General features: G+C 59.5%; 59 protein-coding genes (2 of these 59 only partly in view). 36 read left to right on the forward strand and 23 right to left on the reverse strand.

Annotated elements, in window-relative coordinates:
* Positions 1 to 737, forward strand: the 3' portion of a protein-coding gene (gene add / locus N6G83_RS06610; protein WP_260514938.1) for an adenosine deaminase. The gene continues 262 nt to the left of window position 1, outside the view; the window shows 737 of its 999 coding nt (coding positions 263-999); its start codon lies off the left edge, out of view; it ends in the stop codon at positions 735 to 737.
* A 110-nt stretch (positions 738 to 847) separates the two neighbouring features.
* Entirely contained in the window at positions 848 to 1,393 is a 546-nt protein-coding gene (locus tag N6G83_RS06615) for an AAA family ATPase (protein WP_260514940.1), read from the forward strand.
* A gap of 11 nt (positions 1,394 to 1,404) precedes the next feature.
* Here N6G83_RS06615 and N6G83_RS06620 read toward each other — a convergent pair whose 3' ends face one another.
* Positions 1,405 to 2,409: a bile acid:sodium symporter family protein gene (locus tag N6G83_RS06620; protein WP_049295494.1), complete on the reverse strand. Its 1,005-nt coding sequence runs from the start codon at positions 2,407 to 2,409 to the stop codon at positions 1,405 to 1,407.
* A 72-nt stretch (positions 2,410 to 2,481) separates the two neighbouring features.
* Positions 2,482 to 3,522, reverse strand: a complete 1,041-nt coding sequence (locus N6G83_RS06625; protein ID WP_025302687.1) for an oxidoreductase — start codon at positions 3,520 to 3,522, stop codon at positions 2,482 to 2,484.
* 222 nt (positions 3,523 to 3,744) lie between these two features.
* Here N6G83_RS06625 and N6G83_RS06630 point away from each other — a divergent pair, with 222 nt between their 5' ends.
* The 4 genes from N6G83_RS06630 to rsxC all read left to right on the forward strand — a co-directional run bounded on the left by N6G83_RS06630 (position 3,745) and on the right by rsxC (position 7,647).
* Positions 3,745 to 4,185: a DUF2569 domain-containing protein gene (locus N6G83_RS06630; RefSeq protein WP_016927891.1), complete on the forward strand. Its 441-nt coding sequence runs from the start codon at positions 3,745 to 3,747 to the stop codon at positions 4,183 to 4,185.
* A 135-nt stretch (positions 4,186 to 4,320) separates the two neighbouring features.
* On the forward strand, positions 4,321 to 4,902 hold the full coding sequence (rsxA, locus tag N6G83_RS06635) for an electron transport complex subunit RsxA (RefSeq protein ID WP_004938443.1): 582 nt from the start codon (positions 4,321 to 4,323) through the stop codon (positions 4,900 to 4,902).
* Positions 4,902 to 5,474, forward strand: coding sequence for an electron transport complex subunit RsxB (rsxB, locus tag N6G83_RS06640; protein WP_004938428.1), 573 nt, complete (start codon positions 4,902 to 4,904; stop codon positions 5,472 to 5,474). Before rsxA ends, rsxB begins: the two co-directional genes overlap by 1 nt.
* Positions 5,467 to 7,647: an electron transport complex subunit RsxC gene (rsxC, locus tag N6G83_RS06645; protein WP_260514942.1), complete on the forward strand. Its 2,181-nt coding sequence runs from the start codon at positions 5,467 to 5,469 to the stop codon at positions 7,645 to 7,647. The genes rsxB and rsxC overlap by 8 nt, the downstream gene beginning before the upstream one ends.
* 33 nt (positions 7,648 to 7,680) lie before the next feature.
* Here rsxC and N6G83_RS06650 read toward each other — a convergent pair whose 3' ends face one another.
* Positions 7,681 to 8,574 carry a helix-turn-helix domain-containing protein gene (locus tag N6G83_RS06650; RefSeq protein WP_260514944.1) on the reverse strand — a complete coding sequence of 298 codons (894 nt, stop codon included), beginning with the start codon at positions 8,572 to 8,574 and terminating at the stop codon, positions 7,681 to 7,683.
* Positions 8,575 to 8,940: 366 nt separating this feature from the next.
* On the opposite strand from N6G83_RS06650, the gene rsxD reads away from it, so the two are divergent.
* The 5 genes from rsxD (at position 8,941) to dtpA (ending at position 14,120) form a co-directional block, all read left to right on the forward strand.
* Positions 8,941 to 10,026, forward strand: a complete 1,086-nt coding sequence (rsxD, locus tag N6G83_RS06655; protein WP_089196521.1) for an electron transport complex subunit RsxD — start codon at positions 8,941 to 8,943, stop codon at positions 10,024 to 10,026.
* Positions 10,027 to 10,035: 9 nt separating this feature from the next.
* Positions 10,036 to 10,665, forward strand: coding sequence for an electron transport complex subunit RsxG (gene rsxG / locus N6G83_RS06660; RefSeq protein ID WP_049204302.1), 630 nt, complete (start codon positions 10,036 to 10,038; stop codon positions 10,663 to 10,665).
* Positions 10,662 to 11,360 (forward strand): electron transport complex subunit E, encoded by a 699-nt coding sequence (locus tag N6G83_RS06665; protein WP_164099495.1) that lies wholly within the window; start codon positions 10,662 to 10,664, stop codon positions 11,358 to 11,360. Before rsxG ends, N6G83_RS06665 begins: the two co-directional genes overlap by 4 nt.
* Entirely contained in the window at positions 11,360 to 12,001 is a 642-nt protein-coding gene (nth, locus tag N6G83_RS06670; protein WP_019455952.1) for an endonuclease III, read from the forward strand. The genes N6G83_RS06665 and nth overlap by 1 nt, the downstream gene beginning before the upstream one ends.
* A 604-nt stretch (positions 12,002 to 12,605) precedes the next feature.
* A complete protein-coding gene (dtpA, locus tag N6G83_RS06675; protein WP_025302681.1) occupies positions 12,606 to 14,120 on the forward strand; it encodes a dipeptide/tripeptide permease DtpA in 1,515 nt (504 codons plus the stop codon).
* Positions 14,121 to 14,196: 76 nt separating this feature from the next.
* On the opposite strand, the gene N6G83_RS06680 is transcribed toward dtpA, so the two are convergent.
* Complete coding sequence (locus tag N6G83_RS06680) at positions 14,197 to 16,290, reverse strand: prolyl oligopeptidase family serine peptidase (RefSeq protein ID WP_260514945.1); 2,094 nt, start codon at positions 16,288 to 16,290, stop codon at positions 14,197 to 14,199.
* Between the two features lie 194 nt (positions 16,291 to 16,484).
* The gene (locus tag N6G83_RS06685) at positions 16,485 to 17,048 is read right to left on the reverse strand and encodes a helix-turn-helix domain-containing protein (protein WP_060419147.1); all 564 of its coding nucleotides are present in this window, start codon (positions 17,046 to 17,048) and stop codon (positions 16,485 to 16,487) included.
* Between the two features lie 115 nt (positions 17,049 to 17,163).
* Between N6G83_RS06685 and N6G83_RS06690 the strand changes: the two genes are divergently transcribed.
* Both N6G83_RS06690 and N6G83_RS06695 read left to right on the forward strand, forming a co-directional pair.
* Positions 17,164 to 18,351, forward strand: coding sequence for a benzoate/H(+) symporter BenE family transporter (locus tag N6G83_RS06690; protein ID WP_260514946.1), 1,188 nt, complete (start codon positions 17,164 to 17,166; stop codon positions 18,349 to 18,351).
* A gap of 100 nt (positions 18,352 to 18,451) precedes the next feature.
* Positions 18,452 to 18,955 (forward strand): cupin domain-containing protein, encoded by a 504-nt coding sequence (locus tag N6G83_RS06695; RefSeq protein ID WP_260514947.1) that lies wholly within the window; start codon positions 18,452 to 18,454, stop codon positions 18,953 to 18,955.
* On the opposite strand, the gene N6G83_RS06700 is transcribed toward N6G83_RS06695, so the two are convergent.
* Positions 18,920 to 19,774, reverse strand: a complete 855-nt coding sequence (locus N6G83_RS06700) for an aminoglycoside phosphotransferase family protein (protein WP_025302676.1) — start codon at positions 19,772 to 19,774, stop codon at positions 18,920 to 18,922. The two genes, N6G83_RS06695 and N6G83_RS06700, sit on opposite strands and share 36 nt — an antisense overlap.
* 182 nt (positions 19,775 to 19,956) lie before the next feature.
* Here N6G83_RS06700 and N6G83_RS06705 point away from each other — a divergent pair, with 182 nt between their 5' ends.
* Positions 19,957 to 20,337 (forward strand): RidA family protein, encoded by a 381-nt coding sequence (locus N6G83_RS06705; RefSeq protein ID WP_025302675.1) that lies wholly within the window; start codon positions 19,957 to 19,959, stop codon positions 20,335 to 20,337.
* Between the two features lie 712 nt (positions 20,338 to 21,049).
* Here N6G83_RS06705 and N6G83_RS06710 read toward each other — a convergent pair.
* Positions 21,050 to 21,430, reverse strand: coding sequence for a nuclear transport factor 2 family protein (locus N6G83_RS06710; RefSeq protein ID WP_025302674.1), 381 nt, complete (start codon positions 21,428 to 21,430; stop codon positions 21,050 to 21,052).
* A gap of 276 nt (positions 21,431 to 21,706) precedes the next feature.
* Between N6G83_RS06710 and N6G83_RS06715 the strand changes: the two genes are divergently transcribed.
* Positions 21,707 to 21,976 carry a hypothetical protein gene (locus tag N6G83_RS06715; protein WP_004938382.1) on the forward strand — a complete coding sequence of 90 codons (270 nt, stop codon included), beginning with the start codon at positions 21,707 to 21,709 and terminating at the stop codon, positions 21,974 to 21,976.
* On the opposite strand, the gene N6G83_RS06720 is transcribed toward N6G83_RS06715, so the two are convergent.
* Positions 21,973 to 22,365, reverse strand: coding sequence for a nuclear transport factor 2 family protein (locus tag N6G83_RS06720; protein ID WP_004938379.1), 393 nt, complete (start codon positions 22,363 to 22,365; stop codon positions 21,973 to 21,975). The genes N6G83_RS06715 and N6G83_RS06720 overlap by 4 nt on opposite strands.
* Positions 22,366 to 22,567: 202 nt before the next feature.
* On the opposite strand from N6G83_RS06720, the gene N6G83_RS06725 reads away from it, so the two are divergent.
* From N6G83_RS06725 to gstA, 4 genes are all read left to right on the forward strand, one after another.
* Complete coding sequence (locus N6G83_RS06725; RefSeq protein ID WP_049204298.1) at positions 22,568 to 23,263, forward strand: HD domain-containing protein; 696 nt, start codon at positions 22,568 to 22,570, stop codon at positions 23,261 to 23,263.
* 95 nt (positions 23,264 to 23,358) lie between these two features.
* Positions 23,359 to 23,622: a DUF3811 domain-containing protein gene (locus N6G83_RS06730; RefSeq protein ID WP_004938373.1), complete on the forward strand. Its 264-nt coding sequence runs from the start codon at positions 23,359 to 23,361 to the stop codon at positions 23,620 to 23,622.
* 360 nt (positions 23,623 to 23,982) lie between these two features.
* Entirely contained in the window at positions 23,983 to 24,867 is an 885-nt protein-coding gene (dapA, locus tag N6G83_RS06735; protein WP_169541216.1) for a 4-hydroxy-tetrahydrodipicolinate synthase, read from the forward strand.
* 92 nt (positions 24,868 to 24,959) lie between these two features.
* Positions 24,960 to 25,565 (forward strand): glutathione transferase GstA, encoded by a 606-nt coding sequence (gene gstA, locus N6G83_RS06740; RefSeq protein ID WP_025302671.1) that lies wholly within the window; start codon positions 24,960 to 24,962, stop codon positions 25,563 to 25,565.
* A gap of 39 nt (positions 25,566 to 25,604) precedes the next feature.
* Here the strand turns inward: gstA and pdxY are convergent, their stop codons facing one another.
* The 5 genes from pdxY to anmK all read right to left on the reverse strand — a co-directional run bounded on the left by pdxY (position 25,605) and on the right by anmK (position 30,174).
* Positions 25,605 to 26,465 carry a pyridoxal kinase PdxY gene (gene pdxY / locus N6G83_RS06745; RefSeq protein ID WP_043141216.1) on the reverse strand — a complete coding sequence of 287 codons (861 nt, stop codon included), beginning with the start codon at positions 26,463 to 26,465 and terminating at the stop codon, positions 25,605 to 25,607.
* 84 nt (positions 26,466 to 26,549) lie between these two features.
* Positions 26,550 to 27,824 carry a tyrosine--tRNA ligase gene (gene tyrS / locus N6G83_RS06750; protein WP_043141190.1) on the reverse strand — a complete coding sequence of 425 codons (1,275 nt, stop codon included), beginning with the start codon at positions 27,822 to 27,824 and terminating at the stop codon, positions 26,550 to 26,552.
* A gap of 138 nt (positions 27,825 to 27,962) precedes the next feature.
* Positions 27,963 to 28,616: a pyridoxamine 5'-phosphate oxidase gene (gene pdxH, locus N6G83_RS06755; protein ID WP_025302668.1), complete on the reverse strand. Its 654-nt coding sequence runs from the start codon at positions 28,614 to 28,616 to the stop codon at positions 27,963 to 27,965.
* 88 nt (positions 28,617 to 28,704) lie between these two features.
* Positions 28,705 to 29,007, reverse strand: coding sequence for an MliC family protein (locus N6G83_RS06760; RefSeq protein WP_043141183.1), 303 nt, complete (start codon positions 29,005 to 29,007; stop codon positions 28,705 to 28,707).
* A 45-nt stretch (positions 29,008 to 29,052) separates the two neighbouring features.
* Positions 29,053 to 30,174, reverse strand: a complete 1,122-nt coding sequence (gene anmK, locus N6G83_RS06765) for an anhydro-N-acetylmuramic acid kinase (RefSeq protein ID WP_260514953.1) — start codon at positions 30,172 to 30,174, stop codon at positions 29,053 to 29,055.
* Between the two features lie 351 nt (positions 30,175 to 30,525).
* On the opposite strand from anmK, the gene N6G83_RS06770 reads away from it, so the two are divergent.
* The gene (locus tag N6G83_RS06770; protein WP_025159710.1) at positions 30,526 to 30,990 is read left to right on the forward strand and encodes a glycine zipper 2TM domain-containing protein; all 465 of its coding nucleotides are present in this window, start codon (positions 30,526 to 30,528) and stop codon (positions 30,988 to 30,990) included.
* A 92-nt stretch (positions 30,991 to 31,082) separates the two neighbouring features.
* On the opposite strand, the gene slyA is transcribed toward N6G83_RS06770, so the two are convergent.
* On the reverse strand, positions 31,083 to 31,514 hold the full coding sequence (slyA, locus tag N6G83_RS06775; RefSeq protein WP_004931301.1) for a transcriptional regulator SlyA: 432 nt from the start codon (positions 31,512 to 31,514) through the stop codon (positions 31,083 to 31,085).
* A gap of 180 nt (positions 31,515 to 31,694) precedes the next feature.
* On the opposite strand from slyA, the gene N6G83_RS06780 reads away from it, so the two are divergent.
* Genes N6G83_RS06780 through N6G83_RS06790 form a run of 3 tightly spaced genes read left to right on the forward strand, consistent with a single transcriptional unit; the run spans position 31,695 to position 34,832 of the window.
* On the forward strand, positions 31,695 to 31,931 hold the full coding sequence (locus N6G83_RS06780) for a DUF1656 domain-containing protein (protein WP_004931303.1): 237 nt from the start codon (positions 31,695 to 31,697) through the stop codon (positions 31,929 to 31,931).
* 3 nt (positions 31,932 to 31,934) lie between these two features.
* Positions 31,935 to 32,798, forward strand: coding sequence for an HlyD family secretion protein (locus tag N6G83_RS06785; protein ID WP_004931305.1), 864 nt, complete (start codon positions 31,935 to 31,937; stop codon positions 32,796 to 32,798).
* A 3-nt stretch (positions 32,799 to 32,801) separates the two neighbouring features.
* Positions 32,802 to 34,832, forward strand: a complete 2,031-nt coding sequence (locus N6G83_RS06790; RefSeq protein ID WP_025302666.1) for an FUSC family protein — start codon at positions 32,802 to 32,804, stop codon at positions 34,830 to 34,832.
* Here the strand turns inward: N6G83_RS06790 and sodC are convergent, their stop codons facing one another.
* Positions 34,833 to 35,354, reverse strand: a complete 522-nt coding sequence (gene sodC, locus N6G83_RS06795; protein WP_025302665.1) for a superoxide dismutase family protein — start codon at positions 35,352 to 35,354, stop codon at positions 34,833 to 34,835. It abuts the gene before it with no gap.
* Between the two features lie 241 nt (positions 35,355 to 35,595).
* Here sodC and N6G83_RS06800 point away from each other — a divergent pair, with 241 nt between their 5' ends.
* Entirely contained in the window at positions 35,596 to 37,440 is a 1,845-nt protein-coding gene (locus N6G83_RS06800; RefSeq protein WP_089180841.1) for a polyurethanase, read from the forward strand.
* 61 nt (positions 37,441 to 37,501) lie between these two features.
* Here the strand turns inward: N6G83_RS06800 and N6G83_RS06805 are convergent, their stop codons facing one another.
* From N6G83_RS06805 to N6G83_RS06815, 3 genes are all read right to left on the reverse strand, one after another.
* Positions 37,502 to 38,398: an aldo/keto reductase family oxidoreductase gene (locus tag N6G83_RS06805; RefSeq protein WP_025302663.1), complete on the reverse strand. Its 897-nt coding sequence runs from the start codon at positions 38,396 to 38,398 to the stop codon at positions 37,502 to 37,504.
* A gap of 99 nt (positions 38,399 to 38,497) precedes the next feature.
* A complete protein-coding gene (locus tag N6G83_RS06810) occupies positions 38,498 to 38,737 on the reverse strand; it encodes a DUF1289 domain-containing protein (protein WP_015377731.1) in 240 nt (79 codons plus the stop codon).
* Positions 38,738 to 38,760: 23 nt separating this feature from the next.
* A complete protein-coding gene (locus tag N6G83_RS06815) occupies positions 38,761 to 39,690 on the reverse strand; it encodes a LysR substrate-binding domain-containing protein (RefSeq protein ID WP_260514956.1) in 930 nt (309 codons plus the stop codon).
* A gap of 139 nt (positions 39,691 to 39,829) precedes the next feature.
* Here N6G83_RS06815 and N6G83_RS06820 point away from each other — a divergent pair, with 139 nt between their 5' ends.
* The 6 genes from N6G83_RS06820 to rnt all read left to right on the forward strand — a co-directional run bounded on the left by N6G83_RS06820 (position 39,830) and on the right by rnt (position 45,670).
* Positions 39,830 to 40,471, forward strand: coding sequence for an NAD(P)-dependent oxidoreductase (locus N6G83_RS06820; protein ID WP_260514957.1), 642 nt, complete (start codon positions 39,830 to 39,832; stop codon positions 40,469 to 40,471).
* A gap of 139 nt (positions 40,472 to 40,610) precedes the next feature.
* Positions 40,611 to 42,248, forward strand: a complete 1,638-nt coding sequence (gene eptA, locus N6G83_RS06825; protein ID WP_197835663.1) for a phosphoethanolamine transferase EptA — start codon at positions 40,611 to 40,613, stop codon at positions 42,246 to 42,248.
* A 102-nt stretch (positions 42,249 to 42,350) separates the two neighbouring features.
* Positions 42,351 to 42,971: a TetR/AcrR family transcriptional regulator gene (locus tag N6G83_RS06830; RefSeq protein WP_025302659.1), complete on the forward strand. Its 621-nt coding sequence runs from the start codon at positions 42,351 to 42,353 to the stop codon at positions 42,969 to 42,971.
* 87 nt (positions 42,972 to 43,058) lie between these two features.
* Entirely contained in the window at positions 43,059 to 44,162 is a 1,104-nt protein-coding gene (locus N6G83_RS06835) for an alkene reductase (RefSeq protein WP_025302658.1), read from the forward strand.
* A gap of 337 nt (positions 44,163 to 44,499) precedes the next feature.
* Positions 44,500 to 44,907 carry a lactoylglutathione lyase gene (gene gloA / locus N6G83_RS06840; RefSeq protein WP_004931325.1) on the forward strand — a complete coding sequence of 136 codons (408 nt, stop codon included), beginning with the start codon at positions 44,500 to 44,502 and terminating at the stop codon, positions 44,905 to 44,907.
* Between the two features lie 79 nt (positions 44,908 to 44,986).
* Positions 44,987 to 45,670, forward strand: coding sequence for a ribonuclease T (gene rnt / locus N6G83_RS06845; RefSeq protein ID WP_038874795.1), 684 nt, complete (start codon positions 44,987 to 44,989; stop codon positions 45,668 to 45,670).
* A gap of 68 nt (positions 45,671 to 45,738) precedes the next feature.
* On the opposite strand, the gene N6G83_RS06850 is transcribed toward rnt, so the two are convergent.
* Positions 45,739 to 46,086 (reverse strand): Grx4 family monothiol glutaredoxin, encoded by a 348-nt coding sequence (locus N6G83_RS06850; protein WP_004931329.1) that lies wholly within the window; start codon positions 46,084 to 46,086, stop codon positions 45,739 to 45,741.
* A gap of 416 nt (positions 46,087 to 46,502) precedes the next feature.
* On the opposite strand from N6G83_RS06850, the gene N6G83_RS06855 reads away from it, so the two are divergent.
* Positions 46,503 to 47,321 carry a C40 family peptidase gene (locus tag N6G83_RS06855; protein WP_043141154.1) on the forward strand — a complete coding sequence of 273 codons (819 nt, stop codon included), beginning with the start codon at positions 46,503 to 46,505 and terminating at the stop codon, positions 47,319 to 47,321.
* A gap of 198 nt (positions 47,322 to 47,519) precedes the next feature.
* On the forward strand, positions 47,520 to 48,098 hold the full coding sequence (gene sodB, locus N6G83_RS06860; RefSeq protein WP_004931333.1) for a superoxide dismutase [Fe]: 579 nt from the start codon (positions 47,520 to 47,522) through the stop codon (positions 48,096 to 48,098).
* Positions 48,099 to 48,159: 61 nt separating this feature from the next.
* Here the strand turns inward: sodB and N6G83_RS06865 are convergent, their stop codons facing one another.
* On the reverse strand, positions 48,160 to 48,249 hold the full coding sequence (locus N6G83_RS06865) for a YnhF family membrane protein (RefSeq protein WP_019455989.1): 90 nt from the start codon (positions 48,247 to 48,249) through the stop codon (positions 48,160 to 48,162).
* A 324-nt stretch (positions 48,250 to 48,573) separates the two neighbouring features.
* Between N6G83_RS06865 and purR the strand changes: the two genes are divergently transcribed.
* Complete coding sequence (purR, locus tag N6G83_RS06870) at positions 48,574 to 49,599, forward strand: HTH-type transcriptional repressor PurR (protein ID WP_025302656.1); 1,026 nt, start codon at positions 48,574 to 48,576, stop codon at positions 49,597 to 49,599.
* On the opposite strand, the gene punR is transcribed toward purR, so the two are convergent.
* A complete protein-coding gene (gene punR / locus N6G83_RS06875) occupies positions 49,596 to 50,540 on the reverse strand; it encodes a DNA-binding transcriptional activator PunR (RefSeq protein WP_025302655.1) in 945 nt (314 codons plus the stop codon). The two genes, purR and punR, sit on opposite strands and share 4 nt — an antisense overlap.
* A 123-nt stretch (positions 50,541 to 50,663) precedes the next feature.
* Between punR and punC the strand changes: the two genes are divergently transcribed.
* Together punC and cfa are read left to right on the forward strand one after the other, a co-directional pair.
* Positions 50,664 to 51,875, forward strand: coding sequence for a purine nucleoside transporter PunC (gene punC / locus N6G83_RS06880; protein ID WP_260514959.1), 1,212 nt, complete (start codon positions 50,664 to 50,666; stop codon positions 51,873 to 51,875).
* A 343-nt stretch (positions 51,876 to 52,218) separates the two neighbouring features.
* Positions 52,219 to 53,370, forward strand: coding sequence for a cyclopropane fatty acyl phospholipid synthase (cfa, locus tag N6G83_RS06885; protein ID WP_043141148.1), 1,152 nt, complete (start codon positions 52,219 to 52,221; stop codon positions 53,368 to 53,370).
* Between the two features lie 73 nt (positions 53,371 to 53,443).
* On the opposite strand, the gene N6G83_RS06890 is transcribed toward cfa, so the two are convergent.
* Both N6G83_RS06890 and N6G83_RS06895 read right to left on the reverse strand, forming a co-directional pair.
* The gene (locus N6G83_RS06890; protein WP_016927929.1) at positions 53,444 to 53,737 is read right to left on the reverse strand and encodes an I78 family peptidase inhibitor; all 294 of its coding nucleotides are present in this window, start codon (positions 53,735 to 53,737) and stop codon (positions 53,444 to 53,446) included.
* A gap of 54 nt (positions 53,738 to 53,791) precedes the next feature.
* On the reverse strand, positions 53,792 to 54,442 hold the full coding sequence (locus N6G83_RS06895; protein WP_025302652.1) for a riboflavin synthase: 651 nt from the start codon (positions 54,440 to 54,442) through the stop codon (positions 53,792 to 53,794).
* A 239-nt stretch (positions 54,443 to 54,681) separates the two neighbouring features.
* On the opposite strand from N6G83_RS06895, the gene N6G83_RS06900 reads away from it, so the two are divergent.
* On the forward strand, positions 54,682 to 55,354 hold the 5' end (the start) of the coding sequence (locus tag N6G83_RS06900; RefSeq protein ID WP_043141143.1) for an MATE family efflux transporter. Its footprint extends 704 nt past the window's final position; only the first 673 of its 1,377 coding nucleotides appear in the window; the start codon lies at positions 54,682 to 54,684; its stop codon lies beyond the right edge, outside the window.

Here is a 55,354-nt window from a genome sequence, read left to right on the forward strand (position 1 = left end):
CCAACGCCGGCCTGCACTACGCCGAGCTGCGTTTTTCCCCTTACTACATGGCGATGAAGCATCAGCTGCCGGTCGCCGGCGTGGTGGAAGCGGTGATCGACGGGATCCGCTCGGGCTGCCGCGATCGCGACATCGACATTCGCCTGATCGGCATCATGAGCCGCACCTTCGGCGAGGCTGCCTGTCTGCAGGAACTTGAAGGATTGCTGGCGCACCGCGACGGCATTACCGCGCTGGACTTGGCGGGCGATGAGCTGGGCTTCCCCGGTAGACTGTTCCTCAGCCACTTCAACCGCGCGCGCGACGCCGGCCTGCGCATCACCGTGCACGCGGGCGAAGCCGCCGGCCCGGAAAGCATCTGGCAGGCGATCCGCGAGCTGGGCGCCGAACGTATCGGCCACGGGGTGAAAGCGGTCGAAGATCCAGCGCTGATGGACTTCCTGGCGGAACACGGCATCGGCATCGAGTCCTGCCTGACCTCCAACATCCAGACCAGCACCGTGCCGTCGCTGGCGCAGCATCCGCTGGCCACTTTCCTGCGCCACGGCGTGCTGGCGTCGATCAACACCGACGATCCGGCGGTTCAGGGCATCGAGATCGAGCATGAATACCGCGTCGCCGCGCCGCAGGCCGGGCTGACGCCGGAAGAAATCCGCACCGCTCAGGAAAATGGCCTGAAGCTGGCTTTCCTCAGCGAACAGGAAAAACAGGCACTGCACGCCAAAGTGCAGGGCTAAATCTCCCAAGGCGCCAAACGGCGCCTTCTTCTCATCCCCCGTTTTCTTCCGCCTGCTCGTCTTTATCGCTGTTTTCACCCCATCACTCTGTGGCAAGAGAGGAATTCCGTATGTCTGACAAACTACGCCGCATCGTGCTGACCGGCGGCCCGGGTTCGGGCAAAAGCACGCTCATCGACGTTCTTCATCGCCGTGGTTACCCGCACTCCTTGGAGGCGGGCCGGGCGATTATTCAGCATCAGGTGAATATTGGGGGTAATGCGCTACCGTGGGGCGATCGTCAGGCTTTCGCCGAGCGGATGCTCGATTGGGAACTGCATTCATGGCGCGAAGCGGCGGGTGCAACATGTTGGTTCTTCGATCGCGGCCTGCCGGATATCGCCGGTTACCTGACGCTGTGCGGATTATCGATCCCCGCCCCCTTAACGGCGGCGATCGACGCCTTTCGCTATGCCGATACGGTGTTCATCACCCCACCGTGGCGAGCGATTTATGCGCAGGACAGCGAGAGGAAACAGTCTTTCGCCGAAGCCGAGCAGACCTATCGGGCGATGGTGGCCATCTATCGCCGTTATGGCTATCGGCTGCAAGCGCTGCCGCGCGTTTCACCCGATGAGCGCGCCGACTTTCTGCTCGACGCGCTGAGCCACCGTTAGCGGCCTGCGGCCTATTTGGCCACCAGCGCCTCCGCCTCGGCCCGCTGTTTAGCGGTTTTACGCGCATAGCGCTGCGCCAGCACCGCGCACACCATCAGTTGAACCTGGTGGAAAATCATCAGCGGCAGCACCATGGCGCCCACCGCCGCGGCCGGGAACAGCACGTTGGCCATCGGGATGCCGTTCGCCAGGCTCTTTTTCGAGCCGCAGAAGACGATGGTGATCTCATCGGCGGTGTTGAAGCCCAGCCAGCGCGCCGCATAGGTGTTGATCACCAGCACCACCGTCAGCAGCACCAGCGACATCACCAGGATGGTCAGCAGCGACCAACCGTCGATACGGTGCCAAATCCCTTCCACCACCGCCGCGCTGAATGCGGTATACACCACCAGCAGGATCGATGAACGGTCGGTCAGGTTGATCAACTTGCGATGGCGATCGACCCACTTGCCGATCAATGGCCGCGCCAGGTGACCGACCACAAATGGCACCATCAATTGCAGAATGATCGAACCGATGGCGTGCAATACGTCGGTATTGCCGCCCTGGGTATGCATCAACGCCCCCACCAGCAGCGGCGACAGGAACACGCCGAGAATGCTCGATGCCGAGGCGCTGCAGATCGCCGCCGCCACGTTGCCGCCCGCCGCCGACGTAAAGGCGATGGCCGATTGCACCGTGGCCGGCAGCGCGCACAGGTAGAGGAAGCCGAGATAGACCGTCGGCGTCATGATGCCCGGCACCAGCAGGTTCATCGCCAGCCCGAGCAGCGGGAACAGCGCAAAGGTGCTGAGGAACACCAGCAGGTGCAGCTTCCAGTGACTCATGCCGGCGATGATCGCCTCGCGCGACAGCTTGGCGCCGTGCATAAAGAACAGCAGCGCGATGGCGGCGGTGGTCAGGTGTTCAAAGAAGGTTTTCCAGATGCCTTCGCAGGGGAACAGCGAGGCGACGATCACCACCAAAATCAGAACCAGCAAAAATTTATCAATGCGCAAACGCTGCAACCAGGACATGAAACGGATTTCCTTGCACGTAAAGTCGTAAAAAGGCCCGACGTTGCGCCGGGCACAGAGGAATGAACGGGATCAGACCACCGGCAGCGCCTGCTGCAGCCGGGCCGATTCCAACCCCAGTTCGATCAATGCCATTACCGCGATGGCGTCGGCGGCCGGCACCGGATTTTCGCCTATGCCGGCAATCGCGTCGCGCACCGCCGCGTAATAAGCCGGGTAATTGCCGGGAATATTGAGCAGCGGTTTCTCAGCCAGCAGATCGTCACGTGACAGCGTCACTACACCGTCGCGCATGTCATAGCCCCAATCGGCCTGTGGCAGGCGCTCACCGGCCTTCAGTCGGTCTTCCTGCGGATCCAGGCCATATTTGACATAGCTGCCACGGGTGCCGTGCACCACGTAGCGCGGGCTCTCTGCCGCAGCCAGCATGCTGGCGTGCAGCACCACACGGCGATCGCCATAGCTCAGCAGCGCGTGGAAATAGTCCACCGCCTGCGCCCCCGGCCGCAGCTCACCCAGATCGACAAACAGCCGTTCGGGTTTGCCGAAGAGTTGCAGCGCCTGATCGAGCAGATGCGGTCCCAAATCGAACCAGATACCGCTGCCGACGCCGCCCTGTTCACGCCAGCGCTGGCGCACCTGCGGCCGATAGCGATCGAAATGTGACTCGAAATACACCACCTCGCCCAGCGAACCGTCGTTTAACAGCGCTTTAAGGGTGAGGAAATCGCTGTCCCAGCGGCGGTTGTGGAACACCGACAGCAATAAACCACTCTGCTGTGCCTGCTGTTGCAGCGCCTGCGCTTGTGACAATGTAACGGTAAACGGTTTATCCACCACCACGTGCTTGCCGGCGGCCAACGCCTGCTGTGCCAGCGGGAAATGGGTATCGTTGGGGGTAGGAATGACGATCAGATCGAGGGCCGGATCGGCGAACAGCGCCTGCGCACCACCCACCACCGTCATCGACGGCCAGTCGGCGTGCACTTTGCCGGCATCGCTGCTGGAGACGGCGGCCAGCTCCAGCCCCGGCGTACCGGCAATCAGCGGCGCATGAAAGGTTTTGCCGGCGTAGCCGTAACCGACCAGCCCGACACGAATTTTCTCAGCCATGGGATTTCCTCTTGCTGGCTCACGACAGACCCTTTCGATTTGACACCATGCGGCCGGATGGAACAAGAAGTAAATGAGATGTTAATTCGAAGCGAGGCCGGCGTAGCCAAACGTGCGGCCCGGCGTCGCGATGCCGAGCTATCCGGTTGATAGAGATGACGAAGCCTATATTACCCGCTAAGCTATGCCGCCTGTGATCCCCGTTTCAATCAGGAAGCCTTTATGTCTCAAGCTGAATACACTCGTATCGGCGGTTGGTTGCTGGCCCCGCTGGCCTATCTGATCGTCACCCTGCTCAGCGCCAGCCTGATGCTGCTCCTGTACGCCATGGCGATCTTCATGCCCGAGTCGCGCGACTATCTGTTGACCAACGCCCAGGCATTTACCCTGCAATGGTACTTTTCGGTGCTGACCACGCTTTTGATGTGGGGCTTCACCCTGTGGCTGGTGTTTCTGTTTTGCCAGCGCTCGCAGCGCTTCCCCAAACTGTTCTTGTTATGGCTGCTAATCACGGTAATTCTGGCGGTGAAAGCCTTCGCCTTCGCGCCGGTGCCGGATGAAGTGGCGGTGCGCAGCCTCGGCTGGCCGCTGCTGATGGCGGCGCTGCTGGTGCCTTACATCAAGCGTTCGCAGCGGGTCAAAGGGACCTTTACCGAACGTTAAAGGGAGTTGCAGCACGTTTTATTGGGTGATTTGTGTAAATTTTCACCAAAAAAGGCAATACCCCTGCGATTCATATGTTGTCGTCCGGCCGCCGATTCCCGATAATAGGCGGCTTTTATTTTTTTAGGCATCGCAATGACCGAATACCTGCTCCTGTTTGTCGGCACCGTACTGGTGAACAACTTCGTTCTGGTGAAGTTTCTTGGCCTGTGCCCGTTCCTCGGCGTTTCCAAGAAGCTGGAAAGCGCCATCGGCATGGGAATGGCCACCACCTTCGTTATGACGCTGGCCTCCGTCAGCGCCTGGGTGATCAACACCTTTATTCTGGTTCCGCTGGATCTGGTGTATCTGCGCACGCTCTCCTTCATTCTGGTGATCGCCGTCGTCGTTCAGTTCACCGAGATGGTGGTGCGCAAGACCAGCCCGGCACTCTACCGCCTACTGGGCATCTTCCTGCCGCTGATCACCACCAACTGTGCGGTGCTGGGCGTAGCGTTGCTTAACGTCAACCTCGGCTATAACTTCCTGCAGTCCGCCGTTTACGGCTTCAGCGCCGCCGCCGGTTTCTCGCTGGTGATGGTGCTGTTCGCCGCCATTCGCGAACGTCTGGCGGTCGCCGACGTCCCGGCGCCGTTCCGCGGCTCCTCGATCGCGCTGATCACCGCCGGGCTGATGTCGCTGGCCTTTATGGGCTTTACCGGGCTGGTGAAATTCTAATGACTGCGTTGTGGATAGCTATCGCGGCTTTAAGCGCGCTCGGGCTGCTGTTCGGACTGGTGCTGGGTTACGCCGCGCGCCGTTTTGAGGTGGAAGAGGATCCGGTCGCCGAGCAGGTCGACGCAATCCTGCCGCAGAGCCAGTGCGGCCAGTGCGGCTACCCCGGCTGTCGCCCCTATGCCGAGGCAGTGGCCAACGGCGAGATGATCAACAAATGCGCGCCAGGCGGCGAACAGGTGATGCTGAAACTGGCGGAGCTGCTCAACGTAGAGCCGCAGCCGCTGGGTAGCGAAGCCGCCGCCGAGCCGGAGCGTAAGGTGGCCTATATCGACGAGGCCAACTGCATCGGTTGCACCAAGTGCATTCAGGCCTGCCCGGTGGACGCCATCGTCGGCGCCACCCGCGCCATGCATACCGTCATTACCGACCTCTGTACCGGCTGCGATCTGTGCGTCGCCCCTTGCCCTACCGACTGTATTGAAATGAGACCGGTCGCTACCACCACCGCCAACTGGAAGTGGGACATGAAGACGATCCCGGTGCAAGTGATCCACGTGGAGCAACATGCTTAATCTGTTCGCCGCCTTTAAAAAAGACCGGATCTGGGATTTCGACGGCGGGATCCATCCACCGGAAATGAAAACGCAGTCCAGCGGTACGCCGCTGCGTGTCGCTCCCCTGCCCAAGACCTTTATCATTCCGCTGCAGCAGCACCTGGGGCCGGAAGGCGAACTGTGCGTCAACGCCGGCGATCGGGTGTTGAAAGGCCAACCGCTGACCGTCGGCCGCGGCCGCACCGTGCCGGTGCATGCCCCGACCTCGGGCACCGTCAGCGCCATTACGCCGCACATCACCGCCCATCCGTCCGGGCTGACGGAGCTGTGCGTGATAATCGAGGCAGACGGGGAAGACCGCTGGTGCGAGCGCGATCCGGTGGCGGACTATCGTCAATCCCCTGTCGCGGAACTGATTCAACGTATTCATCAGGCCGGCATTGCCGGTTTGGGCGGCGCCGGTTTCCCGACCGCCAGCAAGCTGCAAGGCGGCATGAGCGGCGTGGAAACGCTGATCCTCAACGCCGCCGAGTGCGAGCCTTACATCACCGCCGACGACCGCCTGATGCAGGAACATGCCGATCAGATCATTGAAGGCACGCAGATCCTGCAACACATTCTGCAACCCAAGCTCACGCTGATCGGCATCGAAGACAACAAACCGGAGGCAATCGCGGCGCTGAAACAGGCGTTACGCGGCCAGTCCAGCATTGCGCTACGCGTCATCCCGACCAAATACCCGTCCGGTGGCGCCAAGCAGCTGACCAAAATTTTGACCGGCAAGGAAGTGCCGCACGGCAAACACTCCTCCGCTATCGGCGTATTGATGCAAAACGTCGGCACCGCCTTCGCCATCAAGCGAGCGATCGTCAACGGCGAACCGCTGATTGAGCGCGTAGTGACCCTGACCGGCGAGGCGATCGAGCGCCCCGGTAACCTGTGGGCGCGCATCGGCACGCCGGTGCAGCACCTGCTTGACTTCACCGGTTTCCGCCCGCAGGCGCAGCAGATGGTGGTCATGGGTGGCCCGCTGATGGGCTTCACCCTGCCCGCGCTGAACGTGCCAATCGTCAAGATTAGCAACTGCATTCTGGCGCCGACGGTCGATGAAATGACGCCGCAGGAACCCGAGCAATCCTGCATCCGCTGCGGCCTGTGCGTGGACGCTTGCCCCGCCGGGCTGCTGCCGCAACAGCTGTACTGGTTCAGCCGCGGGCAGGAGCACGACAAGGCACGTAACCACAACCTGTTCGATTGCATCGAGTGCGGCGCCTGCGCGTTCGTCTGCCCCAGCAACATTCCGCTGGTGCAGTACTACCGGCAGGAAAAGGCCGAAATCAAGGCTATCGATCTGGAGGCGGCGCGCACCGCCGAGGCCAAGGCGCGTTTCGAAGCCAAGCAGGCCCGTCTGGAGCGCGAGAAACTGGCGCGCGAAGAGCGACATAAAAAGGCCGCCGTGAAACTGACCGACGACGATCAGGGCGCGGTGCAGGCCGCGCTGGCGCGCGTACGCAGCAAGAATGCCGAAGCGGCGGTTACGCCGGTCGACGGCCAGCAGCCGGACAACAGCGAGATGAACGCTGCCCGCGAAGCACGTAAAGCGCAGGCGCGCGAACGACGTGCCCAGCTGGCTGCCGAGGTGGAAACGAAAGCACCGCCGGCGGCCACCGGCGACGACGCGCGTAAAGCCGCCGTGGCCGCGGCGCTGGCCCGCGTGAAAGCGCGTAAAGAAGCGCCGGCCGCAACAGAGGACGATCCGCGGAAAGCGGCCGTTGCTGCCGCCTTGGCGCGCGTGAAGGCCAAAAAAGCGGAGCAACAATCTGACGCCCCTGCAGCGGCGGAACCGGCTCCGGCAACCGCCGAGGAAGATCCGCGCAAGGCCGCGGTGGCAGCGGCTATCGCCCGCGCCAAAGCCAAAAAAGCCGCGCAGCAGGCCGATGCCCCTGCAGCGGCGGAACCGGCTCCGGCTGCCGCCGAGGAAGACCCGCGCAAAGCCGCGGTTGCCGCGGCACTGGCACGTGTAAAAGCCAAGAAAGCCGCGCAGCAGGCGGATGCTCCTGCAGCGGCGGAACCGGCTCCGGCTGCCGTCGAGGAAGACCCGCGCAAGGCGGCGGTGGCAGCGGCTATCGCCCGCGCCAAAGCCAAAAAAGCCGCCAGGGAATCGCTGACGGCGGAAACGGAAGACAAATGATGACAGCGGCGCCTGGCCGCCCCCGGGTGCCGTTTAATCGATAGAAATCAGGTAGGTGTAATCCACTTCAATCTGGCGCAGTTTGGATTCCGGATTCCACTCTTTGGTTTGAATGATCTCCATTTCCATACTGCCGCGCACCTCATCCTTCAGCCCCGGCATCACATGCGACATCAGGTAGCCGAAAAACTGCAGACACTCTTTCGCCGTGCCCTTATGGTTGATGGAGATAAACTCGCGGCTCGGCAGATGGAAGGTGTCGATCTGATGGTTGGAAAGAATATCCTTTTTGTGTTCAGGATCGACCGCCATCACCAACGTGGACGAGAGCTCGTCGCCCTCCCCGGCATGAGGAGAATAAATGCTGTAAATTCGCCGACAGTCAACGTGCAACCCCTTGAAGAAGTCGTTGAAAATCTCGTCCTTCATCGCCATGCAGGAAGAATATTCCAGCTCCTGTTCGGAGGCGAAATCCAACCGACGCGTGAAACCGACCAACTGCATGTCGGGCAGCGTCAACCGCTTCACTTCCGGATAATAACCGGCACCGTAGCTGGCTTCGAAGTTAAAGCGCGGCATCAGGTTTTTCACGTCCCAGTGCGCCATCGAGCGGTAGCGATTGGGCGTGGTGCCGAAGCGCTGCTTGAACATGCGGGTGAAGGTCTGCTGTGAATCGAAGCCCAGCTCATCGGAAATGTCGATGATGGAGCGGCGAGTAATGCGCAGCGCCACCGCGGCGCGCGTCAGGATGCGCGAACGGATATAGGTGGCGAGTTGAATGCCGGTAATACGCTTGAATTTACGCTGCAGATGCCACTTGGAATAGCCCGAAATACGCGCGACTTCATCCAGGTTTGGCCGTTTCTCCAGATGTATCTCCACCCACTCAATTATCTCTTCAATAAAAAAAATGTCTTCATTTGTCATTATTATGGATTCACTGACTCAATAATGTTCGCGATAGTAACCTACACGGATTATGTGAAAGTTGTTATTTTGTGCGGAAATCTGGAGAAAAATGATATCTCATTCAGACGCTTAACCCATTTTCCGCGGTCGATGGCGGCACAAGTTCCACTGACAATTCCTCACGTTAGCCCATTTACCGGCCAAAAAAAAATCAAATCGCGCCGTCCCGATCGCCAGATGTGCGGAAAGCCGAATACCCCTACCATTAAGGCGTATTACCCTCGCATCGAATCAGGTAGAATGCTCGGCTATTATTTTTTGCCGCGCCCGCAATTCGGCGCATCGAAACTGCCGCAGGCGCGGCGCAGAAGGTATCGTTACTCTATGAAGTTCAGGCCGGTATCACCCACAGCCGCCAAAGGCTTACACATCGCCAGCTCGCCGTTCACCCACAACCAGCAAAGCACCAGCCGCATTATGCTGTGGGTGATGTTGGCGTGCATTCCCGGCATCGCAGCGCAGATTTGGTTTTTCGGCTACGGCGTGTTGATCCAGGTGGCGCTGGCGGCGATCGTCGCGCTGGCGGCGGAAGGCGCGATCCTAAAACTGCGCAAGCTGCCGGTGCGCAGCCGGCTGGCGGATAACTCCGCCCTGCTGACCGCGCTGCTGCTCGGCATCAGCCTGCCGCCGCTGGCACCCTGGTGGATGATCGTCATCGGTACGTTCTTCGCCATCGTCATCGCCAAGCAGCTGTACGGCGGCCTTGGGCAGAACCCGTTCAACCCGGCGATGGTCGGTTACGTGGTGCTGCTGATCTCCTTCCCGGTGCAGATGACCAGTTGGCTGCCGCCGGATGAGCTGCGCGCCACCGCGCTACCGTTCCACGACACACTGCTGGCCATTTTCAGCGGCCATACTTCGCAAGGCGCGACGCTGCATGAACTGCAGATGGGCGTGGACGGCATCAGCCAGGCCACGCCGCTCGATGGCTTCAAAACCGGCCTGCGCAGCGGCCACAGCGTGGAACAGGTGTTGCAGCAGCCGCTGTTCGGCGGCGCCCTGGCTGGCATCGGCTGGCAGTGGGTCAACCTCGGCTTCCTGGCCGGTGGTCTGTTTATGCTGGCGCGCCGCCTGATCCATTGGCATATCCCGTTCAGCATGTTGGCCGCCATCGCTTTCTGTTCCGGTCTGGCCTGGTGGCTCGATCCGGCGCATCAGGCTTCGCCGCTGATCCACCTGTTTTCCGGCGCCAGCATGCTGGGCGCGTTCTTCATCGCCACCGACCCGGTCAGCGCCTCCACTACGCCGAAGGGCCGTTTAATCTACGGCGCGCTGATCGGCGTGCTGGTGTGGCTGATCCGCGTCTATGGCGGCTACCCTGACGGCGTGGCCTTCGCCGTGCTACTCGCCAACATCACCGTCCCGTTAATCGACCACTACACGCAGCCGCGCGTGTACGGCCATCGCTAAGGAGCCGCCATGCTGAATTCCATGAGAAAGCACGGCACCACGCTGGCGGTGTTTGCGGCGGTCACCACTGGCCTGACCGCCGTGGTCTACGCCCTGACGAAAACCACCATCGCCCATCAGGCGGCACTGCAGCAAAAAGCACTGCTCGATCAGGTGGTACCGCCAGAAAACTACGACAACATCATGCAGAACGAGTGCTTCCTGGTCAGCAACCCGGCGCTCGGCGACGGCGCGCCGCACCGTTTATACCTGGCGCGCAAAAACGGGCAGCCAACCGCCGCTGCGCTGGAAACCACCGCGCCGGACGGTTACTCCGGCGCCATCAAGCTGCTGGTCGGCGCCGATTTCAACGGCACGGTGCTCGGCACCCGCGTGATTGAGCACCACGAAACCCCGGGGCTGGGTGACAAAATTGAACTACGCATTTCCGACTGGATTTCTTTCTTCAGCGGCAAGAAAATCGAAGGCCCTGACGATAAGCGCTGGGCGGTGAAGAAAGACGGCGGTATGTTCGACCAGTTCACCGGCGCGACCATCACCCCGCGTGCGGTGGTCAATGCGGTGCGGCGCACGGCGTTGTATATGGAAACGCTGCCGCCTAAACTTGAAAGCTTACCTGCGTGTGGAGCCAGCGAATGAGTGAAGCCAAAGAATTGATCGTCCAGGGGTTGTGGAAAAATAACTCCGCCCTGGTGCAGCTGCTGGGCATGTGTCCGTTGCTGGCGGTGACGTCCACCGTCACCAACGCGCTGGGCCTGGGGCTGGCCACCACGCTAGTGCTGACGTTGACCAACGCCTCCATCTCCGCGGTGCGCCGCTGGGTACCGAACGAGGTGCGTATTCCTATCTACGTGATGATCATCGCCGCGGTGGTGAGCATCGTGCAGATGCTGATCAACGCCTATGCCTTCGGGCTGTATCAGTCGCTGGGCATCTTTATTCCATTGATCGTGACCAACTGCATCGTGGTGGGCCGCGCCGAAGCGGTGGCCGCCAAGAAGCCGGTCGGCCTCTCGGCGCTGGACGGCATGGCTATCGGTCTCGGCGCTACTGGCGTGATGGTGACGCTGGGCTCGATGCGCGAACTGCTGGGCAACGGCACGCTGTTCGACGGTGCCGACCTACTGCTGGGCAGTTGGGCCAAGTCGCTGCGCATCGAAGTGGTGCACTTCGACAGCCCGTTCCTGCTGGCGATGCTGCCGCCGGGTGCCTTTATCGGCCTGGGGCTGCTGCTGGCGGTCAAATATCTGATCGACGAAAGAATGAAGGCGCACAAAGCCCGCGCCGTGGCAGTGGAACCGCTGTTGGAACAAGGACGTGCTGAGAAGGCCTGATGAACAAGCAGAAGCGACTGGAAATTCTGACCCGGCTGCGCGACAACAACCCGCACCCGACCACCGAGCTGGTGTACACCACGCCATTTGAACTGCTGATTGCGGTGCTGCTGTCTGCGCAGGCCACCGACGTAAGCGTCAACAAGGCGACCGCCAAGCTGTACCCGGTCGCCAACACCCCCGCCGCCATGCTGGCGCTGGGGGTTGATGGCGTCAAGGAGTACATCAAGACCATCGGTCTGTTCAACAGCAAGGCCGAAAACGTGATCAAGACCTGCCGCATGCTGCTGGAGCTGCACGGCGGCGAAGTACCGGAGGATCGCGCCGCGCTGGAAGCACTGCCGGGCGTCGGCCGCAAGACCGCCAACGTGGTGCTCAACACGGCCTTCGGCTGGGCGACCATCGCCGTCGACACCCATATCTTCCGGGTGTGTAATCGCACCCACTTCGCGCCGGGCAAGAACGTCGATCAGGTGGAAGAGAAGCTGTTGAAGGTGGTGCCCGCCGAATTCAAGGTCGATTGCCACCACTGGCTGATCCTGCACGGGCGCTACACCTGCATCGCGCGTAAACCGCGCTGCGGTTCCTGCATTATCGAAGACCTGTGCGAGTATAAAGAAAAGGTTTATCCGGAATCCTGAGCCTGTTGGGTGCGGCAAACCGCACCCGTCGCTTCATCTCTCCCCGCCAGCGCCTCTTTTTTATCGGAAATGTGATATCGCGCAGCAGTAACCCCGGTGTTATCACGGTTTTCAGTGAAAAACTCAGTGCCGTGTTATTTTCAAGCGAAAAATTAGTCGAAAATTGCGGTGAACGTCACGCTTTCAGGATCACAAGGCGTTCACAAATGCCAGCCCCGTTTTCTTAAATTTCTATAATTTTACAAAATGCGTCATATGCACAACATTCCAATGGATTAATAACCACACATACACTGATGCGCTAAAAAATAGCAATTCAGCAGAATATATCCCTGTTTAAAATCCGTATAGCTTTTAATCAAAACAAAAAATCGGCAAATCATTAAAACCCGAAAGTTAATACTGCATAACATTTGCAACATCGCAGCATAATCCTGCGAGCGTTAAATGTAACCGAATATGACAAACTGCTTGCCACGTTGACAAAGATAGTGAACATTAACCGCCGTCCCCATCCTATAACAACGCAAAAGGATGCCGTTCCGCATCAACTTTTGTACTTTCCCGTCCTCCAAAGACGGGCTGCGAAAAAACAGAGGTACCAGTGTCAACAGCAAACAACCAACACCCGGAGAGCGTTAGCCTTAACGCGTTCAAACAACCGAAAGCGTTCTATCTGATCTTCTCGATCGAACTGTGGGAGCGTTTCGGCTATTACGGCCTGCAGGGCATCATGGCGGTTTATCTGGTCAAGATGCTCGGCATGAGCGAAGCCGACTCCATCACCCTGTTCTCTTCCTTCAGCGCCCTGGTATACGGCTTCGTCGCCATCGGCGGCTGGCTGGGCGACAAGGTGCTGGGTGCCAAACGCGTGATCGTGCTCGGCGCACTGGTGCTGGCCGCCGGTTACGCCATGGTGGCCTACTCCGGCCACGACATCTTCTGGGTCTACATGGGTATGGCGACCATCGCCGTGGGCAGCGGCCTGTTCAAGGCTAACCCGTCCTCCCTGCTGTCCACCTGCTATGAGAAAGACGATCCGCGTCTCGACGGCGCCTTCACCATGTACTACATGTCGGTGAACATCGGTTCCTTCTTCTCCATGCTGGCCACCCCGTGGCTGGCAGCGAAATACGGCTGGAGCGTGGCGTTCTCCCTGAGCGTGGTCGGCATGCTGATCACCCTGGTCAACTTTATGATGTGCCACAAGTGGGTGAAGGAAAACGGCTCCAAGCCTGACTTCAAGCCGCTGCATCTGCCGAAACTGCTGATGGTGCTGGTCGGCATCGTGGCGTTGATCGCCGTGTCCAGTTGGCTGCTGCACAACCAGGTGATCGCGCGCTGGGCGCTGGCCCTCGTTTCCGCCGGCATCGTGCTGGTGTTCGCCAAGGAAACCTTCGCCCTGCACGGCGCCGCACGCCGTAAGATGATCGTCGCCTTCCTGTTGATGCTGGAAGCGGTGGTGTTCTTCGTGCTGTACAGCCAAATGCCAACCTCACTGAACTTCTTCGCCATCCACAACGTGGAACACAGCATCTTCGGCATCGCCTTCGAGCCTGAGCAGTATCAGGCGCTGAACCCATTCTGGATCATGCTCGCCAGCCCGATTCTGGCCGCGCTGTATAACAAAATGGGCGATCGCCTGCCGATGCCGCACAAGTTCGCTTTCGGTATGATCCTGTGCTCCTGCGCCTTCCTGGTGCTGCCATGGGGCGCCAGCTTCGCCAACGAACAGGGCATTGTGTCGGTCAACTGGCTGATCCTGAGCTACGCGCTGCAGAGCATCGGTGAGCTGATGATTTCCGGCCTGGGTCTGGCGATGGTGGCACAGCTGGTGCCGCAGCGTCTGATGGGCTTCATCATGGGTTCCTGGTTCCTGACCACCGCCGCCGCCGCGCTGATCGCCGGTAAGGTTGCCGGTCTGACCGCCGTCCCAAGCGACATCAACGACGCGCACGCTTCGCTGGCCATCTACAGCCATGTGTTTATGCAAATCGGCATCGTCACCGCCGTCATTGCTATCCTGATGATGCTGACCGCGCCGAAACTGTACCGCATGACGCTGGATACCACCGAAGACGCCAATCAGAAAGCGCAGGAAGCCACCGCGGCTCACTGATCGTCGGCAGATTGGGCGTAAATAAAAACACCGAGGTTAACGCCCCGGTGTTTTTTTATGCCCGCAATAAACGGGTTTACGCTGATTTGGGTTTATCGCTCAGGTTAGCCCACATGAATTCGCTTACCAGTGCGCTGTGGAATGCCGCCTGTTGCTTGTCGGCGGCGGCGCTGTGCCCGCCTTCGGTATTTTCATAGAAATAAGCCTGCTGATACCCCATCGCCTGCATGCGCGCCGCCATTTTGCGCGCGTGGGCCGGGTTGACCCGATCGTCGCTGGTCGCGGTATAGAACAACACCGGCGGATAGGCCGTCTGCGTCTGAATGTTGTGGTACGGCGAGAAGGTCTTGATGTAGGCCCACTCCTCCGGCTTGCTCGGGTCACCGTATTCGGCGATCCACGACGCGCCGGCAGAAAGCTGCGTATAGCGCTGCATGTCCAGCAGCGGCACTTCGCAAACGATGCAGCCGAACAGCTGCGGATACAACGTCAGCATATTGCCCACTAACAGGCCGCCGTTGCTGCCGCCGCGCGCGCCCAGATGCGGTGCCGAGGTCACCTTGCGTGCGATGAGATCTTCGGCCACGGCGGCGAAATCCTCGTAGGCGCGATGGCGGTTCTGCTTGAGCGCCGCCTGATGCCAGGCCGGGCCGTATTCGCCGCCGCCGCGGATGTTGGCCACCACGTATACCCCACCGCGTTCCAGCCAGGCCGGCGCCTTGCCGCCGAGATAGCCCGGCAGCAGCGGCACTTCAAACCCGCCGTAGCCATACAGCAGCGTCGGCGTGCTGCCGTCCGGTTTGAGATCTTTGGCGGCAATCTGGAAATACGGCACGCGGGTGCCGTCCTTGGAACGCGCAAAATGCTGGCTCACTTGGTAGCCTGACGCGTCAAAATCCTGCGGCGCCTGTTTCAGCAGCGTCGCCTCACCGCCATCGAGGTTGCCCATATACAGTGAGGTCGGTTGCAGGAACCCGCTGACCGTCAGGAAATAGGCGTTGCTCTCTTCGTCGATGCCGCCGGCGGAAAGGGTGCTGATGGCGCCGGGGTTGCCCAGCGAACGACGTTGCCAGCTGCCGCCCTGCGGCGTCAGCACTTCCAGACGGTTGACCACGTTATCCATGATACTGAGGATCAGATGATCGCGGGTACCGCTGTAGCCGCTCAGCGCCTGCTCCGCCGTTGGGGTAAACAGCAGTTGCAGCTCGCGCTTACCCGCCAGATAGTCATCGAAGTTGGCCGCCAGCAGCGCGCCGGACGGATAGCGCTTGCCGCCCACCTCCCAGTCGCTGCTCGGTTTGATCAGCAGCCATTCCCGATGCGTATCCAGCTCGGCGTCGGCCGGGATGTCGATTTTTTTCTGCCGGCCGTCCTGCATCAGCAAGAAATAGTCGCGGCGGTAGAAGTCCAGGCTGCGGCCGACGAAATCGCGCTCAAAACCCGGCGTGCGGTCGTGATAGGCGAAGACCGACATGTCCTCGGGCTGCGCTTCGTACAGCGTTTCGGCGGCGCTCAGCGGCGTGCCGCGCCGCCAGCGCTTGGCGATGCGCGCGTAGCCGGACTGGGTCATCGAGCCGGGGCCGAAATCGGTGGCGATGAACAGCGTATCCCGATCGACCCAGGAGACCCGACTTTTCGCCACCGGTACATTAAAACCGTCTTTGACGAAACGTTTGGCCACCAGATCGAATTCGCGGATCTCGGTGGCGTCACCGCCGTCCGGCGACAGCTGCATCAGGCAATAACGGTATTCCGGCGCCAGCGGTTGCGAGCCCTGATAGACCCAATCCTTGCCCTCCGCTTTGCCCAACGCATCGATATCCAGCACCGTCTCCCAGGCCGGTTTGGCCTTGCGGTACTCGTCCAGCGTGGTGCGCCGCAGCAGGCCGCGCGGGTTGGCCCGATCCTGCCAGAAGTTGTAATAGTACTCGCCGCGTTTGCTCACCCACGGGATTTGGGTGTCTTTATTAAGGATATCCAGGACTTCGCGCTCAATGCGCTGAAAGTCTTCACCCTGGCCGAAACGCGCCACGGTGCGCTGATTTTCCTGCTGCACCCATTGCAGCGCTTTTTTACCCTGCAGCTCCTCCAGCCACAGGAAGTCATCGCCGGCGGCCGCGCCGCCCTCCGCCGCCATCGCCAGGCGGATACTGTTAGGTAATGAAGTCATCGCGAATACGGCTCCTGCGGTTTGCGCACTGAGTTTAATGAACTGACGTCGATTGGTGACCGGCAAAATCAAGCTCCTTTTGAGTCGGCTACAACGCCGCCCCGTCATGGGCGACAGCCTGTGAAATAAGAGTCATTTTCAACAAGGTAGGCGTTTGGCGGCGCGGAGTCAAAGCCCGCGGGCACCGCGTTGAGTCAGGATTGAGGATAGTGGATCAGATCGTGGATGCGCACCGTTTGTGAACTGGCGTTGCGGTAGGCGTGCGGCCGATCGGCCTGAAAGCGCATCGCTTCGCCGGCCGCCAGGCTGTGCCATTCGCCGTCGATCGCCAATTCTAGTCGGCCGCTGATCACGATCACATGCTCGATCACGCCCGGCTCATGGGGCGACGATTCGCTGAGCGCGCCCGGTGCGAGATCGATGACGAACATATCGAAACCCAGCTGGCGGTCGTAGGGAAACAGCGGCACCACGCGCATATCAGCATTGTCCTGATCGTACACCGGCAGTTCACCGTAGCGGTGCAGCGTCGCCTGTTGCTGAGCGGGCGACGCCTCAAGAAAGGCGGAGAACGCCACGTTGAAGCCGGTGGCGATCTTCCACAGCGTCGCCACCGTCGGGCTGGATTCACCGCGTTCAATCTGCCCGAGCATCGCTTTGCTGACGCCGGTGTATTCCGCCGCCTGCGTCAGGCTCCAGCCGCGCTGTGCGCGCAGCGTGCGAAGGGTGTGCGCCAAATGGCCGGCAAGTTCCTGCATCCTGTTCTCCTCTGCGTATCGTGCCCGATTATACTCGCTTGTGCGTTATAACGCACGGTGCTATGCTGATTTCTCACCGTGCGTTATAACGCACAATTACCGATTGGAGCTCCTCATGCGCCCAGCCCTCTCCCTGCGCCATCTGACCCTGCCCGCCGTCATGGCCGGCTTTGTCGCCGTTCTGGTGGGTTACACCAGCTCTGCCGCGATCATTTTTCAGGCCGCTGCCGCCGCGGGCGCCACGCCGGCGCAGATCGGCGGCTGGCTGAGCGCATTGGGGATCGCGATGGGCGTCACCTCGCTCGGGCTCTCGCTTTACTATCGCACCCCGATCCTCACCGCCTGGTCGACGCCCGGTGCGGCGCTGCTGGTCACCAGCCTGCCCGGCACGCCGATCAACGAGGCGATCGGCGTGTTTATCTTCGCTTCCGGACTGATCCTGCTGTGTGGCGTCACCGGGCTGTTTGCCCGCCTGATGGACTATATTCCACAGGCGATCTCTGCGGCGATGCTGGCGGGGATCCTGCTGCGCTTCGGTCTGGACGCCTTCGCTTCGCTGCAGCTCAATTTCCTCCTGAGCGCCGGCATGGGGCTGGCCTATCTGCTCAGCCGCCGTTACCTGCCGCGCTACGCCATCGTGCTGACGCTGGCGGTTGGGCTGGCGATCGCCGCGCTGCAGGGCGATATCCAGCTGGCACAGCAGGCGCCGGCGTTCGCCATGCCGGAATTTATCGCGCCGCATTTCAATTGGCCGACACTGCTCGGCATCGGCGTGCCCTTCTTCGTGGTGACCATGGCTTCGCAAAACGCGCCCGGCATCGCCACGCTGCAGGCGGCGGGCTACCGCGTCCCCACCTCACCGCTGATCGCCTGGACGGCGCTGACCGCGCTGCTGCTGGCGCCATTCGGCGGTTTCTCGGTGTGCATCGCCGCCATTACCGCCGCCATCTGCATGGGGCCGGACGTGCATCCCGATCCGCAGCGGCGCTATATGGGCGCGGTGGCCGCCGGCGGCTTCTACCTGCTGGCCGGGTTGTTCGGCGGCGCCATCGGCCTGCTGTTCAGCGCGTTGCCGGTCGCCTTGATCCACACCATTGCCGGGCTGGCGTTGCTCGGCACCATCGGCGGCAGCCTGCAACGCGCGCTGCATGATGAAAAACAGCGCGACGCGGCGCTGATCGCCTTCCTCATCACCGCCTCCGGCGTCACGCTGCTCGGCATCGGTTCGGCATTCTGGGGGATTGTCGGCGGCGCCATCGCCCATCTGCTGCTGTCGCTGCCGCGGCGAACCACCGAGGCGTAACGGGCGGTCTACATTGACAAGCGACGCCGTGGCGCCTTCACTTTCTCTGTAGTCTGGATGTCAATTCACCTAACAAGTGACACCGTCACCAAGGAAGCTTATGACCGAGAAAGCCGCGCTGTTGGCCCAGCGCCTGATACGCAATGTCGAACAGGTAGAGATGAAGCATGACCGACGGCCGCCGCTGTATGACAGCGTCGGCGCTCGCCTCGGCACCGGCACCGCCGCCGACAAGCTGGGCGCTTCTTTCGATTGTGTGGCGCCGGGCATGCGCTCCTGCCCCTACCATTTTCACTACGCTCAGGAGGAAATGTTCATCATTTTGGAAGGCAGCGGTACGCTGCGGGTGGCCGGAGAAATGCTGCCGATCGTCGGCGGGGATGTCATTTTCATTCCGCCTGGCCCGGAATACCCGCACCAGATCATCAACACCTCCGATGCGCCGCTGAAGTACCTGTCCGTCAGCACGCGCGAACAGCCGGAAGTGGTGATGTATCCGGACTCAGGCAAATACCAGGCGATGGCGCGCGGCAATGACGGCGAACAGGTGCGTTATCTGCAACGCCCTTCAGCCTCGCTCGATTACTGGCAGGATGAACCCTGAATCGCCGGCCGGCAACGGGAGATCCAACGCGCGCGCCGCCAGCTCGGCCACGCGGAAGTCGATATCCGCCGCCTGCCCGTCTTCCATAAACCAGGCGGCGGAGAGCCCCGCCCAGGCCAGGATCCATTGCAGCAAGCGCCGGCGTTCCAGCCCGGCCAAGCGACAGACCTGTTCCACGCGCCGCTGGAAAATGGCCGGATCGGTGGCGATGCCGTAGTTGGGATTACAGAAGATATTGGCGTAATCGAAGCCCCGTTCGCCGTACAAACGCTTGGGATCGATCGCCAGCCAGCCGCGTTCGCCGAAGTCCAGCACGTTGTCATGGTGGATATCACCGTGCAGCACGCTTTCATCTCGCGGGCTACTCAGCAATTCCGCCGCCGTCGTGGCGCTGAGACGCAGCATGCCGCCGTGCGCCTGCGCCGCCGGCCACAGCGAGCTGAACCACTCTTGCAACGGGATCAATTCGGGCAGCGGTGCCGCGCGCGGCGCATGCAAGGCGGCGATCGCCCGGCACAGGATCGCCGTGGCCTGCTCATCGTCGCCATCACGCACCAGCTGCGCCAACGAGCTTTCGCCCTGTGCGCGCTCCAGCAGAATGCCGTCTTCGTGCCACGCCAACACCTGCGCGGCGCCTTCCCCGCGCCACCAGCACATCAGCTGGCCGCCGAAGCGCTCCTCCTGCTCGCGGGCGATCTTCAGCATGGCGGCCTCGCCCCGGTAACGCACCGGCATCAGCAGGCTGCTGTGGGTTTCGAAGGCTTTACCGTCCTGTTCCAGTTGCCAGCGTTGCAGGTAGGGAGTAAAAAGCGGGTTCATCGTCTCATGCGTCCTTGTGGCCGATCTGCGCCGCACTGTCACATTCGGGTGAGAGACGACGTATAAAATAAAGAGGGATGATACGCTCATATATCATCGGTGTGCGGCGTCTGGCCGCCGTTTCCTCAGTATCCTAACCAAGTTTGTCGATTTTATTAACCGGTCTTGCGCGGGGTTTGATCATGACATCATTAAAACGCACGAATTATCCGCAGTTGCCTACGCCGGGCGGCCCCTATGTGCATGCGGTGCGCCACGGCGATCGCCTGTATGTGTCGGGCTTGACGGCCTTCGCCACCGACGCGCAAGGCTTGAACGCGCCGGAACAGACACAGGAGATCCTCGAGCAATTGGCGACCATCGCCGCCAGCGAAGGCGTGAATCTCAAGGCCTTGATTAAAATCAGCGTGTTCCTGACCGACATCGCCGATCTGGCGGGCGTGCGCCCGGTGCTGTTTGACTATTTCGACGGCGCGCTGCCGGCCTGTTCACTGATGGCGGTCAGCGCGTTGTTCTCACCGCAGGTGTGCGTAGAGATAGAGGCGGTGATGGCGTTGCAATAAGGCGCGGCTAGAGCACAATGCTGATTCAGTTAAGCGTTTTTCTGCAGGCGTTCGTGACATTTTCGGTCGATAAAAGTGAGATGCCTCATGTGGCTCACGCACCTCGACCGAGCCAGGGGCCGAAGGCGCGGCCCCTGGCAACCCGCGCCTTTGCCCTATCAGACGGTTGGCTTTGCCAACTGCCCTCTCTCCGCCATAGCACATTGAGGCCGGTTGCGACAGGCGTCCCTGCCTGTCTCACCTGAAACCGCCGTCCATGGCGGTTTCTCCTAATGCGCTATGCCTGCGTTCGGCGTCTTCAAGGGCGCCCAACACCGCGCTCATCTCCAACTTCTCTGCCATAACCTCATCAGCGGCAGATTTCCCGGTAGCTGCCAGCTCGGGTGTTGACCTTTAACGCGCATCACCGGCTGCCGAGCAAGGCGGCGTTGTCAGGGGCAACCGGCCAGGGAAGGCCGGTTGAGGCGAGACTAACAGGGACGTTTGTCGCAGCCGACCCGCCCGACAATGCAGACACGGCGAGGGTATCCGCGCAGCGGACAGGCGGTGTTAAGCAAAGGCGCGGGTGTAGGGGCCGCGCCATCGGCCCCTACAATTGCCGTTCATGTTGGCCACAAAGAAATGCGGAACATTGACGGCAATTCCCCTGCACAGAACGCCCAGAGGCTGGATAAGAAAAATGCCACTCAGGCTTAAGTGAGCGGCATTGCGGCTAGAGCGCACCTTCATCCGGCATGCAGGGGCCGATCTTGAACCAGGCTTTGGCGATCTGCCCCTGTTCCACTTCGTAAATGGCGATGACATCCATTTTGCCGCGCCCCTGCGGGAAGTTGCGCGTCACCACTTCCTGATCGACCACCATATTCCCCACCGCCATGCGTTTTATCCGTTCGCCATACAGACTCGGCTCCTGGAAACGCACAAGATGCCGTTCACGGATCGCCGCCTTGCCGCTGGCCAGCAGCGTGTCGGGATGCTCGTAATACTGCGCGTCGTCCGCCCAGCAGGCCATAAAGGCCTCGATGTCGCGGGCGTTATAGGCGTCAAGCTGTTGTTGAACCACATCCTGCGGGCGTGCCGTTTTATCGTTCATCACATCCTCCTGCCGAAGTTAACCGCCGCATACGTCGAACCCATCACGTTAACCGCCCAGTGCTGCAGCTTGATGACACGGCGAGCTTTGAATAAAAAACCAAAAATAGCGAATAAATAACCTATCACGCCCGATGGGTAATTCAAGCGCCCGCGCATAAATTTTCTGCGCCGCGCCAGGGGCGGTGAAAACCGCATAACGCCACGCGTTAATCTTTGCGGCGGTTAGGGAAATTCTGCTAATTTAGCGTGAACAGCCTGATGATAACGAAACGCTATGCAGCAAAAACCGGTGTTGGACGAAGCCAGACAGTTAAAACGACTCAACGCCGCCACGCGGCGCCAATCCCATATGTACAAATGGATCGCGCTGATTGCGGCGCTAGATGCGCTGTTGGTGTTTTGGTATGACCGGGATATGCGCAACGTCACCTTCTCGGGAGCGGTTGCGCTGGTGTGCGGCTATTTGTGGATCCGCGATCGCAACAAGGCCCGGGGTTACCGGCGCGAGTTCGACCGCAAATTCGGCAAGCGCAGCGGCGATTAAGGCTGCATTGCTTCCAGCACTTTAGCGCTGTCGACGATCTGCACGAACTTCACGATTTTTCCAGCACGAAGCGTATAAATATGCGCAAAGGAGGCGCTGAAGGATTTGCCGGTGGCCCGGTAAGTGCCGTGATAAAAACCCTGAGCGATCACGTTGTCGCCGGCATCGTAAAAGTGATCGACGTCGGCGCGGTAACCTTGCCATTCGCTGCCCAGGCGCTGATGCACGTTCTTGATGATGTTCTCCGGGCCGATATAGGTACCGGCGTAAGGGAAACCCGCGGCTTCGGTCCACTCTGCATCGGGGGCCAGCGCCGCCAGCAGATTGCGGCCGTTTTCTTCGGAGCTGCCTTCATAGGTTGCGCGCACTATTTCAAGAGGGGTTGGCATGTCTCTTCTCCAAATGGCTGATGAGGATATTCCGGCCATCCCCGCGGACACAGGCTCTCACCAAGCGGAGACGGCGGAATGCGGCTATTCTAGGTTGCTTGTTTCGCTGCAAAAACCGCAGTTATGACAATAGTGGGTTGCACTTTAGTAAACAATAGCCATTTTTCTGTCATTTTCCCGGCATCCGACACGGCTATGCTGATTGACCGATTTTCCCCAACAGGAGCTGAACGTGTCTTTACCCTCGCTGACGCAAGAGTTGTTACAACCGTTTTCCCCCTACCAAACGCTGGCGCAAACGCTGTTGCCGCTCACCCTCGAGTCGGACGACGGTTCGCATGACGTGGCGCACCTACATCGAGTCTGGAAGAACTGCCGCCACATCAGCAAGCTGGAAGGCGGCGACCGGCGCATTCTCTGCGCGGCGGTGCTGCTGCATGACGCCGTGGCGGTGGAAAAAAACTCGCCGCAGCGCCATCTGGCCTCGCGCATGGCGGCGGAGCAAGCCACGCTGACGCTGACCCGGCTGGAATGGGCGCCGGCGGACATCGCGGCGGTAGCCCACGCCATTGAAGCGCACAGTTTTTCCGCTGGCATCCCCCCGCAAACGCTGGAGGCAAAGATCCTGCAGGACGCCGATCGTCTCGACGCCATTGGCCTGATTGGCGTGGCGCGCTGCTTCTATATCGGCGGCCGCATGCGCAGTGCGCTGTACGACGCCGCCGACCCGCGGGCCGAACATCGCCAATACGACGACAAACGTTTCAGCCTGGATCACTTCGAAACCAAGCTGTTCAAACTGCAAGACGGCTTCCAGACTGCCGCCGGGCGGCACATGGCCGAGCTTCGCACCGAACGCATGCGGCGTTTTGTCGATGATCTGCTGGAGGAGGTGTAATGCCGGCCTACGGGGCATTTTCGTTATGCCCATAACATTTTCGGTCACATAACACCGTTAAACTGAAAGCCAACTTCACCGAACGGGCGGCACAGATGAAAAAGTTGACGTTGAAAGAGATGACGGAAAGCGAGCAACGGGAAGTCAAAACCGAGCTGGACAAAGCGCGTAAAAGCCACGGCCGGCCGCTGACCAACGCCGAACAGCACAAGGTCAAGGATGAAGTGGTGGCGCGCATCATGGCCGCCAGAGCAAAGCTCGCCAAGGCAGAGCGTGCAGAACGCAAAGCCAACCGCTACCGGCCAAGCGGCGACACCTTCAGTTGGTCTGCCACTATCGGCTCCCGCCCGCCGCGCTGAGCCAGTCAAACCCTCCCCGCCGCGGCGGGGATTTTATTTATTAGCCAAACTCATCCCTGCTGATGAATCATGAATAACAATGTTATCAATCTGTTGTAAATTGACAGCCTGATGAAGAATATTCATTATCACCCCACTTCCCCTTTTCACGAGACTGCCATGGCCTACCCACGCAACGCTGATATTCTGATGACACCTGCGTTGTCCGTTGGCGGTTTGGCGGCGGTTAAATCGAAGAAACAGACGCTCATTTGACCGGGGCGCGCTGTCCCGTCAGATGAGCTGACTGGATGGCCTGCAACGCCCCGCCTTCAATTTTCTCATCTGGCTTCTCTGTCGGTCACACAGAAGGAATATTTTATGGCCTCATTTTCGGGTATTTGGGTGGCGATGGTTACCCCTTTCAATCAAGATGCCGTCGATCTGCCGGCGGTTAAACGCCTAGCGCGGCACCTGCTCGACGCCGGCATCGACGGCCTGGTGGTCTGCGGCTCTACCGGTGAAGCCGCCGCGCTGAGCAAGGAAGAACAGCTGGCGGTGCTCGACGCCGTGCTGGAGGTGGCGCCCGCCCATCAGGTGGTGATGGGCCTTTCCGGCAATAACATGGCCGCCACGCTGCAGATGCAGCAGGCCATTCAGCTGCGCGACATCGCCGGCGTGCTGATCCCGGCGCCTTACTACATCCGCCCTTCGCAATGCGGCCTGATCGACTATTTCACCCAGTTGGCCGACGCCTCCACCGTGCCGGTGATCCTGTACAACATTCCGCAGCGCACCGGCATCGCCATGGAGCTGGCCACGCTGCGCCGGCTCGCACGTCACCCGCGCATCACCGCCATCAAGGACTGCGGCGGCAACCCTGACGCTACCATGGCGCTGATCGCCGACGGCGAAATCGATGTGATGACCGGGGAAGACAATCTGATCCTCACCACGCTGTGCCTCGGCGGCACCGGTGCCATTTCCGCCGCCGCGCATGTTCACCCGGAGCGTTTCGTCCAGCTGGTACAGCAAGTCGCCACCGGCGATCTGGCCGCTGCGCGCAGCAACTTCTATGAGCTGCTGCCGATGATCCACCAGATGTTCAGCTTCCCGAATCCGGCGCCGGTCAAGACGGTACTGGCCCAACAGGGGCTGATCGCCAATGAGTTACGTTCGCCCATGCAGGTGGCGCCGCAGGCGCTGCAACAGCAGATCGCCGCAACGCTGGCGCAGCTGCAGACAACCGAGGCGCTCATCGGTTAAATTTGTAAGCTAAGCCGCTGTAATTTTGGCGCTATGGGACTACGATGAGAGGTTAAGCATGCCCGTCATTCGTCATCAACAAGGAGCTTCCGATGAAACTGTTCTATAAAGCCGGCGCCTGTTCGCTGTCCCCGCATATCGTGCTGCGCGAGGCAGGGCTGGATTTTACGGCGGAGAAGGTCGATCTGGCGCAGAAGAAAACCGAGAGCGGCGCCGATTACCTCGCCATCAATCCCAAGGGACAGGTCCCGGCGCTGCTGCTGGACGATGGCAGCCTGCTGACCGAAGGCGTGGCGATCGTACAATACCTGGCGGACCGCGTGCCGGACCGCAACCTGATCCCGGCGGCGGGTACCCTGTCGCGCTACCACGCGATCGAATGGCTGAACTACATCGCCACCGAACTGCACAAAGGGTTCAGCCCGCTGTTCAACCCGAAGACGCCCGAGGAATACAAAACCATCGCGCGCGCCAGGCTGGAGCAGCAGTTCAGCTATCTGGATTCGGTGCTGGCGAAGCAGCACTTCCTGTTGGGGAGCCGTTTCAGCGTGGCTGACGCCTACCTGTTCACCGTGCTGCGCTGGGCATTCGCCCTGCAGTTTGACGTGCGCAAGCACGCCCATCTGGCGGCCTGGTTCGATCGCGTTGCGGCGCGCCCGGCGGTAGATGCGGCGCTGAACGCCGAAGGATTGAAGTAAACACTCGGCCCCGGTGGCTATCGCCGGGGCCCGTTGCACTTACAGTTTTACCGCTTTGAATTCGCTGCGCGGCTGCACGATCCGATCCTGCGCCGCCACCACCTGCAGCTCGTATTCCCCCATCTCCTGAGTCGTCAGCATCACCTCATACACGGCGGCGGTCACGTGCTCCAGCGCTTTATCCAGCGCCTCGCCCTTCAGCAGATCCACCAGCAGCAGACCGCTGGTCAAATCGCCGACGCCGACCGGCTGACGCGCGCCGAAGTCCACCAGCGGCCGGCTGATGTGCCAGGCCTCGTCCGCTGTCACCAGCAGCATTTCGAAACAGTCGGCGTGATAGCCGGCGCGGGCCAGGTGCTTGACCAGCACCAGCCGCGGCCCTTTGGCGATCAGCACGCGGGCGGCCTGCACCGCATCGGCCACGTTGGCGACGGCCATCTGGCTCAGCATTTCCAGCTCCAGCAGGTTCGGCGCCACCATGTCGCTGCACGGCAACGCCTGGCGGCAGTGAAACTCGGCCACGCCCGGCGCCACGATGCAGCCTTTTTCCGGATGCCCCATCACCGGATCGCAAAAATACCAGGCGTTCGGGTTCGCCTGCTTAACCTGACGCACGATCTCCAGAATATGGTCACCCTGCTCCGGCGAACCGATATAACCGCTCAGCACCGCATCACAGCGCTTCAGTTGATCGATATTGGCGATACCCTGCGCGATCTCAGTCAGGTGGCTGGCCGGCATGACGCAGCCGGTCCACTGGCCGTATTGCGTATGGTTGGAGAACTGCACCGTGTTCAGCGGCCAGACGTTGACGCCCATGCGGCGCATCGGAAACTCAGCCGCACTGTTGCCGGCGTGACCAAACACCACGTGCGACTGGATAGAAAGAATGTTTTTCATCGACAGAACTCGTTCGGAATACGGCAGCCGGGCGGCTGCGCAAAAATAAAGGGGCCGCCAGGGCCCCTTACCGTTATTATTCGCTTACTGCCAATCCACCAGGCAGTAGTGTTTCTTGCCGCGGCGCAGCAGCGTGTAGCGGCCGAACAGACGATCTGAATCGCTAAAGCGGTATTCGGCATCGGACTGTTTCTCACCGTTGATGGTCACCGCGTTGGAACCGATCATGGTGCGCGCCTGGCCGCGTGACGGCACCAGTTCGGCATTCACCAGCGCCTGCTGCAGATCGGCGTCGCCATCCAGTTTGATGGTCGGCATACCGTCCTGCGCCAGCTGGGCGAAGTCCGCTTCGGTCATGTCATGCAGCGCGCCGGAGAACAGGCTCTGGGTGATGCGCTTGGCGGCCGCCAGGCCTTCCGCACCGTGCACCATGCCGGTCACTTCTTCCGCCAGCACGTACTGGGCGCGCGGCGCCTTGCCGCTGTTTTTGTCTTCTTCTTCCAGCGCGTTGATGTCTTCCAGGCTCATGAAGGTGAAGAATTTCAGGAAGCGGTAAACGTCGGCGTCGGCGGTATTGATCCAAAACTGGTAGAACTTGTACGGGCTGGTTTTTTCCGGCGCCAGCCAGACCGCGCCGCCTTCGGTTTTACCGAACTTGGTGCCGTCTGCTTTGGTGATCAACGGCACGGTCAGGCCGAACACCTGTTTCTGGTGCTGACGACGCGTTAGATCGATACCCGAGGTGATGTTGCCCCACTGATCGGAACCACCGATCTGCAGCTCCACCTGGTGGCGGTTGTACAGCTCGGAGAAATCGTAGCCCTGCAGCAGGTTATAGGAGAACTCGGTGAAGGAGATGCCGGAGTCGTCGCGGTTCAGGCGCTGCTTGACCGCTTCCTTGTTGATCATCTGGTTGACGGAGAAGTGCTTGCCAATGTCACGCAGGAAGGTCAGCACATTCATGCCGCCGAACCAGTCGTAGTTGTTGGCCGCGATGGCGCTGTTGCTGCCGCAGTCGAAATCGAGGAACGGGGAAACCTGTTTGCGGATCTTCTCGACCCACTCGTTCACCGTATCGGTGGTGTTCAGCTTGCGCTCCGCCGCTTTGAAGCTCGGATCGCCGATGAGGCCAGTGGCGCCGCCCACCAACGCTACCGGCTTGTGGCCGGCCAGCTGGAAGCGCTTCAGGCACAACAGAGGAACCAGATGGCCCAAATGCAAGCTGTCAGCGGTCGGATCGAAACCGCAATACAGTGCAATTGGCCCTTGCGCCAGTCGCTCCGCTAACGCTTCCTCATCCGTAACCTGGGCAACGAGGCCCCGCTCTTGCAGTTGTTTAATCAAGTTGCTGCTTGCCATCAATGACTCCATGTATAAACGAATGCACCTTTGCCGGTACACGGCCTTTCGCCCAGTGGCGAAATAAAAATTCAGGGTAGCGCATAGAATAAAGCGCCGGCGGCGTCAGCACCAGCGCTTAGAGGGGATTTTACGTCTTCAAGGTGCCAGTCGGTCAATTTTCCAGTCATTCCCGTCCCGCTGATACAGGAAACGGTCATGCAGGCGATGGGCGCCGCCTTGCCAGAACTCGACGGAGTCAAATTTCACGCGGAATCCGCCCCAGAAACTCGGCAACGGCACTTCGCCCTGCTGGAACTTTTGCTTCAACTCGAGGAATTTGCTTTCCAGCACGCCGCGCGCGGAAATGCGCGACGACTGCTGCGACACCCAGGCGCCGATCTGGCTGTCCTTCGGCCGGCTGTTGAAGTACTTCAGCACGTCGAGGGTCGACAGGCGCTCCACCTGCCCCAGGAAAATCACCTGACGGTCGAGCATGTGCCAGGGGAACAGCAGGCTGATATGCGGGTTTTGCGCCAGCTGCTGTGCCTTGCGGCTGCCGAGGTTGGTGTAGAACACCAGCCCCTGCTCATCGAAATGCTTGAGCAGCACGATGCGCTGATACGGCTGGCCGTGTTCGTCGACGGTGGCGACGCACATGGCGGTAGGATCGGCCAGGCGCGCGTCGCAGGCCTGTTTCAACCAGCGCTCGAACAGTTCGAGCGGGTTGGCGGTCAGATCGTTGCGGCGCAGGCCGCCTCGGGTATATTCACGGCGCAGGTCCGCAACATCAAACTCATTCTTTTCAATCATCTGGTTTATCGACCAACTGAAAAAATCCGTCGTTACATTCTGCGCCTGCGGCGTCAGGAACTCAATCGCTCCGACGCCGCCGTGACCGTCACTCCGTCAACACGCAGTCGCTCATGACTACCTTGCCGTTGCGCTCAAGATAGGCGTTACGATCTTTCGACCAAAAAGTGTATTTACCGTCGCTGTATTTGGCACCGGTCAGCGCCAGCACCTGCTTAAGATGCAGTTGCTCGCCGTCCATCAGCAGGCTGACTTCGCTCGCCTTGCCGTCGAGCCCCACCGTCAGCGGCGTAGTGCCGCACTGGTAGTGCATCGTCTGGCTGCTCTGCGGCAGGATGTAGCTGCAGCCGGACAACGCCAGCGCGCCGGCGACGAAAATGACTTTTTTCATGCTGTTGCTCCTTAGAGAAATCCTTCACAGGTTATCCTAACAGAGCTAACGGCCCCTCAACGGCAAAACCGGATAAATCCCACCCAGCACCGTTTCACGGCTGGCGCCGGTGACCGAAGGCAGGTTGCCGGCCTGGCCGGACAGCGTGCGAAACGCCAGCCAGGCAAAGGCCAGCGCCTCCATGTCGTCTCCGCTGACGCCGCAATCGTCGGTCAGCCCGACCTCCGTGCCCGGCAACAGCGCCGACAGGCGCGCCATCAGCAGCGTGTTGCGCGCTCCGCCACCACAGACCAGCAGGCGCTCGCACCCGCCGGCCAGTTGTACCTGTTCGCTGATGCTGACGGCGGTCAGCTCTGTCAGCGTGGCCTGCACGTCGACCGGCGCGATCGCCGGCAATCCGGCCAGCTGCCGCTCCAGCCAGGCGATATTGAAATACTCGCGGCCGGTGCTTTTCGGCGCCGGTAGCGCAAAGTAAGGATCCGCCAGCATTTGCTGCAACAGCGGCAAGCAGACTCGCCCCTGCATCGCCCAGCCGCCGTCCTGATCGTAAGGTTGCGCGCGGTGACGCCAGACCCAGGCATCCATCAGCATATTGCCCGGCCCGGTATCGAAACCGCGCACCGGCGCACCGGGCAACAGCAGAGAAAGGTTGGCAATGCCGCCGACGTTCAGCACCATACGCCGCTCGACGGGATGCCCCAGCAGCGCCTGATGAAACGCAGGCACCAGCGGCGCGCCCTGCCCGCCGTAGGCCATATCGCGCCGGCGGAAATCGCCGACGGTGGTGATATTGGTCAGCGCGGCGATGCGGTTGTTGTCGCCGAGCTGCATCGAGAAACGCGCGTCGCCTTCCGGTTCGTGCCACACCGTCTGGCCGTGGCAACCGATGGCGGTGATCTGCTCGGCGTCGATGCCGGTTTGCTTCAGCAAGCCAAGCACCGCCTCGCCGAACAGCCTGCCCAGCTGGGCGTCCAGCCGGCCGACAGCCGCCAACGTAGTCTGCTGCCCCTGGCACATGCCCAGGATCTCTTTTTTCAGCGCGATCGGCATCGGATGGCTATAGCTGGCCTGCTGCGCCACCATGCGATCGTCGATCGCGGCCAATACCACATCGATTCCGTCCAGACTGGTGCCGGACATGACGCCTATATAGCGGCCTGACTTCATAGCAACATCCTCTAACCCGCGCGGTAAGCAAATTTCATCCTGACAAATAAACCAGAATTGCCGGATTAACGCCATGAATTATGATGCTTTTTTTACAGGCCGTGAGCCAGGTGCGCCGCGGTGGCACATTTCATGTGTTAAACCGTGCGTTAACCGGCAACGGAATGTCGGTGAGGCTGTCATAAAGGTAAACCGCGGTTTATTATTGGTTGAACAGAGAAAAGTTAAGCTGCGTGCAGCGATGAGGCATGGCGCTGTATCAACTTTCAGCCATACTTTGTCTATCATTTTCACTGAATCTTGCCTGGTGAGCATTGCCAGGTTATGGACTACTACCATCAGGAGTTTTATATGATCAAGCGTCTTCTCGTCGTTGCCGTCGCCGCCGTTACGTTGGCTGGGTGTGCCAATGAATCCATGTCCGGCGATGTCTACTCGTCCTCGCAGGCCAAACAGGTGCAGAACGTCACCTACGGGACGCTGGTTTCCGTGCGTCCGGTGAAAATTCAGGGCGGGGAAGGTTCCAACGCCTTGGGGATGATCGGCGGCGCAGTGATTGGCGGGCTGTTGGGTAACACCGTTGGCGGCGGCACCGGTCGTACGCTGGCTACCGCGGCGGGCGCTATCGCCGGCGGCGCAGCGGGCAACAGCATCGGTGAAGTGGCCGGCCGTACCTCAGGCTACGAGCTGGAAATCAAAACCGACCAGAAAGAGAACATCGTCGTGGTGCAGAAAGCGGGCGACACCAAGTTCAGCCCGGGCCAGCGCGTGCGCATGGCGCGCATGGGCGACACCATCACCGTCTCTCCGCTGTAAGTCAGCCGGCGGCACACGGCAAACCGGAGGCAATCGCCTCCGGTTTTATTTCTGATGCTGTGAAACTGTAATCGTAGAAAATAAGAATATTATTATTTGTTCTGCAGTTCGGTGATATTTTGTTCTAACTTGCCAATCAGCCCTACCAACAGATGCACTTCGTCGGCGGTAATGCCGCTTAAAATCTCACTGCGCGTAGACGTGATCACACTATCGACTTCTCTGATGATCGGATCGGCCGCTTCGGTCAACTTGATGCGCTTCGCACGGCGATCGTTGGCACAGGTGTGACGCGTGATAAGCCCCTTCTCCTCCAGTTGGTCCAGCGTGCGAACCAGTGACGGTTGCTCGATACCGATCGCCTTGGCCAGCTGGATTTGCGACTGCTCCGGCGGCAAGCGATTGATATTGTGCAACGTAACCCAATGCGTTTGGGTCAGCTCCAACGGCTTGAGCCGGTGATCGATGAGCGCTCGCCAAACACGAACCAATCGTGCTAAATCTGAACCTAATGTTGACTCCACTTACCCCTCCTTATAATTAGCATGCTAACATTACCTCCCAGAGCTTAGACTATTTTGGGTAACTCACATTAAAAACACAAATGTATATAATGTATATTGTGGAAATAACCACTATTTTTAGCCGCTATTGTTTAATCGTTATGCAAATATTCAACATATTCACCCTTAGGGATTGTTAATGTGAATACATCATGGTTACACACCTCATCCCCCTTACCCGATTTGGTCCTGGGGGCATCGCTTTATTTTCCACCTATATTTAAAGCTTTTTTACTAGGACTGGTCTTATGGCTGCTGATTCATCAGCTGCTGAGAGACTGGATGTATTCCGGTGAAATCTGGCATCCCATGTTGATGGACCTGTCCATTTTTGTTCTGACCGTCAGCGGTTCCTTATGGATTTTAGCGAGTTGGTAACCCATGCAGCATAAAACATTAAAATACTTCTCTACGGTGATCGTCTGCGCCATTGCCGTCTGCGCCGGTTGGTGGCTCTGGAATTATTATATGCAATCCCCATGGACCCGTGACGGAAAAGTGCGCGCAGAACTCGTCAATATCACCCCTGAAGTCTCTGGAAGATTAGAGAAAATAAGCGCGAATGACAATCAGTTCGTACCTGCGGGAAGTCTGATTTTTACCCTCGACCCGGTGCCCTACCAGATTGCGCTGGACAATGCCGAGGCCGCGGTGGCAAAAGCGCAATCCGATCTGGCCAAAGCGGACCATGAGGCTGCCCGCCGCCGCGGTTTACCGCGTAACGTTATTTCCGCTGAAGACTTGGACGAGTCCAATTTAGCCGCTCAGGCAATGAAGGCCGCCTATAAAGCCGCCCTGGCCAACCTGGAACAGGCCAAATGGAATTTGAGCAAAACCAAAATTTATGCGCCAACCGACGGTTATATCACCAACCTGCAGGCACGCGTCGGAAACTACGCCAACGCCGGCACGCCCCTGGTGGCGTTGGTGGATGTGCATTCGTTTTATGTGCTCGGATATTTCGAAGAAACCAAGCTGAAGCATATAAAAGAAGGCAATAAAGCGGACATCGTTTTATATAACGGCAACACGCCGCTGCAGGGGGAAGTAGAGAGCATCGGACGCGCCATTTACGATCAGAGCGTCGACAGCAGCAACGATCTATTAATGGACGTTAAGCCCAATGTTCCTTGGGTACGTTTGGCCCAGCGTGTGCCGGTGCGGATAAAATTGCTCAACGTGCCCGCCGATTTGACGCTGGTCGCCGGTACCACCTGCACCATTTCGATTCATCAGCGGAACTAAAGTGTGAACCTGCCTTTTCTGGAGTGGAGCCGTACCCCCTGGGGTAAGGCGACCGGCGGCCAATGGCGCTATGCGCTGCGCAACTCGCTGGCGATGTGTCTGGCGTTGTGGGTGGCGTTCGTGCTCGAGCTCGACGAACCCTATTGGGCGCTCACCTCCGCCGCGGTGGTGAGTTTCCCCACCATCGGCGGCGTGATCAGCAAAAGCATCGGCCGCATCTTCGGCAGCCTGGTGGGCGCCGCCGCCTCGGTAGCGATCGCCGGCCACTGTCTGAACGATCCCTGGCTGTTTACGCTGTTCATCGCCGCCTGGATCGGGCTGTGCACCTACGTCTCGAATCATTACCAAAACAACGTCTCTTACGCCTTCGCGCTGGCGGGCTATACCGCCGCCATCATCGCCTTCGGTACGGTCAACGTCACCGATACCCAGCAGATATTCGATATCGCTCAGGCGCGGGTTTGCGAAGTGATCACCGGTATTCTGTGCGGCGGGTTGATGATGATGATCCTGCCCAGCACCTCTGACGGCGAAGCCTTGCTGACCTCGCTGCGGCGCATGCAGCTACGCCTGCTGGAGCACGCCGCCATGCTGTGGCAGCCGGAGGTCACCGCGCAGATGCGCACCTCGCACGAGGGGGTCATCGGCCAGATCCTGACCATGAACCTGCTGCGCATTCAGGCATTCTGGAGCCACTACCGGCTGCGGCGGCAAAATAACCTGCTCAACTATCTGCTGCACCAGCAGCTGCGCATTACCAGCGTCATTTCCAGCCTGCGCCGCATGCTGCTGAACTGGCCGGATCGCCCTGCTAATCTGATGCCGGTGCTGACACAGCTGCTGGACGAGCTGCGCGATCCCGCCACCGATAAATATCGCTTGGCGCGTCTGCTCCAGCAGATCGCCCCGCAAGATGCGACGGACTACCGCCATCGCGCCTTCTGGCTGCGGTTGCGCGATTTCTGTTGGCTTTACCTGCGCTGCAACCGCTGGCTGCTGCGGTTGGAAAGCGCCACGGCGGTCAGCGATCTCCAGCCGCCGCACGTCACCTCACTGGCGCGCCACACCGACAGCTACGAAGCCGCCTATAACGGCCTGCGCACCTTTTTATGCATCGTGATCGGCTGCGCCTACTGGATCAACACGCAGTGGGACGCCGGCAGCGCGGCGCTAACGCTCACCGCCATCAGCTGCGTGCTCTACTCCTCCACGCCTTCGCCGATCAACAGCGTCAGCACCTTGCTCAAGGCGGTGCTGCTGCTCTCGGTCGCCTGCTTTGTGGTGAAATTCGGTTTGATGATCCAGATTGACGACTTCTGGGTGTTCTGCGCCTTCCTGTTCCCTATTCTGGTGACCATGCAAATGCTCAAGCTGCAGAATCCGCCTTATGCCGCGCTCTGGGGGCAGCTGATCGTCTTCATGGGCTCGTTTCTGACCGTCAGCAACCCGCCGAGCTATGACTACCAGTCCTTTATCAATGACAACATCGGTAAAATCGTCGGTGTATTGCTGGCCGGGTTGGCGTTTCAGATCCTACGCCCCAGTTCGGACAAGCGAAAGAGCCGCCGTATTATCCGCGCGCTGCGGCGCGATTTTATCGATCAGTTGAGCAAAAAGCCGCAGCAGAGCGAAAGCCAGTTCGAATCGCTGATCTACCATCGCATCAGCCAACTCAATCAGAGTCAGGATCAGGAGGCCCGCACCTGGCTGCTGCGCTGGGGCGTGGTGCTGCTCAACTGCAGCCATATCGTCTGGCAGCTGCGCGACTGGCAGACCCGTTCCGATCCGCTGTCGGCGGTGCGCAACGTCTGTATCCACTGCCTGCGCGGCATTATGACGGAGAAAGGCGTGCAGCACAGTTCGCTGGACGCCACGCTGCAGGAGCTGCTGCGCATGAGCAACGCGTTGGCGCACCACCCGGAACAGGCGGCGCGCGATCTGGCCGGCCTGATCTGGCGGCTCTACTGCTCACTGCAGCAATTGCAACAGGCGATGGGGCAGCCCGCCGCCGCACCGGCCGTTAGCGGCGGATGATCACTTGACCACGCCGCAGGCGAAGCGTTCGCCGCCACCGCCGAGCGGCTGTGGATGATCCGAATGGTTATCGCCGCCGGCGTGCACCATCAGCGCCTTGCCCTCTATTTCGCTGATTTTTTTCAGCCGCGGTGCCAGCACCGGGTAGTTTGCCATGCCGTCGGCGGTCACATAGATGGCCGGCAGATCGCCCAGGTGCCCGTCGGCGTACGGCCCGAGGTGTTTCCCGGTCTTTTGCGGGTCGAAATGTCCGCCGGCCGCCAGCGCCGCCACCGCTTTACCTTCCTTCATGCCCGGCTCGCAGCTGCCTTTTTCATGCACGTGGAAACCGTGTACTCCGGCCGGCAACGCTTTCAGGCTCGGCGTGAACAGTAAGCCATACGGCGTTTCGCTGATGACTACCTTGCCGATATCCTGACCGATACCCTGCCCGGTCACCAGATGCATCTCAACGTCAGCTGTCGCCGCCTGAGCCGCGCCACACGCCATCAAGCCGAGCGCCGCATACCAATAACGTTTCATCAATCAGTCTCCTTAATGACTACATCGAGCTATCAGTATAGGAGAGCCTGCGCCGGCACTGTTAACCAACGCACAATCTCGCTAATTTGATTCGCAGGCCTAATATTTAGCACTAATAATAATTCTACCGATGTTGGTCCTCTGACCAGCTGTCGTTCGGCTAACGTTGTTTCCCTGTTTCCACCGCCGACGCATGAGAGTTCACTCCCCGGCCAGGCGGCATACTTCATAAGGAACTGATATGGGCATCTTTAGCTATAAGGATCTGGACGAAAATGCGTCGAAGGCGCTGTTTTCCGACGCCTTGGCCATCTCTACCTACGCTTACCATAATATCGATAACGGCTTCGATGAAGGCTATCACCAGACCGGTTTCGGCCTCGGTCTGCCGCTGACGCTGGTCACTGCGCTGATCGGCAGTACCCAGTCGCAGGGTGGCCTGCCTGGCCTCCCTTGGAACCCCGACTCCGAACAGGCCGCACAGGAGGCGGTAAACAATGCCGGCTGGTCGGTGATCAGCGCCGCGCAGCTCGGTTACGCCGGCAAAACCGATGCGCGCGGCACCTACTACGGCGAGACAGCCGGTTACACCACCGCGCAGGCCGAAGTACTGGGCAAATATGACAGCGAAGGCAATCTCACCGCCATTGGCATCTCATTTCGCGGCACCAGCGGCCCGCGCGAGTCGTTGATCGGCGATACCATCGGCGATGTGATTAACGATCTGCTGGCCGGGTTCGGGCCGAAAGGCTATGCCGAAGGCTATACGCTGAAGGCCTTCGGCAATTTGCTGGGCGACGTGGCGAAATTCGCTAAGGCCCACGGGCTGAGCGGTGAAGACGTGGTGGTCAGCGGCCACAGCCTCGGCGGGCTGGCGGTCAATAGCATGGCGGCGCAGAGCGACGCCAACTGGGGCGGCTTCTACGCGCAGTCCAACTATGTCGCCTTCGCCTCGCCGACCCAGTACGAAGCCGGCGGTAAGGTGATCAACATCGGCTACGAGAACGACCCGGTGTTCCGCGCGCTCGACGGCACCTCACTGACCCTGCCGTCACTGGGCGTACATGATGCGCCGCACGCCTCCGCCACCAACAATATCGTCAACTTCAACGACCACTACGCGTCGGACGCCTGGAACCTGCTGCCGTTTTCCATTCTCAACATTCCGACCTGGCTGTCGCACCTGCCGTTCTTTTATCAGGACGGCCTGATGCGGGTGCTGAACTCCGAGTTTTATTCACTGACCGACAAGGACTCGACCATCATCGTCTCCAACCTGTCGAACGTGACGCGCGGCAATACCTGGGTGGAAGACCTGAACCGCAACGCGGAAACGCACAGCGGACCGACGTTTATCATCGGCAGCGACGGCAATGATTTGATCAGGGGCGGCAAAGGCAACGACTATCTCGAGGGCCGCGACGGTGACGATATCTTTCGCGACGCCGGCGGCTATAACCTGATCGCCGGCGGCAAAGGCCACAATATCTTCGATACCCAGCAGGCGTTGAAAAACACCGAGGTCGCCTACGACGGCAACACGCTTTACCTGCGCGATGCCAAGGGCGGCATTACGCTGGCGGACGACATCAGCACCCTGCGCAGCAAAGAAACCTCCTGGCTGATTTTCAGCAAAGAGGTGGATCACCAGGTGACAGCAACCGGATTGAAATCGGATGCGGGCCTCAAAGCCTATGCCGCCACTACCACCGGCGGCGACGGCGATGATCTCCTGCAGGCTCGCGGCCACGACGCCTGGCTGTTCGGCAACGCTGGCAACGACACGCTGATCGGCCACGCCGGCGGCAACCTGACCTTCGTCGGCGGCAGCGGCAATGACATCCTGAAGGGCGTCGGCAACGGCAATACCTTCCTGTTCAGCGGGGATTTTGGCCGCGACCAGCTGTATGGCTTCAACGCCACCGATAAACTGGTGTTTATCGGTACCGAAGGCGCCAGCGGGAATATTCGCGACTACGCCACGCAGCAAAACGACGATCTGGTGCTGGCCTTCGGGCACAGCCAGGTCACGCTGATCGGCGTCTCGCTCGATCACTTCAATACCGATCAGGTGGTGTTGGCCTAAGGATCAGCATAAAAAAAAGCCGGGCGCTTTCGCCGCCCGGCTTTCCTCTTTCTGCTCCGCCTTAGGGCACGTCATACCCCAGCGCCGCCTTGCGAATGCGGAACCACTGCTGGCGGTTCAACACCAGTTTCTGCGCCTTCAGCGCCGAGCGCACCCGCTCAATCTTGCCGGAGCCGATAATCGGCAGCGGCGAAGACGGCAGGCGCATCACCCAGGCGTACACCACCTGCTCGATGGTCTCGGCGCCGATCTCTTGCGCCACTCGCTGCAGCTCGTCGCGCAGCGGCTGGAACTCAGCATCGTTGAACAAGCGGCCGCCGCCCAGGCAGGACCAGGCCATCGGCTTGATGCGCAGCTGCTGGCACTGGTCGAGCGTGCCGTCCAGGATCGCCGGTTGGTGAATCGGCGAGATCTCCACCTGATTGGTGACCAGCGAGAACGGCAGGCGCGACTGCAGCAGTTGGAACTGCGCAGGCGTAAAGTTGGAGACGCCAAAATGGCGCACCTTGCCGCTTTTGTGCAGCGCGACAAAGGCTTCGGCCACGTCGTCAGCGTCCATCAACGGATCCGGGCGGTGGATCAGCAACAGGTCCAGGTAGTCGGTATGCAGATGGCGCAGCGACTGTTCCGCGCTCTGTACGATATGATCGCGGTCGGTGATGTAGTGGCCGATCGGGTTGCCGGGCTTGGCGGTGGTGGCGATGCCGCACTTGGTCACCAATTCCAGCGACTGGCGCAGCGCCGGCTTCAGGCGCAGCGCATCGCCGAACGCCTGTTCGCAGGCATAGCCACCGTAGATATCGGCGTGATCGGCGGTGGTGACGCCCAGTTCGACATGCTGTTCGATGAACGTCAGCAGCTGCTGCGGCGACATGCCCCACTCCATCAACCGCCAGTAACCGCAAATCATGCGGGAAAATTCAGGCCCCTGCGGCGCGAGACGAATACGTTCTACCATTGCGAAAACCTCATGACATTAGTTGTCAGTCAGCATACACAAGCCGGTGAGGCACAGGGAAGCGGTAAGCCACACGAACGTGCGGCAGATCAGGAAAGGTTAAAACAGCGACGGCTGCTCCGGCAGCGGCTCGTCGGGCGCTTTATTGGCACGTTGCAGCCGCAGGAAGCGTTGACGGCACAGGCGCAGCACCTCGCGCTTTTGCGCGTCGCTCATGTTCATCCAGCCGAAACGCTCCTCGCGGCTGCGTAGGCAGCCACGGCAGAATCCGCGATCGTCAGCCTGGCAAATGCCGCGACACGGGCTGGGAATGTCGAAAAACTCAAGCTGCTGCGCCACGGGGCTCCTCCTGCGTTCTCTTGCTAATTGAAGACGCCATCGCCGCCGCTGGCAAGTCCCTTTTCGCCATTGCGGCGAAAATAGTCGCGCAAATAGCGCAGCGCCTGGCGGCTTTTCTCCGGCATAGTGCGTTCGAGCGTCAGCGCGTTCAGCCGCAGCGGCGCCGGCCGCCACTCCGGCAACAGCAGCAACAGCTCGCCGCGCTGCAGCTCATCGCCAATTTCATACAGCGGCTGAACGGAAATGCCCAGCCCGGCACGGGTAAAGGCGCGCATTACGTTCATGCTCTCACTGACGATCTGCCCTTCCGCCAGCCGCAGCTTAACCTGCTGGCCGGACTGATGCAGCAAGTCCAGATGGGCCCCGCTGTAGCCGCTGGAGATCCAGCGGTGCTGCACCAAATCCTGCGGTTTTTCCGGCACCCCATGCTGGCTGAGATAACGCGGCGCGGCGCACAGCACCATCGGCCACGCCGTCAGCGGATGCGCGATCATATTGGCGTCCGCCAGTTGACGGTTGGCCCGCAGCGCGATGTCGACCCGCTGCTCTATCATATCGACGATGCGATCGTCCGCCAGCACCCGCAGCGTGAGCTTGGGATGCGCCTGCAACAGCGGCGATAACGCCTCCGCCAGCGAGCGACCGCCGATGCCGACCGGGGTGGCGATGCGCAGCTCGCCCACCAGCGTATCCCGCAGCTCCGCCAGCCGCTGCTCCGCCTGCTGCGCCTGTTGCAGCATCGCCTCGCAGCCGGGGTAGAACGCCGCCCCCGCCTCGGTCAGCGCCAGACGGCGGGTGGAGCGGTGCAGCAGCGGCACCCCGAGCGCCTTCTCCAGCGAGCGCATGTGCTGGCTGACTGCCGATGGCGTCATGCCCAGCCGCCGCGCCGCGCCGGCCAGCGATCCCTCCGCCACCACGGTGGCGAATATCGCCATTCGATTGAGTTTATCCACGATTATGAAGTTTTACTTAATCAAGAAAGCATGAATATGGCACTAATCACGGCTATTGTTAAGGACTAGAGTAGACACCACACAGCAGGCACATCGGCCTGCCTTACGATACTGAACCTATCCCCGAAGGAGCATACAGATGAAAGTAGCCATTATTGGAGCAACCGGTTTTGTTGGCCGCCGCGTGGTGGATGAAGCGCTGGCTCGCGGTATTCAGGTAACGGCAATCGCCCGCCAGAAAAAAGATTTGCCGGAGCACGCCAATCTGACCATCGCACTGGGCGACGTCGCCGACACCGCCTGGCTGGCGGGGCAGTTGCACGGTCAGGATGCGGTGATCAGCGCCTACAATCCCGGCTGGGGCGAAGACAACCTGTATGAGAAGACTACACGCGGCGCCCAGCAGATCCTTACCGCTGTCGGGCAGGCAGGCGTCAAGCGCCTGTTGGTGGTGGGCGGCGCAGGCAGCCTGGAAGTGGCGCCGGGCGTTGAACTGGTGGATACGCCGCAGTTCCCGGAAAATATCCGCCCCGGCGCGCAGGCGGTGCGCGATCTGCGCAATAAACTGCGCAACGAATCAGCACTCGACTGGACCTATCTCTCGCCGGCCGCCCTGCTGGAGCCGGGCAAACGCACCGGCCAGTTCCGCCTCGGCACCACGCAACTGCTGATGAACGGCGACGCGCCGGCCAGCATTTCGGTGGAAGATCTGGCGGTCGCTATCATTGATGAGATTGAAAAACCTCAGTTTATTCGCGCGCAATTCACCGCCGCCTACTAAACTGCCCCACCGCCAGGCCATAAGGCCTGGCGGTTTTCACGTATTCTCCGTCGCCAGTATTCTGAATTTCTAAGGTTTTCTTAAGTTTCATCCGGTAGATTTCACGACATTATCTACTTTCAGGATCCCGACATTGGCAATGTGGTTACGTCAACGCTTACAGTGCAACAGCCTCGGTTTTACCCTCGCCACCGCCCTGTTCTTCACTCTATTTCAAAACGCGTTATTCCTGCATCGCGCCTGGTCGTATATCACCTTCGATAGCGTCCACAGCGTGATTTTCGCGGCGAGCATGCCGGTGGTGATCTTTTGTGCGCTGAATATTATCTTCAGCGTGTTGACCGTGCCCTACCTGCGTAAGCCGTTGATCATCTTTTTCTTGCTCGGCAGCGCCGCAGCCAACTATTTCATGTTCAGCTATGGTGTGGTGATCGACGGCAACATGATGCAAAACGCCTTCGAAACCAACCCGCAGGAGGCGACCGCGCTGCTGACGCCGCGCATGGGATTGTGGCTGGCGCTGCTCGGCATTCTGCCGGCGGTAGCGGTCTGCTTCACCCAAATTCGCCAGACTCGCCCCTGGTGGTACATGGTCGGGCTGCGCGCCGCTAACGTCATGCTGTCGTTGGTGGTGATCCTGATCGTCGCCGCGCTGTTCTACAAAGACTACGCTTCACTGATCCGCAACAATAAAAGCGTGGTGAAGATGTTGACGCCTTCCAACTTCGTGGCCGGCACCATCAAGTTTACCGAACAACGTTACTTCACCCGCAATCTGCCGCTGGTCAAGATCGGTGAAGACGCGCGTAAAGGGCCGCTGATCGCCAAGCAGACCAAGAAAACGCTGGTGATCCTGGTGGTGGGCGAAACCGCCCGCGCCGAAAACTTCTCCCTCGGAGGTTACGGGCGCGAAACCAACCCGCGCCTGAAGCAGGACGACGTGGTCTACTTCAAGAACGCCAGTTCCTGCGGCACCGAAACGGCGATCTCCGTCCCCTGCATGTTCTCCAACATGCCCCGCAAGGAGTACGACGCGACTCAGGCAACGCATCAAGAAGGCATGCTCGACGTGCTGGCGCATGCCGGCGTCAATGTGCTGTGGCGCGATAATGACGGCGGCTGCAAAGGTGCCTGCGACCGGGTGCCGCACGTGGACATGACCAAGCTGAAACTGCCGCAGGACTGTGACGGTGAGGTTTGCATGGACAACGTGCTGCTGTACAAGCTGAACGACTACATCAATAGCCTGAAAGACGACGGCGTGATCGTGCTGCACCAGATGGGCAGCCACGGCCCGGCTTACTACCGCCGCAGCACACCAGAATTCCAGACGTTTTCGCCAACCTGCAACAGCAATCAGATCCAGGATTGCAGCCATGAACAGCTGGTGAACACCTACGACAACTCAATCCTGTATACCGACGCAATGCTCGATGCCACCATCAAGCTGCTGCGGCAGTATGACGAGCGGTTCAATACCGCACTGGTCTATTTATCCGATCACGGCGAATCGCTGGGGGAAAACGGCATGTATCTGCACGGCACGCCTTATGTCTTCGCGCCGAGTCAGCAAACGCACGTGCCTTTCCTGATGTGGATGTCTGCCGACTATCAGCGCAATTTCGGCATTGATCGCCAGTGCCTGAACACGCTGGCGGAAAAGGACGACGTGTCGCAGGACAACCTGTTCCACACCCTGTTGGGCATGCTGAACGTACAGACCCGCGAATATCAATCCCAGTTGGATATCCTGCAGCGTTGCCGCAACGCGGCGTAGCGCTTAACTTCCGCGTGCCGCTGGGGCACAATAGTTTGCAGACAACCGGCGTTTTGTGCGCCGGTTTTTTTATTCCCATTGACCTAGACCAATCGGTCTATTATGCTCGGCGCCATGATGACCAAATCAACGCATTGCAACGTGGATACACGTGAACATCTGCTCGCCACCGGCGAAACCCTCAGCCTGCGCCTGGGCTTTACCGGCATGGGGCTGAGCGAACTGCTGGCTACCGCGGGCGTGCCGAAAGGCTCGTTCTACCACTATTTTCGCTCGAAGGAAGCCTTCGGCGAAGCGATGCTGCAACGCTATTTCACGCATTATGACGCACAGATGCAGGCGCTGTTTGCCGACAGACGCGGCGATGCCCGCCACCAGCTGCTCGGCTATTACGCCCAGGCTATCAGCTATCACTGCCGCAGCGAATGCCATAACGCCTGCCTGGCGGTGAAGCTTTCCGCCGAGGTGAGCGATCTGTCGGAACCGATGCGCCATGCGCTGGAAACGGGCACCGCTCGCGTGATCGGCCACTTGCAGGAGGCCATCGAGCGCGGTATCGCAGAGGGCTCGCTGTCGGTGGCCATGAGCCCCGCGGCGACCGCAGAAACGCTGTATTCACTGTGGCTCGGCGCCTCGTTGCGCGCCAAGATCCGTCACTCGCTGGCGCCGTTAACCAGCGCGCTGGAAAGCATCGAGTTGCTGCTGCGCCCGCCGCAGCCGTAACACCACCGTCTTTTTTCGTGAAAATGCAGTTCGTGTTTTTTTATCGCCCATCACTAGACGACCGGTCTATTAAATACAGGATGCACTATGAAAACTGAAAAATTGCTCTCTCCGCTGAAGGTTGGCGCCGTCACCCTGCCCAACCGCGTGTTTATGGCTCCGCTGACGCGTCTGCGCAGCATCGAACCGGGCGATATTCCTACGCCACTGATGGCGGAATATTATGCGCAGCGCGCCAGCGCCGGCCTGATCGTGACCGAAGCGACGCAGATCTCCTTCCAGGCGAAAGGCTACGCCGGTGCGCCAGGCCTGCATACCCCGGAACAGATCGCCGCGTGGAAACACATCACGCAGGCGGTACACGACAAAAACGGCCACATCGCCGTACAGCTGTGGCATGTAGGCCGCATCTCCCACGCCAGCCTGCAGCCGGGCGGGCAAGCGCCGGTCGCGCCTTCGGCAATCAACGCCGACACCCGCACCACCGTGCGTGATGAAACCGGCGCCTGGGTACGCGTACCGACCTCTACGCCGCGCGCGCTGGAAACCAGCGAGATCCCGGGCATCGTTAACGATTTCCGCCAGGCGACCGCCAACGCGCGTGACGCCGGCTTCGACTTCATCGAACTGCATGCGGCCCACGGCTATCTGCTGCACCAGTTCATGTCACCGGCTTCCAACCAACGTACCGATCAATACGGTGGCAGCATTGAGAACCGCACCCGCCTGACGCTGGAAGTGGTCGATGCCACCATTGCCGAATGGGGTTCCGAGCACATCGGTATTCGTATCTCGCCGCTGGGGCCGTTCAATGGGCTGGACAACGGTGAAGATCAGGAAGAAGCGGCGCTGTATTTGGTGGAAGAGCTGAATAAGCGCAACATCGCTTACCTGCACATCTCCGAACCGGACTGGGCCGGTGGCAAGCCGTATTCCGACGCCTTCCGCGACTCGGTGCGCGCCCACTTTAAAGGGGTGATCGTCGGCGCTGGCGCCTACACCGCCGAAAAAGCCGAAGCGTTAATCGAAAAAGGCTTCATCGACGCGGTGGCCTTCGGCCGCAGCTATATCGCCAACCCGGATCTGGTCGAGCGTTTCCGTCAGCACGCCCCGCTGAACGAACCTAAGCCAGAAACCTTCTACGGCGGCGGTGCCGAAGGCTATACCGACTATCCGTTTCTGGCGAAGTAACCCGTCCTGACCCCAACGGCCACGCAATCGCATGGCCGTTTTTTTATGCGTCGCGCGCAAAAAGGCCCGCACGAGGCGGGCCGGTGTTCCCTGGTGTTGATCTTTATTGCCGTTCGATTTTTACACGATCGCCGCTGGAATAGATAATTGATTGTGCAGATCAATTACTCTGTATCGATCGGTACGCTCGATCAATATTTAGACACCCGAGACGCGAGACCATGAAGTGACATTGTCACCAACTCGTTACGTTGAATTCCCTTGCGGGACAAGGCTATACTCGCTTGTGCTTCAATCCACCCGCCGTCTGCCACGGCACAGTCAATTCAGAGGAATTATGCGCTTACTCCATACCATGATCCGCGTCGGTGACCTGCAACGTGCCATCGACTTTTACACCAAGGTATTAGGCATGCGTCTGCTGCGCACCAGCGAAAACCCGGAGTACAAATACTCCCTGGCTTTCGTCGGCTATACGGAAGAGAGCGAAGGCGCGGTTATCGAACTGACCTATAACTGGGGCACCGACAGCTACGACATGGGCACCGCCTTCGGCCACCTGGCGTTGGGTGTAGACGACGTTGCCGCCACCTGCGACAGCATCCGTCGCGCAGGCGGCAAGGTCACCCGCGAAGCCGGCCCGGTGAAAGGCGGCACCACGGTGATCGCCTTCGTCGAAGATCCGGACGGCTACAAAATTGAGCTGATCGAAAACAAACACGCCGGTCAGGGCCTCGGCCATTAAGCCACCCCTTCAGGGCGCGCTGGCGCCCTGCTGATTCTCCGCGCGATAGCGCCTGCAACCGGGCGCAAAATTTGCCATAATGCGCGCTGCATTCGATGAAGATAAGAAACTGATGGCCGAAAAAAGTGATCTTAACGCCCTGAGTGGTCGTTTTCGTGGGTTTTATCCCGTAGTAATAGATGTTGAAACCGCCGGCTTCAACGCCAATACCGATGCGTTGCTGGAGATCGCCGCCGTGACGCTGAAAATGGATGAAGATGGCTGGCTGCAGCAGGACGAGACTCTGCACTTCCACGTGGAGCCTTTCGAGGGCGCCAACCTGCAGCCGGAAGCGCTGGCGTTTAACGGCATCGATCCGCACAACCCGTTGCGCGGCGCGGTCAGCGAATACGACGCGCTGCACGCCATTTTCAAAGCGGTGCGCAAAGGGCTCAAGGACCGCGGGTGCAACCGGGCCATTATCGTGGCGCACAACGCCAACTTCGATCACAGCTTCCTGATGGCCGCGGCCGAACGTGCCGGCCTGAAGCGCAATCCGTTCCATCCGTTCGCCACCTTCGACACCGCTGCGCTGAGCGGCCTGGTGCTGGGCCAAACGGTGTTGGCGAAAGCCTGCATCGCCGCCGGTATGCCGTTCGACAGCAGCCAGGCGCACTCTGCGCTGTACGACACCGAGCAAACCGCCCTGCTGTTTTGCGAGCTGGTTAACCGCTGGAAACGTCTCGGCGGCTGGCCGCTGCCCGCCGGCGATCTCGCTGAATAAGCCCAACAAAAAAGGCGGCCCAGTTTGCACTGGCGCCGCCCGTTACGCGATAACCACAAGCCTGTCGATTAAGACTGCTGGTCTTCCTGCGCTTTATACTTTTCTGCCGTTTCTTTGATCAGCTGCTGCAGTTCGCCGCGCTGATACATTTCGATGATGATATCGCAACCGCCGACCAGCTCACCGTCTACCCACAGCTGCGGGAACGTCGGCCAGTTGGCGTATTTTGGCAATTCGGCGCGGATGTCCGGGTTTTGCAGAATATCCACGTAGGCGAAACGCTCGCCGCAGGCGGACAGCGCTTGCACTGCCTGCGCGGAGAAGCCACAGCTCGGCAGCTTTGGCGAACCTTTCATGTACAGCAGAATCGGGTTTTCAGCGATCTGGTGCTGAATTTTTTCAAGTGTCGTCGTCATTTATTGCTTCCTCAAGCCACATTTCATGGCTACAACATGCATCACGCGGGCTATTGTAGCGGCTGGAACAGTCGCAAGAAAACGCCATCTTTTGCAAGGATATTCGCCCGCCGCCGATCGCGTTTCACCGGCCACGTCATTCCGGTCAAAACATACGTTGAGAATAACATTTTTAATCCGACCATTTCACTAATATATTGCGCCGCGATGACGGCGCGACTTAATTACATCCGCCACCGCCGACTGGCGCTTTTTTATACACCAACAGGCTGATTTTGAAACAAAAAAAATGTCATTAACGTTTTCTCACAATATGGATTATTATTTATGAGTTCTTCGCTGTTTTATATGGCGAAATTCGGGAATACTGTAACTCTTTCGATATCCGCTTCGGGGCCAAGGTTGGTGACGTCGACATGCGTTTAATTCTTACGCTCTTTGCGCTGCTGTTTACGCAGCTCTTCTTCAATTTGGCGCACGCTGCGCCACAGGCGCGTGTTGCCGCCGAGCAGCGTAAAAGCCATGCTAATGAAGCGCGGCCCGATGACCGCAGAAAAAAGAAAGCGGACAAAGCCGCTAAAAAAGCCAAAGTGACGGCCCCCGCGAAAAAAACCAAGACCGCCAAGGCGAAAAGCGAGAAAAGCGCGAAAAAGATCGCCAGCGCAAAACCCAAGGCCAAAGCGCAGAAAACTGCCAAGATTAAAGTCACCCCGCCGAAGAAGGGCTATAAAAAAGGCTATGGTCGCCACCGCGAAGCCGGTATGGCCACCGCTAAACTGGTGCGTGACGAGAAGCCGTTAAAACTTAGCCCGGCGCACAAAAAACGCTACCAACACGCCAAGCAGACCGCGATGGCCAAGCTGATGGATCAGATGGGCAAGCCTTATCGCTGGGGCGGCAGTTCGCCGCGCACCGGCTTCGACTGCAGCGGCCTTATCTATTACGCCTATAAAGACGTGGTGAAAATCAAAATGCCGCGCACCGCCAACGAGATGTATCACCTGCGCGACGCGGCGCCGATCAAGAAAAGCGAACTGGAAAGCGGCGATCTGGTGTTCTTCCGCATCAACAACCGCGGCGTGGCGGACCATGTTGGCGTCTACCTCGGCAACGGCAAATTCATCCAGTCACCGCGCACCGGTGAAGAGATCCGCATCAGCCAGCTCGACAACGACTATTGGCAGAACCACTACATCGGCGCACGCCGCGTAGTAACGCCGAAAACTATCCGTTAATTCCCTGCTCTGTGCGGTTGCGGCCCCGGTCGCAACCGCCTGCTCAAGCTATCGCCCATCGCACCTCCCCACGCGCATTTCTCGCTTTTCTTCCTGTTTTTTATGATGAAAATTGTTAAGATTGAATGACCACAATAAAAAACGGCCCATATGACTCTCGCCCGGCGAGAGGCGAATGGCGCTGTAAAGGAGGAAGCAATGTCGTTTGAATTACCTGCATTACCGTATGAGAAAAACGCGCTCGAGCCGCACATCTCCGCCGAGACCCTGGAATACCACTACGGCAAGCACCACAACACCTACGTGGTTAACCTGAACAACCTGGTGAAAGGCAGCGAGTTCGAGGGCAAATCGCTCGAAGAGATCATCAAGACCTCTAACGGCGGCGTCTTCAACAACGCCGCGCAGGTGTGGAACCACACCTTCTACTGGCACTGCCTGTCACCACAGGGCGGCGGTGAACCGCAGGGCGAACTGGCGGCAGCGATCGTCAAATCCTTCGGCTCTTTCGCTGCGTTCAAAGAGCAGTTCACCGATGCCGCAGTGAAAAACTTCGGTGCCGGCTGGACCTGGCTGGTGAAAAAACCGGACGGCGCGCTGGCGATCGTCAACACCTCCAACGCGGCCACCCCGCTGACCGGTGAAGACAAACCGCTGCTGACCGTTGACGTGTGGGAACATGCGTATTACATCGATTACCGCAATGCGCGTCCAAAATACCTGGAAAACTTCTGGGCGTTGGTCAACTGGACCTTCGCAGCGGAAAACCTGGCGTAAGCGCAGGTTCTGAGGTGATGAGGCGCAGCCTGGCTGCGCCTTTTTTATAACCGGGGGTAAATCAGTTCAACGCGGCAACGAAGCTGAAAGCGATAATGACCGCCAGCGCGCAGACGGTAGTGAACAGCGACATCTTCAATTCGGTATCCATGACAACTCCTTTAAAATGGGCTTTCCTAAGGATAAAAGGCGCACAATTAGTACGTCAAATCATTTTCCCACAGTTCGCCGATAAAATCTTGTTATCATTTCCCGGTTTATAATCTCGATTACCTCTTCCACTTTTGTTCAATATGCGACAAAATTCGCAGTTCACAACTGCGTACCGGCATTCATGCCCCTCCTGATTAAGCGCTGAAGACTTCAACACACTAAAAACTCAGTTTTCGCTTCTCTGGAGAAGGATCTACGTAGGCAAACGATTAACATCACACTTACATGCTGTAAACATGTGAGTTCAGGAGTCATTCCTTACATGGCAACGATTAAAGATGTGGCCAAACGCGCGGGCGTTTCCACCACCACCGTTTCGCACGTCATCAATAAGACTCGTTTCGTCGCCGAAGAGACCAAAGCGGCCGTGTGGGCCGCCATTAAAGAGCTGCACTACTCGCCGAGCGCCGTGGCGCGCAGCCTGAAAGTCAATCACACCAAGTCGATCGGCCTGCTGGCCACCTCGAGCGAAGCCCCCTACTTTGCCGAAGTGATCGAGGCGGTGGAAAACAGCTGCTACAGCAAAGGCTACACCCTGATCCTGTGCAACTCGCACAATAATCTCGACAAGCAGCGCGCCTACCTGGCGATGCTGGCGCAAAAGCGCGTCGACGGCCTGCTGGTCATGTGCTCCGAGTATCCGGATCAGCTGCTGGGCATGCTGGAAGACTACCGTAACATCCCGATGGTGGTGATGGACTGGGGCGCCGCGCGCGGCGACTTCACCGATACCATCATCGATAACGCGTTCGAAGGCGGCTATCTGGCCGGCCGTTACCTGATCGAGCGCGGCCACCGCGATATCGGCGCCATTCCCGGCCAACTGTCACGCAACACCGGCGGTGGCCGTCACCAGGGCTTTATGAAGGCGCTGCAGGAAGCGAATATCGACATTCGCGAAGAGTGGATCGTCCAGGGTGACTTCGAGCCGGAGTCCGGCTATAAGGCGATGCACCAAATCCTGTCGCAAAAACAGCGACCGACCGCGGTATTCTGCGGCGGTGATATCATGGCGATGGGGGCCATCTGCGCCGCCGACGAGCTGGGCCTGCGCGTGCCGCAGGATATTTCCGTGATCGGCTACGACAATGTGCGCAACGCCCGCTACTTCACCCCGGCGCTGACCACCATTCACCAGCCGAAAGAGCGCCTGGGCGAAATGGCCTTCACCATGCTGCTAGATCGCATCATCAGCAAGCGCGAAGAGTCGCAGGTGATCGAAGTGCATCCGAAGCTGATCGAACGCCGCTCGGTCGCCGACGGCCCGTTCATCGACTACCGCCGCTAATCCCCCGCGCCGGAAGCCTGCGCAGCTTCCGGCTCCACCTCACTCAGCCACTCCTGATTCAACGTCTCTCCATCACCCAGATACGCCAGCAGCCAGCTCATCGCCGGTGACGGTTTATCCTGCTGCCAGGTCAGGCAGCACGGGCTGGCGGGAAACGGCTGCTGCAGCTGCAACGCCTTCAACTCACCGCGCTGCACCCGCGGCAGCGCCAGATGCGCCGGCATCATACCGACGCACAGCCCGGCGCACAGACAGTCGAACGCCGAGGTCCAGTCCGGCACCACCAGCCGCCGCTGGTTATCCAGCGTCCAAGTGACACGCTTGGGCAGATTGCGCGAAGTGTCCTCCAGACAAAGCGCAGGGTACGGCCTAAGCCGATCGTCATTCAACGCCCCTGCCAATTGCGCCAGCGGGTGCTGCGGGCTGACCACGCACAGCCAGTTCATATCCCCCATGTCGCGAAAGGCGAAGCCGCCGCCGACCGGCACCGCGCGGGTGGCGCCAATCGCCATATCCGCCCTGCCGTCCACCAACGCATCCCACACGCCGTTAAACACCTCGGGTTGCAACATCAGTTCAACGTCGGGGAAATGGCGGTAGAAATCCAGCACCAGTTGGCGGCTGCGCTGCGGTTTGACGATGATGTCCACGGCGATATTCAGCTGACCGCGCCACCCGTTAGCCACCTGCTGACAATGGCGGCGTGTGTCGAGCATTTTTTTGATAACAGCTCGCGCATCCTTGATAAATAACGCGCCGGCCGGCGTTAGCTCCACATCACGGTGACGCCGCTCAAACAGCGGCACCGCCAGCCATTGTTCCAACTGCCGCACGGTGTAGCTCACCGCCGACGGCACCCGGTGCAGCTCCTGCGCCGCCGCGCTGAAACTGCCGGTGCGCGCCACCGCGTCAACCACTTCAAGAGAATATTCAGACCACATCGCTTTGCCTTCAATTTTTTTAACAGCACTTTGCAAATATTACCGTTTCACAAGCAGAGATCCAGCCGGATACACTGGCCGGCGCTAAAAACCTGCGACACTAAAATATTAACGAGAAATACCATGCGAAACTCCTTTGGTTTTATGTTCTATCTCGCCGGCCTGAGCATGCTGGGTTATCTGGCGACCGATATGTACCTGCCCGCCTTTGGCGCCATGCGGGAGGAACTGCAAATTTCCGCCGGCGCGGTCAGCGCCAGCCTGAGCATATTTCTGGCCGGCTTCGCCTTCGCGCAGCTGCTGTGGGGGCCGCTCTCCGACCGGCTGGGCCGCAAACCGGTATTATTGATTGGCCTGACGCTGTTCGCGTTCGGCTGCCTGGGCATGCTGTGGGTGGAAAATGCCGTGCAGCTCTGGATACTGCGCTTTATTCAGGCCGTCGGCGTCTGTTCCGCCGCCGCCATCTGGCAAGCGCTGGTGGTCGACCGCTATCGCGAAGGCCAGGCCAATCGCGTATTCGCCACCATCATGCCGCTGGTCGCGCTGTCGCCGGCGCTGGCGCCGCTGCTTGGCGCCTGGCTGCTTAACCACGCCAGCTGGCGTGCGATCTTCGCCGTGTTGCTGGCTATCACCGCCCTGCTGCTGCTGCCGACGTTGCTGCTCAAAGATCGCGCCAAAACTCAACCCGCCGCCGATGCGCCAAAAAGCAGCGTCAGTTTTTGGCAATTATTGAAATCCCCGGTGTTCAGCGGCAACGTCGCCATGTACGCCGCCTGCTCGGCCGGCTTCTTTGCCTGGTTGACCGGCTCGCCGTTCATCCTTGGTGATATGGGCTATGGCCCGAGCGACATTGGTCTGAGCTATGTGCCGCAGACGCTGGCTTTCCTGCTGGGGGGCTATGGCTGCCGCGCCGCGCTCAAACGCATCAATGGCAAAACCCTGCTGCCGTGGCTGCTGGTAGCTTATGGTGTCAGCATGGTGGCGCTGTATCTGGTGGCGACCGTAACCACTCCGACGCTCACCACGCTGCTGATCCCGTTCTGCGTGATGGCGCTGGTCAACGGCGCGGGCTACCCGATCATGGTGGCGAATGCGCTGATGCCGTTCCCGGAAAGCAGCGGCAAAGCCGCCGCGCTGCAAAATACGCTGCAGTTGGGGCTGTGTTTTGTGGCGAGCATGCTGGTGTCGGCGTTTATTGCCCAGCCGCTGCTGGCGACGGTGACGGTGATGGTGTCTACGGTGATCCTCGCCACGCTGGGCTATTTCCTCCAGCGGGGAAAAGCGGGCGATGCGCAGCAAAAGACGCAGCGGAAACATGCTAACTCAGCGTCATAATTGCCAAGCTTAATAATCACTTAAAGAATATGCGCGCCGAGTGCGATTTACAGTTGAGTCAACGCCTCGGCACGCCTATACTCAAAAACAACTTTATAAAGTAACACCTTATAATCTCTATATCTCAATTAGCTCTTGTGTACGCGTCTTGCGTCACACTCTTTTTTAAAGAGGCGTTTATCCTGCGCCATTTGCGTCGGGTCGTTTCTTTAAATTTCCTCTGTTCATAGTCGGATATCAGACGCCGCGGGCTTATTTCCCGTCGGTATACGTATGCACCCGCAGAAATTGTCTAAGCTGTTTCCTAACGGGTCATCAGTCAGAAGAAGGTGATGGAGAAGCTATGAGTTCATCGTGTATAGAAGATCTGAGCATCCAGGATAACCAGTGGTATCGCATCGCGCACGAAATGCTCGGTCTGGCCGGTATCGAAATCAATGGATCGCGCCCTTTCGATATTCAGGTTAAAAATCCCGAATTCTTTAAACGCGTTTTGCAACAAGGGTCACTGGGCCTCGGCGAAAGTTATATGGACGGTTGGTGGGAGTGCGAACGGCTGGATATATTCTTCCAGCGCGTGGTCAGCGCCGGGCTGGAGAAGAAACTTCCCCACCACCTGAAAGATACCCTGCGGATCGCCGCCGCGCGCCTGACCAACCTGCAATCGAAAAAGCGCGCCTGGATCGTCGGCAAAGAACATTACGATCTTGGCAACGATCTGTTTACCCTGATGCTCGATCCTTACATGCAGTATTCCTGCGGCTACTGGAAAGACGCCACCACGCTGGAGGAAGCGCAGGAAGCGAAGCTGCGGATGATCTGCGAAAAACTGCAGCTGCAGCCAGGCATGCGCTTACTGGACATCGGCTGCGGCTGGGGCGGCCTCTCTGCCTATGCGGCGAAGCATTACGGCGTGTCGGTGGTCGGCGTGACCATTTCCGCCGAACAACAGAAGCTGGCCCAGGCTCGCTGCGCCGGGCTGGATGTGCAGATCCTGCTGCAGGATTATCGCGATCTTCATCAGCAGTTTGATCGCATTGTCTCGGTCGGCATGTTCGAGCACGTCGGGCCGAAAAACTACCGCACCTATTTCAATGTGGTAGAACGCAATTTAGCGCCGCACGGCCTGTTCCTGCTGCACACCATCGGTTCCAACAAAACCGACATGAACGTCGATCCGTGGATCAACAAATATATCTTCCCGAACGGCTGCCTGCCTTCAGTGAGCCATATCGCCGAAGCCAGCGAAGGCCATTTCGTGATGGAAGACTGGCACAACATCGGCGCCGACTACGATCGCACGCTGATGGCCTGGTTCGAGCGCTTCAAACAGGCGTGGCCGCAGCTTGCCCCGCGCTACTCCGAACGCTTCGAGCGGATGTTCAGCTATTACCTGAACGCCTGCGCCGGCGCGTTCCGGGCGCGCGATCTGCAACTGTGGCAGGTGGTATTCAGCCCGAAAGGCGTTGAAGGCGGCATCCGCGTCGCCCGCTAAGCCACTTGCCCGACAAAAAAGGCCCCGGTAGTCACATCGCCGGGGCCTTTTTTGCTCGTTCGAAGCGTACGGCTTAGCCGCAGTAAACGCGGATGATTTTATCGTCGCTGTCGCCAAGGAAGTTCAGGCGGCGCAGGTTGAAATCCATGGTGACGGCAGAGTTGTACGGAATGGCTCGCACCTTGGCGTCGATCCGTACGCCTTCCAGCGAGGTCATCGGTTTGCCGACGAAGTTTTGATACTGTGATGCGCCACAGGTATCGTCCGCATCGGCCATTTGCGCGCCCGCGCCCTGCTCAGGCGAACTGCTGCAGGCGCTCAGCGCCAGCAACGCGGTTAACAACAACGTTTTCCCATAAAACTTCACGCGTTTCTCCTCTCTGCTTATGATTCGATTCCGGCGGCAACGCCCGAATCGCTGTCAGTCTTTGTGCGCCGGCGCCACCGCCGCCGCCAGCGTCGCTTCCCGGTTGGCCAGCACGCGCTCGACGGTGTCCACCACCGCCTGCGTTTGCGGATCGATCTCGATGTTCACCTTGTCGCCGAGGCGTTTTTTACCCAGCGTGGTGCGATCCAGCGTTTCCGGGATCAGGTGCACGCAGAAACGGTTATTCACCACTTCGCCGATGGTCAGGCTAATGCCGTCGATGCCGATGAAACCTTTGTGCAGCACATATTTCATCAATTCCGCATCCGGCATGCGCAGCCATACCTGGCGGTTATTTTCCGAGGTATAAATCTTGGCCACCTCCGCCGTGCAGATAATATGGCCGGACATCAAATGGCCGCCAATTTCATCATTGAACTTCGCCGCGCGCTCGATATTGACGATGTCGCCCAGCGCCAGATCGCCGAGGTTGGTCAGGCGCAACGTTTCTTTGATCAAATCGAAGCTGACGCGGTTGCCTTCCACCGCGGTGACGGTCAGGCAGCAGCCGTTATGGGCCACCGACGCGCCCAGCTCCAGCCCCGGCAGCAGCTCGGTAGGCATTTCGATCACGTGGGTGCGGAAATTGGGTTTCTCATCAATGGCGACCAGCGGCGCGGTGCCTTGTACGATACCGGTGAACATATGTGCCTCTTCTTGCTAAATAGGTTAAAACGCTACCGGCAGTTTGCCCCAGTTGGCGCTGAAAACCAAATCCGCGACGGTAAAAAAGGAATGGCTGCGCATTTAATAACTATTTATCTGCGGCGTTTGCTTAACGACGCCGAGCAGGTACAATCTTTTTGACAAAATTCCGCTATTTTAATTGTTGTCCTCTCGCGGCAGCCCTCCCTCCCACATATATAAATAGAAAAGGTGTATGCGTGCAGAAGTACTTAATTGAAGCGCGTAGTTTATTGGCTCTCGCTATCCCGGTCATTATCGCGCAAATATCGCAAACCGCTATGGGCGTGGTGGATACCATCATGGCCGGCGCTTACAGCGCCACCGACATGGCGGCGGTGGCGGTCGGCACCTCAATCTGGCTGCCGGCCATCCTGTTCGGCCACGGTCTGCTGCTGGCGTTGACCCCGGTTATCGCTCAGCTCAACGGTGCCGGCCGCCGCGATCGTATCGGCCATCAGGTGCGCCAGGGTTTTTGGCTGGCCTCCGGCGTCTCCGTACTGCTGATCGTCGTGCTGTATAACTGCAAGTTCGTCATCGACATGATGCACAACATCGATCCGCAGCTGGCGGATAAAGCCGTCGGCTACCTGCACGCCATCATGTGGGGGGCGCCGGGCTACCTGTTCTTCCAGGTGATGCGCAACCAGTGCGAGGGGTTGTCTAAAACCAAGCCCGGCATGGTGATCGGCTTCCTCGGCCTGCTGGTGAATATCCCGATCAACTACATCTTCATCTACGGCAAGTTCGGCATGCCGGAACTCGGCGGCGTCGGCTGCGGCGTCGCCACCGGCAGCGTCTACTGGATCATGTTCCTGATGATGCGCTGGTACGTGAAGCGCGCGCCGTCGCAGCGCGACATCAAACGCCAGG

Source organism: Serratia sp. PL7 (assembly GCF_945957435.1).

What these genes read in the sequence shown, in the direction of transcription:
- N6G83_RS06615 (WP_260514940.1), top strand. Translation starts at nt 848, where the DNA reads ATGTCTGACAAACTACGCCGCATCGTGCTGACCGGCGGCCCGGGTTCG.
- N6G83_RS06620 (WP_049295494.1), bottom strand. Translation starts at nt 2,409, where the DNA reads ATGTCCTGGTTGCAGCGTTTGCGCATTGATAAATTTTTGCTGGTTCTG.
- N6G83_RS06625 (WP_025302687.1), bottom strand. Translation starts at nt 3,522, where the DNA reads ATGGCTGAGAAAATTCGTGTCGGGCTGGTCGGTTACGGCTACGCCGGC.
- N6G83_RS06630 (WP_016927891.1), top strand. Translation starts at nt 3,745, where the DNA reads ATGTCTCAAGCTGAATACACTCGTATCGGCGGTTGGTTGCTGGCCCCG.
- rsxA (WP_004938443.1), top strand. Translation starts at nt 4,321, where the DNA reads ATGACCGAATACCTGCTCCTGTTTGTCGGCACCGTACTGGTGAACAAC.
- rsxB (WP_004938428.1), top strand. Translation starts at nt 4,902, where the DNA reads ATGACTGCGTTGTGGATAGCTATCGCGGCTTTAAGCGCGCTCGGGCTG.
- rsxC (WP_260514942.1), top strand. Translation starts at nt 5,467, where the DNA reads ATGCTTAATCTGTTCGCCGCCTTTAAAAAAGACCGGATCTGGGATTTC.
- N6G83_RS06650 (WP_260514944.1), bottom strand. Translation starts at nt 8,574, where the DNA reads ATGACAAATGAAGACATTTTTTTTATTGAAGAGATAATTGAGTGGGTG.
- rsxD (WP_089196521.1), top strand. Translation starts at nt 8,941, where the DNA reads ATGAAGTTCAGGCCGGTATCACCCACAGCCGCCAAAGGCTTACACATC.
- rsxG (WP_049204302.1), top strand. Translation starts at nt 10,036, where the DNA reads ATGCTGAATTCCATGAGAAAGCACGGCACCACGCTGGCGGTGTTTGCG.
- N6G83_RS06665 (WP_164099495.1), top strand. Translation starts at nt 10,662, where the DNA reads ATGAGTGAAGCCAAAGAATTGATCGTCCAGGGGTTGTGGAAAAATAAC.
- nth (WP_019455952.1), top strand. Translation starts at nt 11,360, where the DNA reads ATGAACAAGCAGAAGCGACTGGAAATTCTGACCCGGCTGCGCGACAAC.
- N6G83_RS06680 (WP_260514945.1), bottom strand. Translation starts at nt 16,290, where the DNA reads ATGACTTCATTACCTAACAGTATCCGCCTGGCGATGGCGGCGGAGGGC.
- N6G83_RS06685 (WP_060419147.1), bottom strand. Translation starts at nt 17,048, where the DNA reads ATGCAGGAACTTGCCGGCCATTTGGCGCACACCCTTCGCACGCTGCGC.
- N6G83_RS06690 (WP_260514946.1), top strand. Translation starts at nt 17,164, where the DNA reads ATGCGCCCAGCCCTCTCCCTGCGCCATCTGACCCTGCCCGCCGTCATG.
- N6G83_RS06695 (WP_260514947.1), top strand. Translation starts at nt 18,452, where the DNA reads ATGACCGAGAAAGCCGCGCTGTTGGCCCAGCGCCTGATACGCAATGTC.
- N6G83_RS06700 (WP_025302676.1), bottom strand. Translation starts at nt 19,774, where the DNA reads ATGAACCCGCTTTTTACTCCCTACCTGCAACGCTGGCAACTGGAACAG.
- N6G83_RS06705 (WP_025302675.1), top strand. Translation starts at nt 19,957, where the DNA reads ATGACATCATTAAAACGCACGAATTATCCGCAGTTGCCTACGCCGGGC.
- N6G83_RS06710 (WP_025302674.1), bottom strand. Translation starts at nt 21,430, where the DNA reads ATGAACGATAAAACGGCACGCCCGCAGGATGTGGTTCAACAACAGCTT.
- N6G83_RS06715 (WP_004938382.1), top strand. Translation starts at nt 21,707, where the DNA reads ATGCAGCAAAAACCGGTGTTGGACGAAGCCAGACAGTTAAAACGACTC.
- N6G83_RS06720 (WP_004938379.1), bottom strand. Translation starts at nt 22,365, where the DNA reads ATGCCAACCCCTCTTGAAATAGTGCGCGCAACCTATGAAGGCAGCTCC.
- N6G83_RS06730 (WP_004938373.1), top strand. Translation starts at nt 23,359, where the DNA reads ATGAAAAAGTTGACGTTGAAAGAGATGACGGAAAGCGAGCAACGGGAA.
- dapA (WP_169541216.1), top strand. Translation starts at nt 23,983, where the DNA reads ATGGCCTCATTTTCGGGTATTTGGGTGGCGATGGTTACCCCTTTCAAT.
- gstA (WP_025302671.1), top strand. Translation starts at nt 24,960, where the DNA reads ATGAAACTGTTCTATAAAGCCGGCGCCTGTTCGCTGTCCCCGCATATC.
- pdxY (WP_043141216.1), bottom strand. Translation starts at nt 26,465, where the DNA reads ATGAAAAACATTCTTTCTATCCAGTCGCACGTGGTGTTTGGTCACGCC.
- tyrS (WP_043141190.1), bottom strand. Translation starts at nt 27,824, where the DNA reads ATGGCAAGCAGCAACTTGATTAAACAACTGCAAGAGCGGGGCCTCGTT.
- pdxH (WP_025302668.1), bottom strand. Translation starts at nt 28,616, where the DNA reads ATGATTGAAAAGAATGAGTTTGATGTTGCGGACCTGCGCCGTGAATAT.
- N6G83_RS06760 (WP_043141183.1), bottom strand. Translation starts at nt 29,007, where the DNA reads ATGAAAAAAGTCATTTTCGTCGCCGGCGCGCTGGCGTTGTCCGGCTGC.
- anmK (WP_260514953.1), bottom strand. Translation starts at nt 30,174, where the DNA reads ATGAAGTCAGGCCGCTATATAGGCGTCATGTCCGGCACCAGTCTGGAC.
- N6G83_RS06770 (WP_025159710.1), top strand. Translation starts at nt 30,526, where the DNA reads ATGATCAAGCGTCTTCTCGTCGTTGCCGTCGCCGCCGTTACGTTGGCT.
- N6G83_RS06785 (WP_004931305.1), top strand. Translation starts at nt 31,935, where the DNA reads ATGCAGCATAAAACATTAAAATACTTCTCTACGGTGATCGTCTGCGCC.
- sodC (WP_025302665.1), bottom strand. Translation starts at nt 35,354, where the DNA reads ATGAAACGTTATTGGTATGCGGCGCTCGGCTTGATGGCGTGTGGCGCG.
- N6G83_RS06800 (WP_089180841.1), top strand. Translation starts at nt 35,596, where the DNA reads ATGGGCATCTTTAGCTATAAGGATCTGGACGAAAATGCGTCGAAGGCG.
- N6G83_RS06805 (WP_025302663.1), bottom strand. Translation starts at nt 38,398, where the DNA reads ATGGTAGAACGTATTCGTCTCGCGCCGCAGGGGCCTGAATTTTCCCGC.
- N6G83_RS06820 (WP_260514957.1), top strand. Translation starts at nt 39,830, where the DNA reads ATGAAAGTAGCCATTATTGGAGCAACCGGTTTTGTTGGCCGCCGCGTG.
- eptA (WP_197835663.1), top strand. Translation starts at nt 40,611, where the DNA reads ATGTGGTTACGTCAACGCTTACAGTGCAACAGCCTCGGTTTTACCCTC.
- N6G83_RS06830 (WP_025302659.1), top strand. Translation starts at nt 42,351, where the DNA reads ATGCTCGGCGCCATGATGACCAAATCAACGCATTGCAACGTGGATACA.
- N6G83_RS06835 (WP_025302658.1), top strand. Translation starts at nt 43,059, where the DNA reads ATGAAAACTGAAAAATTGCTCTCTCCGCTGAAGGTTGGCGCCGTCACC.
- gloA (WP_004931325.1), top strand. Translation starts at nt 44,500, where the DNA reads ATGCGCTTACTCCATACCATGATCCGCGTCGGTGACCTGCAACGTGCC.
- rnt (WP_038874795.1), top strand. Translation starts at nt 44,987, where the DNA reads ATGCGCGCTGCATTCGATGAAGATAAGAAACTGATGGCCGAAAAAAGT.
- N6G83_RS06850 (WP_004931329.1), bottom strand. Translation starts at nt 46,086, where the DNA reads ATGACGACGACACTTGAAAAAATTCAGCACCAGATCGCTGAAAACCCG.
- N6G83_RS06855 (WP_043141154.1), top strand. Translation starts at nt 46,503, where the DNA reads ATGCGTTTAATTCTTACGCTCTTTGCGCTGCTGTTTACGCAGCTCTTC.
- sodB (WP_004931333.1), top strand. Translation starts at nt 47,520, where the DNA reads ATGTCGTTTGAATTACCTGCATTACCGTATGAGAAAAACGCGCTCGAG.
- N6G83_RS06865 (WP_019455989.1), bottom strand. Translation starts at nt 48,249, where the DNA reads ATGGATACCGAATTGAAGATGTCGCTGTTCACTACCGTCTGCGCGCTG.
- purR (WP_025302656.1), top strand. Translation starts at nt 48,574, where the DNA reads ATGGCAACGATTAAAGATGTGGCCAAACGCGCGGGCGTTTCCACCACC.
- punR (WP_025302655.1), bottom strand. Translation starts at nt 50,540, where the DNA reads ATGTGGTCTGAATATTCTCTTGAAGTGGTTGACGCGGTGGCGCGCACC.
- punC (WP_260514959.1), top strand. Translation starts at nt 50,664, where the DNA reads ATGCGAAACTCCTTTGGTTTTATGTTCTATCTCGCCGGCCTGAGCATG.
- cfa (WP_043141148.1), top strand. Translation starts at nt 52,219, where the DNA reads ATGAGTTCATCGTGTATAGAAGATCTGAGCATCCAGGATAACCAGTGG.
- N6G83_RS06895 (WP_025302652.1), bottom strand. Translation starts at nt 54,442, where the DNA reads ATGTTCACCGGTATCGTACAAGGCACCGCGCCGCTGGTCGCCATTGAT.